This is a genomic window from Marinibaculum pumilum, assembly GCF_042646425.1.
GTDB classification, from domain to species: domain Bacteria; phylum Pseudomonadota; class Alphaproteobacteria; order Ferrovibrionales; family Ferrovibrionaceae; genus Marinibaculum; species Marinibaculum pumilum.
Window position 1 is genome coordinate 168,256 of the sequence record NZ_JBHRTR010000031.1, and the last position, 54,665, is coordinate 222,920.

50 protein-coding genes (1 of these 50 running past the window's edge) are annotated in these 54,665 nt (G+C 69.2%); 28 read left to right on the forward strand and 22 right to left on the reverse strand.

Going from position 1 to position 54,665, the window contains the following annotated elements; all coding sequences use genetic code 11:
- On the forward strand, positions 1–38 hold the 3' end of the coding sequence (locus ACFOGJ_RS18260) for a winged helix-turn-helix transcriptional regulator (protein WP_379903172.1). Its footprint begins 619 nt before the window's first position; 38 of the gene's 657 nt are visible here — the last part of the coding sequence; its start codon lies beyond the left edge, outside the window; it ends in the stop codon at positions 36–38.
- A gap of 55 nt (positions 39–93) precedes the next feature.
- Here the strand turns inward: ACFOGJ_RS18260 and ACFOGJ_RS18265 are convergent, their stop codons facing one another.
- The 8 genes from ACFOGJ_RS18265 to ACFOGJ_RS18300 all read right to left on the reverse strand — a co-directional run bounded on the left by ACFOGJ_RS18265 (position 94) and on the right by ACFOGJ_RS18300 (position 8,619).
- Positions 94–852, reverse strand: coding sequence for a formylglycine-generating enzyme family protein (locus ACFOGJ_RS18265; RefSeq protein ID WP_379903174.1), 759 nt, complete (start codon positions 850–852; stop codon positions 94–96).
- A gap of 123 nt (positions 853–975) precedes the next feature.
- Positions 976–1,782: an alpha/beta fold hydrolase gene (locus ACFOGJ_RS18270; RefSeq protein WP_379903176.1), complete on the reverse strand. Its 807-nt coding sequence runs from the start codon at positions 1,780–1,782 to the stop codon at positions 976–978.
- A gap of 377 nt (positions 1,783–2,159) precedes the next feature.
- Positions 2,160–3,272, reverse strand: a complete 1,113-nt coding sequence (locus ACFOGJ_RS18275) for a C4-dicarboxylate TRAP transporter substrate-binding protein (protein ID WP_379903178.1) — start codon at positions 3,270–3,272, stop codon at positions 2,160–2,162.
- Between the two features lie 102 nt (positions 3,273–3,374).
- Positions 3,375–4,496, reverse strand: a complete 1,122-nt coding sequence (locus tag ACFOGJ_RS18280; protein ID WP_379903180.1) for a C4-dicarboxylate TRAP transporter substrate-binding protein — start codon at positions 4,494–4,496, stop codon at positions 3,375–3,377.
- A 59-nt stretch (positions 4,497–4,555) separates the two neighbouring features.
- A complete protein-coding gene (locus ACFOGJ_RS18285) occupies positions 4,556–5,863 on the reverse strand; it encodes a TRAP transporter large permease (RefSeq protein ID WP_379903182.1) in 1,308 nt (435 codons plus the stop codon).
- On the reverse strand, positions 5,860–6,405 hold the full coding sequence (locus ACFOGJ_RS18290) for a TRAP transporter small permease (RefSeq protein WP_379903184.1): 546 nt from the start codon (positions 6,403–6,405) through the stop codon (positions 5,860–5,862). The genes ACFOGJ_RS18285 and ACFOGJ_RS18290 overlap by 4 nt, the downstream gene beginning before the upstream one ends.
- A gap of 228 nt (positions 6,406–6,633) precedes the next feature.
- Positions 6,634–7,899, reverse strand: a complete 1,266-nt coding sequence (locus ACFOGJ_RS18295) for a Rieske 2Fe-2S domain-containing protein (RefSeq protein WP_379903186.1) — start codon at positions 7,897–7,899, stop codon at positions 6,634–6,636.
- 147 nt (positions 7,900–8,046) lie between these two features.
- Complete coding sequence (locus ACFOGJ_RS18300; RefSeq protein ID WP_379903188.1) at positions 8,047–8,619, reverse strand: VOC family protein; 573 nt, start codon at positions 8,617–8,619, stop codon at positions 8,047–8,049.
- Positions 8,620–8,758: 139 nt separating this feature from the next.
- Here ACFOGJ_RS18300 and ACFOGJ_RS18305 point away from each other — a divergent pair, with 139 nt between their 5' ends.
- Positions 8,759–10,036, forward strand: coding sequence for a Rieske 2Fe-2S domain-containing protein (locus tag ACFOGJ_RS18305; protein ID WP_379903190.1), 1,278 nt, complete (start codon positions 8,759–8,761; stop codon positions 10,034–10,036).
- Positions 10,037–10,245: 209 nt separating this feature from the next.
- Here ACFOGJ_RS18305 and ACFOGJ_RS18310 read toward each other — a convergent pair whose 3' ends face one another.
- The 9 genes from ACFOGJ_RS18310 to ACFOGJ_RS18350 all read right to left on the reverse strand — a co-directional run bounded on the left by ACFOGJ_RS18310 (position 10,246) and on the right by ACFOGJ_RS18350 (position 19,476).
- Entirely contained in the window at positions 10,246–11,094 is an 849-nt protein-coding gene (locus tag ACFOGJ_RS18310) for an IclR family transcriptional regulator (RefSeq protein WP_379903192.1), read from the reverse strand.
- Positions 11,095–11,280: 186 nt separating this feature from the next.
- The gene (locus tag ACFOGJ_RS18315) at positions 11,281–12,099 is read right to left on the reverse strand and encodes an ABC transporter ATP-binding protein (RefSeq protein ID WP_379903194.1); all 819 of its coding nucleotides are present in this window, start codon (positions 12,097–12,099) and stop codon (positions 11,281–11,283) included.
- The gene (locus ACFOGJ_RS18320) at positions 12,099–12,944 is read right to left on the reverse strand and encodes an ABC transporter permease (RefSeq protein WP_379903196.1); all 846 of its coding nucleotides are present in this window, start codon (positions 12,942–12,944) and stop codon (positions 12,099–12,101) included. Before ACFOGJ_RS18320 ends, ACFOGJ_RS18315 begins: the two co-directional genes overlap by 1 nt.
- A complete protein-coding gene (locus tag ACFOGJ_RS18325; RefSeq protein ID WP_379903198.1) occupies positions 12,929–13,702 on the reverse strand; it encodes an ABC transporter permease in 774 nt (257 codons plus the stop codon). Before ACFOGJ_RS18325 ends, ACFOGJ_RS18320 begins: the two co-directional genes overlap by 16 nt.
- Positions 13,699–14,781 (reverse strand): ABC transporter substrate-binding protein, encoded by a 1,083-nt coding sequence (locus ACFOGJ_RS18330; RefSeq protein WP_379903200.1) that lies wholly within the window; start codon positions 14,779–14,781, stop codon positions 13,699–13,701. Before ACFOGJ_RS18330 ends, ACFOGJ_RS18325 begins: the two co-directional genes overlap by 4 nt.
- A gap of 69 nt (positions 14,782–14,850) precedes the next feature.
- Positions 14,851–16,185, reverse strand: coding sequence for a Rieske 2Fe-2S domain-containing protein (locus ACFOGJ_RS18335; RefSeq protein ID WP_379903201.1), 1,335 nt, complete (start codon positions 16,183–16,185; stop codon positions 14,851–14,853).
- A 137-nt stretch (positions 16,186–16,322) separates the two neighbouring features.
- A complete protein-coding gene (locus tag ACFOGJ_RS18340) occupies positions 16,323–17,180 on the reverse strand; it encodes a pyridoxamine 5'-phosphate oxidase family protein (RefSeq protein ID WP_379903682.1) in 858 nt (285 codons plus the stop codon).
- 366 nt (positions 17,181–17,546) lie between these two features.
- Positions 17,547–18,449, reverse strand: a complete 903-nt coding sequence (locus tag ACFOGJ_RS18345; RefSeq protein ID WP_379903203.1) for a DUF1932 domain-containing protein — start codon at positions 18,447–18,449, stop codon at positions 17,547–17,549.
- 40 nt (positions 18,450–18,489) lie between these two features.
- Positions 18,490–19,476 carry a DODA-type extradiol aromatic ring-opening family dioxygenase gene (locus ACFOGJ_RS18350; protein WP_379903205.1) on the reverse strand — a complete coding sequence of 329 codons (987 nt, stop codon included), beginning with the start codon at positions 19,474–19,476 and terminating at the stop codon, positions 18,490–18,492.
- A gap of 216 nt (positions 19,477–19,692) precedes the next feature.
- On the opposite strand from ACFOGJ_RS18350, the gene ACFOGJ_RS18355 reads away from it, so the two are divergent.
- The 7 genes from ACFOGJ_RS18355 to ACFOGJ_RS18385 all read left to right on the forward strand — a co-directional run bounded on the left by ACFOGJ_RS18355 (position 19,693) and on the right by ACFOGJ_RS18385 (position 26,724).
- Positions 19,693–21,168, forward strand: coding sequence for a carboxylesterase/lipase family protein (locus tag ACFOGJ_RS18355; RefSeq protein ID WP_379903206.1), 1,476 nt, complete (start codon positions 19,693–19,695; stop codon positions 21,166–21,168).
- Positions 21,169–21,297: 129 nt separating this feature from the next.
- Entirely contained in the window at positions 21,298–21,861 is a 564-nt protein-coding gene (locus ACFOGJ_RS18360) for a hypothetical protein (protein ID WP_379903208.1), read from the forward strand.
- Between the two features lie 6 nt (positions 21,862–21,867).
- Entirely contained in the window at positions 21,868–22,413 is a 546-nt protein-coding gene (locus ACFOGJ_RS18365; protein ID WP_379903210.1) for a hypothetical protein, read from the forward strand.
- 209 nt (positions 22,414–22,622) lie between these two features.
- Positions 22,623–24,002: a sensor histidine kinase gene (locus tag ACFOGJ_RS18370; RefSeq protein ID WP_379903212.1), complete on the forward strand. Its 1,380-nt coding sequence runs from the start codon at positions 22,623–22,625 to the stop codon at positions 24,000–24,002.
- A gap of 182 nt (positions 24,003–24,184) precedes the next feature.
- Positions 24,185–25,069, forward strand: coding sequence for a DUF2189 domain-containing protein (locus ACFOGJ_RS18375; RefSeq protein ID WP_379903214.1), 885 nt, complete (start codon positions 24,185–24,187; stop codon positions 25,067–25,069).
- 217 nt (positions 25,070–25,286) lie between these two features.
- Positions 25,287–26,084, forward strand: coding sequence for an LOG family protein (locus ACFOGJ_RS18380; RefSeq protein WP_379903216.1), 798 nt, complete (start codon positions 25,287–25,289; stop codon positions 26,082–26,084).
- 109 nt (positions 26,085–26,193) lie between these two features.
- Entirely contained in the window at positions 26,194–26,724 is a 531-nt protein-coding gene (locus tag ACFOGJ_RS18385; protein ID WP_379903218.1) for a YHS domain-containing (seleno)protein, read from the forward strand.
- A 21-nt stretch (positions 26,725–26,745) separates the two neighbouring features.
- Here ACFOGJ_RS18385 and ACFOGJ_RS18390 read toward each other — a convergent pair whose 3' ends face one another.
- From ACFOGJ_RS18390 to ACFOGJ_RS18400, 3 genes are all read right to left on the reverse strand, one after another.
- On the reverse strand, positions 26,746–28,152 hold the full coding sequence (locus ACFOGJ_RS18390; RefSeq protein ID WP_379903220.1) for a flavin monoamine oxidase family protein: 1,407 nt from the start codon (positions 28,150–28,152) through the stop codon (positions 26,746–26,748).
- Positions 28,094–29,530 carry an MFS transporter gene (locus ACFOGJ_RS18395; protein WP_379903222.1) on the reverse strand — a complete coding sequence of 479 codons (1,437 nt, stop codon included), beginning with the start codon at positions 29,528–29,530 and terminating at the stop codon, positions 28,094–28,096. Before ACFOGJ_RS18395 ends, ACFOGJ_RS18390 begins: the two co-directional genes overlap by 59 nt.
- Positions 29,531–29,769: 239 nt before the next feature.
- On the reverse strand, positions 29,770–32,121 hold the full coding sequence (locus tag ACFOGJ_RS18400) for a mechanosensitive ion channel domain-containing protein (protein WP_379903224.1): 2,352 nt from the start codon (positions 32,119–32,121) through the stop codon (positions 29,770–29,772).
- 282 nt (positions 32,122–32,403) lie between these two features.
- On the opposite strand from ACFOGJ_RS18400, the gene ACFOGJ_RS18405 reads away from it, so the two are divergent.
- The 9 genes from ACFOGJ_RS18405 (at position 32,404) to ACFOGJ_RS18445 (ending at position 42,651) form a co-directional block, all read left to right on the forward strand.
- Positions 32,404–32,925, forward strand: coding sequence for a PAS domain-containing protein (locus tag ACFOGJ_RS18405; RefSeq protein WP_379903226.1), 522 nt, complete (start codon positions 32,404–32,406; stop codon positions 32,923–32,925).
- Between the two features lie 263 nt (positions 32,926–33,188).
- Positions 33,189–34,553 (forward strand): ABC transporter substrate-binding protein, encoded by a 1,365-nt coding sequence (locus tag ACFOGJ_RS18410; protein ID WP_379903228.1) that lies wholly within the window; start codon positions 33,189–33,191, stop codon positions 34,551–34,553.
- Between the two features lie 87 nt (positions 34,554–34,640).
- Positions 34,641–35,504, forward strand: coding sequence for an ABC transporter permease (locus ACFOGJ_RS18415; protein ID WP_379903230.1), 864 nt, complete (start codon positions 34,641–34,643; stop codon positions 35,502–35,504).
- On the forward strand, positions 35,501–36,343 hold the full coding sequence (locus tag ACFOGJ_RS18420) for an ABC transporter permease (RefSeq protein ID WP_379903232.1): 843 nt from the start codon (positions 35,501–35,503) through the stop codon (positions 36,341–36,343). The genes ACFOGJ_RS18415 and ACFOGJ_RS18420 overlap by 4 nt, the downstream gene beginning before the upstream one ends.
- 19 nt (positions 36,344–36,362) lie before the next feature.
- On the forward strand, positions 36,363–37,460 hold the full coding sequence (locus tag ACFOGJ_RS18425; protein WP_379903234.1) for an ABC transporter ATP-binding protein: 1,098 nt from the start codon (positions 36,363–36,365) through the stop codon (positions 37,458–37,460).
- 26 nt (positions 37,461–37,486) lie between these two features.
- Complete coding sequence (locus tag ACFOGJ_RS18430) at positions 37,487–37,966, forward strand: (2Fe-2S)-binding protein (protein WP_379903236.1); 480 nt, start codon at positions 37,487–37,489, stop codon at positions 37,964–37,966.
- 4 nt (positions 37,967–37,970) lie between these two features.
- Positions 37,971–40,373: a xanthine dehydrogenase family protein molybdopterin-binding subunit gene (locus ACFOGJ_RS18435; protein ID WP_379903238.1), complete on the forward strand. Its 2,403-nt coding sequence runs from the start codon at positions 37,971–37,973 to the stop codon at positions 40,371–40,373.
- A gap of 11 nt (positions 40,374–40,384) precedes the next feature.
- A complete protein-coding gene (locus tag ACFOGJ_RS18440; protein ID WP_379903240.1) occupies positions 40,385–41,191 on the forward strand; it encodes an FAD binding domain-containing protein in 807 nt (268 codons plus the stop codon).
- Between the two features lie 11 nt (positions 41,192–41,202).
- On the forward strand, positions 41,203–42,651 hold the full coding sequence (locus ACFOGJ_RS18445; RefSeq protein WP_379903242.1) for an amidase: 1,449 nt from the start codon (positions 41,203–41,205) through the stop codon (positions 42,649–42,651).
- Here the strand turns inward: ACFOGJ_RS18445 and ACFOGJ_RS18450 are convergent.
- The gene (locus tag ACFOGJ_RS18450; RefSeq protein ID WP_379903244.1) at positions 42,638–43,582 is read right to left on the reverse strand and encodes a LysR substrate-binding domain-containing protein; all 945 of its coding nucleotides are present in this window, start codon (positions 43,580–43,582) and stop codon (positions 42,638–42,640) included. The genes ACFOGJ_RS18445 and ACFOGJ_RS18450 overlap by 14 nt on opposite strands.
- 163 nt (positions 43,583–43,745) lie before the next feature.
- Between ACFOGJ_RS18450 and ACFOGJ_RS18455 the strand changes: the two genes are divergently transcribed.
- Positions 43,746–44,468, forward strand: a complete 723-nt coding sequence (locus tag ACFOGJ_RS18455) for a DUF6134 family protein (protein WP_379903246.1) — start codon at positions 43,746–43,748, stop codon at positions 44,466–44,468.
- On the opposite strand, the gene ACFOGJ_RS18460 is transcribed toward ACFOGJ_RS18455, so the two are convergent.
- Positions 44,413–45,840 (reverse strand): MFS transporter, encoded by a 1,428-nt coding sequence (locus ACFOGJ_RS18460; RefSeq protein WP_379903248.1) that lies wholly within the window; start codon positions 45,838–45,840, stop codon positions 44,413–44,415. The two genes, ACFOGJ_RS18455 and ACFOGJ_RS18460, sit on opposite strands and share 56 nt — an antisense overlap.
- A gap of 136 nt (positions 45,841–45,976) precedes the next feature.
- Here ACFOGJ_RS18460 and ACFOGJ_RS18465 point away from each other — a divergent pair, with 136 nt between their 5' ends.
- From ACFOGJ_RS18465 to ACFOGJ_RS18505, 9 genes are all read left to right on the forward strand, one after another.
- Positions 45,977–46,546 carry a glutathione peroxidase gene (locus ACFOGJ_RS18465; RefSeq protein ID WP_379903250.1) on the forward strand — a complete coding sequence of 190 codons (570 nt, stop codon included), beginning with the start codon at positions 45,977–45,979 and terminating at the stop codon, positions 46,544–46,546.
- A gap of 114 nt (positions 46,547–46,660) precedes the next feature.
- On the forward strand, positions 46,661–47,638 hold the full coding sequence (locus tag ACFOGJ_RS18470; protein ID WP_379903251.1) for an amidoligase family protein: 978 nt from the start codon (positions 46,661–46,663) through the stop codon (positions 47,636–47,638).
- Positions 47,635–48,369, forward strand: a complete 735-nt coding sequence (locus tag ACFOGJ_RS18475) for a gamma-glutamyl-gamma-aminobutyrate hydrolase family protein (protein WP_379903253.1) — start codon at positions 47,635–47,637, stop codon at positions 48,367–48,369. Before ACFOGJ_RS18470 ends, ACFOGJ_RS18475 begins: the two co-directional genes overlap by 4 nt.
- Before the next feature lie 100 nt (positions 48,370–48,469).
- A complete protein-coding gene (locus ACFOGJ_RS18480) occupies positions 48,470–49,888 on the forward strand; it encodes an aromatic ring-hydroxylating dioxygenase subunit alpha (protein WP_379903255.1) in 1,419 nt (472 codons plus the stop codon).
- Entirely contained in the window at positions 49,885–50,391 is a 507-nt protein-coding gene (locus tag ACFOGJ_RS18485) for an aromatic-ring-hydroxylating dioxygenase subunit beta (RefSeq protein WP_379903257.1), read from the forward strand. The genes ACFOGJ_RS18480 and ACFOGJ_RS18485 overlap by 4 nt, the downstream gene beginning before the upstream one ends.
- A gap of 7 nt (positions 50,392–50,398) precedes the next feature.
- Positions 50,399–52,066 carry an AMP-binding protein gene (locus ACFOGJ_RS18490; protein WP_379903259.1) on the forward strand — a complete coding sequence of 556 codons (1,668 nt, stop codon included), beginning with the start codon at positions 50,399–50,401 and terminating at the stop codon, positions 52,064–52,066.
- A gap of 13 nt (positions 52,067–52,079) precedes the next feature.
- Entirely contained in the window at positions 52,080–53,252 is a 1,173-nt protein-coding gene (locus ACFOGJ_RS18495; protein ID WP_379903261.1) for a thiolase family protein, read from the forward strand.
- 9 nt (positions 53,253–53,261) lie between these two features.
- Complete coding sequence (locus ACFOGJ_RS18500) at positions 53,262–54,503, forward strand: SDR family NAD(P)-dependent oxidoreductase (RefSeq protein WP_379903263.1); 1,242 nt, start codon at positions 53,262–53,264, stop codon at positions 54,501–54,503.
- The coding region (locus tag ACFOGJ_RS18505; RefSeq protein WP_379903684.1) for an SDR family NAD(P)-dependent oxidoreductase at positions 54,500–54,665 on the forward strand (166 nt) is incomplete at its 3' end. The genes ACFOGJ_RS18500 and ACFOGJ_RS18505, both read left to right, overlap by 4 nt.

Here is a 54,665-nt window from a genome sequence, read left to right on the forward strand (position 1 = left end):
CCTTCCTGTCGCTGTTCAGCCTCGCACTGCAGCGGTGATCCCGGCCGGGCCGCGCGCATGCCCGAAGGCGGTCGGCAACCGGCCGAAGCCGCGTCAGGGCAGGTCCTTCACGCAGCGGAAGCCGATATAGACCACCGCCATGTCGCGCGGCTTCGTCGCCTCGTGACCGGCGTGCATCTGGGCAGCACCGTACCACCAGGAACCGCCGAGGGTGCCCTTGGGGTCCTCGCCGTCGATATCGACCCATTCCCAGGCATTGGCGCCCATGTCGTACAGGCCGTTGACCCCGGCGCGGGTCGTGCCCGCCGTCGCGTGGCCGCGTCCCCGCTTCAGGACCGCGGAACGGTCGGTCACCGGCACCCTCCCGCACCCGTCGAGGCAGTTGGCGCCCTCGGGGCTGTCGCCGGTGGGGTAGGGGTAGCTTCGGCCTGTGGCGAAAGGCGGCGGCGGTGCGGCACGGAACTCGGTATAGGCGGCCAGGCGCCATTCCGCCTCGGTCGGCAGGCGCTTGCCGGCCCAGCCGCAATAGGCCTGGGCCTCGTCGAAGGTGACATGGACGGCCGGTTCGCCGTCCGTCGCGGCTGTGCCGTAGGGCGCCTGCCAGGTCCAGCCATCCCGCTGCTGCCAGCCTGCGGCGAAGACCAGGCCGCCGCCTTCGCGCTCGGCCTTCGTGACAATGCCGGCCGCGCGGGCGAACTGGCGGAACTGACCGACGGTGACTTCGGTGCGGTCGATCGCGAAGCCGTCGACGACTTGCATCTGGCCTTGCGTCTCCGCTGGCGCGAGCGCCGGCGCGGCCGTCGACAGAAGGGCGGACAGCACGACGAGCGAGGCGACGATCTTCGGTTTCATTCCCGGAAGCCCTGTGTCCGTGGCGTGCGGAACGCCGGCCGGGACCTGTCGTCCCCCCGATCCGGCATGGATCAAGGTGCGGCCGCAGCATCCGAGGTCAAGTCGCGGCGGTGGCGCTCGTCCTCATCCCCGCCGCTGCAGGAAGGCCACCAGCTCCGTTGCGCCGATCTCCGCCCCAGTGAGGACCAGTCCGTGACGGTGGCCCGGATAGCGGTGCAGCTCGGCATCCGCCAGCCGGCTGGCGAGGGAAGCCGCCGTATCGGCCTGCACGAAGGGGCTGCCCTGCGGCGCCAGGATCAGGACCGGCGCCCGCACGGCCGCCAGCACGGGCTCGATGCTCTCCGCCGCCACATAGTCGGACATGTCGGCGATCACATGCGGGGTGCAGGCGCCCTGCACCCGGTCCACCCAGTCCAGTACCGCCGGGTCGATTTCGGCAGTGAAGCGGGCCTCCAGCATCATCCGCGACCAGGCTTCAATTCCCCGGTCGCGGACCAGGGGCGCGAAGCCGCGGATCGTCGGGATCGCGGTACCGTCATAGGTGGTGGACATCACCGCCAGGCAGGCGGTCCGGGCCGGCCGGGCCGCGGCGAAGGCGAGTGCGGCGGTCCCGCCCCAGGATTCCCCGACGATGTGGCAGCGCCCGACCCCGGCATCGTCCAGCACCGTGTCCAGGTCGTCGCAAAGCTGCCGGGTCGACCATAGGCTGCCCTCCGCCGGCCGGTCGGAGTGGCCATGGCCGCGCAGGTCGGCACGCAGCACGCGGAAGCCGGCGGCCAGCAGCGGCGCCATCCAGCCGTCCCAGGCATGCATCTCCAGGCCCAGGCCGTGCTGCAGAAGGATCGTCGCCGCCGGCGCCCGTCCGGGGGGCACGGCGCTGTCGCTGCGCCAGGCGATGCGGATGCCGTCGGAGGAAGTGGCGAAGGGCATGGGCATGGCTTTCGATTGAGGTGGTGCGGCCGGCACCCCGGTGCCGTCATCCTCGGGCTCGACCCTACGGCATTCACACATCTCGTCAGCGGAGCCAGAGCAGCCCTGCGGTTCTACCCTTTTGCCGTCATCCTCGGGCCTGACCCGAGGAACGTGGCAAGGCGGTGAAGCTGCGCGGCGTCCCTGTCCCGTCATGCCCCTCGGTCAAGCCCGAGGGCGACGGCAACAGGGAGGCACGTCGAAGAGAAAAGATATGTGAATCCCGTAGGCTCGAGACCGAGGAGGACGGAGAGGGTGGAGATGCGGCGGGGATCCGAAGAAAAAGGGCGCGCCCGGTCCTCCGGGCGCGCCCCTGCCTTGCCGGCCGCGCGGCCTGCTCAGAACTGCATCTTGTCGTAGATCTCCGCCTTCAGCGCGGCCTCGAACTTGTCGATGTCGTGGCCGTTCTGTTCGGCGATCTTCTGCCACTTGGCGAGGTTCTCGCGGAACGAGGCGGCGATCTCCTGGGCGTCATCGACGCCGAGCGACTTCGCCGTCGCGATGTTCTCCTTCGTCAGCGGGTCGGTGTCGGCCAGCTTCGCCAGGAAGGCGTCATCGGGCTTCGCGAAGGTGATGCCCTTCTTCTCACCGTTGGCGCGGGCGCGCTCGTCTTCGGAGATGTAGCCGCCGATGGCACGGGCGACCATGCCGGGCATGCCCTCGATCATCAGGGCCTTATGTTCCGGCGACATGTCGTTCCAGCTGTCCAGGTTCATGGTGAACAGGCCCAGCGCCCGGGTGGTGCCGAACGGCACGTCCAGGACATACTTGATCTGGTCCATCACGCTGTACTGCTCCAGCCAGGCGATCGGGCCCAGTACGCAGTCGATCTGGCCGCGCTCCAGCCCCTCGGCCATCTCGCTGGGCGGGATGTTCACCGGCACCGCCTCCATGTTGGTGAGGATGCCGCTGAAGGCGCCGGTGGCGCGGACCTTCTTGCCCTTGATGCCTTCCAGGCCGTCGAACGGCTCGGCGCACATCAGCACATAGCCGGTGGTGGTATGGCCGCCCAGATAGATCAGGTTGTTGGCCACCCAGTCCTTATCGCAGCTGGGGCAGTCCAGCATGATCGTCTCGTTGATCGCGCCACCGACCGCGACCGGGTCGCTGCCGTCGAAGACCATGTTGGCCAGCACGTTGTTGTGCTTCAGCTCCGAGGGGTGGAAGTTCACCGCGATGAAGCCGGCATCGGCCACCCCGTCGCGCACGCCGCCCAGGGTCTCGCGCGCCCCCATCAGCTGACCGCCCGGATAGAGGATCCAGTTGATCTCGCCGTTCGACTTCTCCTTCAACTCGTCGAAGAAGGGCTGCAGGGCGAGGGTGTGGTTGGTCGAGCGCAGGCCGGACCAGGACGAGAAGTCGTAATCCTCGGCCTGGACGGCGGCGGGGGCGGTGGCAGCGAGGACAAGCCCCGCAGCCAGCCCGGTCGCGAACAGTCGCATGCAGGTCATCGGCGTACCTCCGGTTTATGATTATCGGCTTGTACTTATCGTCGTGGGCCGGTCGCCCGGGCGGTGCCGTTGCCGCCCAGGCGCCGGTTCAGCTGTGGCGGATCAGTAGTCCACCTTGTCGTAGATTTCCCGCTGCAGCGCCTTGGCATAGGCGTCCTTGTCCATGCCCACCTCCTCGGCGATCTTCTGCCACTTCGGCAGGATCGCGTTGAAGCTGTCGGCGATCTTCTGCGGGTCCTTCACGCCAAGGCTGGCGGCCTTGTCCAGGTTTTCCTGCTTGAACTTCGGGCTCGGCTCCAGGGCCGCGGAGAAGGCCGCGCTGGGCTGCTCGAAGACCACGCCCTTCGCCAGGGCGTTCTTCTTCGCCTCGGCATCCTGCTCCAGATAGCCGTGCACGGCGCCAGAGATCATGCCGCCCATATTGTCCAGCAGTGCCTTGCGCTGGTCGGCGGGCAGGCCCTCCCAGACATCCTTGTTGACGGTCATCAGGCCCAGGCCGCGGGTGGAGCCGAACGGCGCCTCCAGCACGTAGTTGGTGACGTCCTTCAGGCTGTAGTTCTCCATCCAGGCGAGCGAGCCGAGCACGCAGTCGATCTGGCCGCGCTCCATCGCCTCCGCCATCTCGTCGGTGGGGATGTTCACCGGCACCGCGCCCAGCTCCTGCAGGATGCCGCTGAACGCGCCGGTGGCCTTGATCTTCAGGCCCTTGAAGCCTTCCAGCCCGTCGAACTTCTTGGCACACATCGGGTAATAGGACGTGGTGACATGGCCGCCCAGGTACAGGCTGTTCTGCGCCCGGAAATCGTCCTGGCATTCCTTGCAGCCCAGCATGATCGCCTCGTTCACGGCGCCGGCGACCGCGATCGCGTTGGAGCCGGAGTTGATCATGTTGGCCAGCACCAGCGTGTTCTTCAGTTCCGACGGATGGTAGGCCGCGACCACGAAGCCGGCATCGGCCACGCCGTCGCGCACGCCCGGCAGGGTGGAGCGGGCGGCGAGGATCTGGCCGGCCGGATAGAGCTTCCAGTCCATCTCGCCGTTGGTGGCCGCCTTCACCCGCTCGAACATCGGCTCGACGCCTTCGGTGTTGTTCGTCGATTTCGGGCTGATGAAGGTGGAGTAGGTGAACTCCTTCGCCAGGGCCGGCGTCAGGCCGGCCGCCGCGACCAGGCCGGCGGCCATGCCCGCGGCCAGGCCCAGTTGGGTCATTCGCTTCAGCTGCATCCCAAATCCTCTCCCTGCTGCCATGGTTACGCCCCGGGTACGGACCGAACGGGCCGCCCTCACTGCATCAAGCTCGGCAGATAAAGCACGATGTCGGGGAACAGAACGAGCAGCGCCACCACGATCAGTTCGCAGACGATGAACCAGCCCACCCCCTTGAAGATCGTCTCCAGGGGTATCTGATCGCCCACGACGGATTTGATGACATAGACGTTGAAGCCGACCGGTGGGGTCACCAGGCCGATCTCCAGGAACTTGATCACGATGATGCCGAACCAGATCATGTCGGCGCCGACGCCTTCGAACAGCGGCAGCATGATCGGCAGGCTGAGCAGCAGCACGCCCAGCGGGTCCAGAAACATGCCCAGGATGATGAAGACGATGGACGCGCCGATGATCAGGACGATGAACTGGTCGGAGAAGGGCTCCGCCAGGTCCGCCATGTAGAAGGGCACGCCGGCGAAGGCCATGAAGCGGGTCAGCAGGATCGCGCCGATCGCGGTGAAGAACACCAGGCCGGTGGAGACGCAGGCCTCCACCACCGAATCCCGCGCCACCTGCCAGTTCATGCGGCGCTGGAAGATGGCGATCAGGAAGGCTGCCGCCGCGCCGAACGCGCCGGCCTCGGTCGCGGTGGCGATGCCGGAATAGATGCCGCCGATCACGATCAGGATCAGCACCGGCAGCGGCCAGACCTCGCCCAGCGCCCGCCACTTCTCGCCCGGGTCGTGATGCTCCTCGATCTTCGGCGCCAGGCTGGGCGTGATCGAGCAGCGCATGATGATCATGATCACGTAGACTGCCGCCGTCAGGATGCCCGGCAGCACGCCGGCGATCAGCATCTGGCTGATCGAGACCTCGGCGAAAATCGCGTAGAGGACGATCAGGATCGACGGCGGGATCAGGGAGCCCAGGGTGCCGGCGCTGGCCACGACGCCGGCCGCCAGGCCCTTGTCGTACTTGAAGCGCAGCATTTCCGGGATCGCCAGCTTGCCCATCGCCGCCGCGGTCGCCATCGACGAGCCGGAGGCCGCCGCCATGCCGGCACTGGCGAAGGTGGTGGACACCGCCAGGCTGCCCGGCATGAAGTTCAGCCACAGCCGCGCCGCCCGGTACAGCGACTTGGCGATGCCGGACTGGCTTGCCACTGCGCTCATCAGCAGGAACATCGGGATCGCGGACAGCGACCAGTGGGCCACGAACTCGAACGGCAGGCTGCGCAGGGTGCCCAGCGCCGGATCAAAGCCCCGGATCGCCCAGATGCCGGCGAAGGAGCCGACGCCGAGGGCGACGCCGATCGGCACACGCATGCCGATCAGGATGAGGATCGCGACGACGCCAAGAAGGCCGATCTGAAGGGAACTCAATGTGCGTCCTCCGGGCCGACGAAGGCGACCCGTTCCGGGTCGCGGGCGGCACGCAGCGCCTGGACGCTGCGGACCGCGAACAGGCAGAGCAGGACCGCGAAGCCGGCCACCACCAGCCAGCGCGACGGCCAGATCGACAGATAGCCGTTGACCGTCTCCCAGACCTCGTTCTGCGCGGTGCGGCGCAGCGCTTCTTCGAGGGCGAGCCAGGCCAGCACCGCGACATAGACCGCGGAGAGCGCGTAGTTGAAGGTCCGCAGGGCGTTCAGCCGGCCGGGCCGCAGGCCGCGGGTGAACAGGTCGACGACGATATGGCCCTGCTTCACCTCGACATAGGCGATGGAACAGAACACCACCGCGACCATGTACCAGCCGGCGACGATCTCCAGGGTGCCGCGGATCGGCGCGATGAAAAGGTACTTCCAGATGATGTCGGCCGTGACGTGGAACATCATGGCCATCGTCGCCAGGGCGGCGACGACCATCAGCGCCCGCGCGGCGATGACGAACAGCTTGCCCGGAGAGAATCGTCCTGGGGTCATCGTCTTGGCTGCCTCCTCCCCGCGCGGCACCGCCTGCGCGATCCGTTCAACCGGCCTTTGTCGGCCTTGTCTCATTGCCCCGCCGCTTCGGCGCCGCTGCCGGATTCCCCGGTATGCAATCCGGAAGCGGTCCGGAAAACTGGCATGACCAATTTCTCATTGTAGGGCGGGGGGCCGCAACTGTCGCCGCGGTTGCCGGGCGGAAAAAGCGTGGCCCGTGCCCACGGGTCAGGCCGCCGCCACCTCCAGTTCCGCCCCGTGCGTGGCGACCAGGGTATCGAGGTCGGGGATCGCCGTGGTCACATCCAGCGAGCGCACCCGGTAGATGCTGCCGTCGGTCGGCAGCGGTTCCTCGCCCGCGGCCAGCGCCTTGGCATGTTCCAGCATGATCCGCCGCGCCAGGATGACCGCGGCGTCAGAGGTGCCCAGATGCTCCTTCGACCGGTCGACGATCGGGCCCATGGTCTCCACCAGCGCGCGGTCCTGGTTGTTCACACCGGGGATCCCCGTGGAACTGACCGTGCGCTGCACCTCCCGGTCGATCATGTAGTCGTTCGCCATGTTGGTCACCGGCAGGAAGGTGCCGGGGATCAGTTCCGGCGCCGCCGTCATGCCGGTCTCCAGCTTCTCGATATCCTCCGCCGGCATCGGTGCCTCGCGGTTGTAGCTGGTGTTGAAGACCATGGTGCGGTGGTCGTCGATCGGCACATAGCCGCGGCATGACACTGGATAGCCGGGCTGCGGGATCAGGCTGAAGGTCGGCAGCAGCCACTGGGTGATGCGCCAGTTGTACTGGCCGTCGCCCAGGTTCCGGCGGGAGCCGTAGTAGAGCCCGTAGGGGGCGCGGCGAACGGTGAGCTGCGGCGCCTTGTCGGCCTGCCAGGCGTCATGCGCCTTGGCCAGGTTGGCGACCAGGGAGGACTTGTCCTTGTAGGCATGCAGGAAGGAGGTGTGGCAGGTGTCGATCTCCCCCTCCATGCCCTGGAAATAGTTCGCCTCGTAGATCCACTTGCGCTGCCAGCGCTGCGCTGCGGGCAGCAGCGCCCATTCGTATTCCGGCGGCGACGGCTTGCGCTCCGGCGGGCCCATGTAGATCCAGATCAGGCCGCCCCATTCCAGAGACGGATAGGCGGTCATCCGCACCTTGTGCTTGAAGTCGGTCTCCGGCGGCTCCGACGGCATGTCGGTGCAGCGGCCCTCCACGTCGAACTTCCAGCCGTGATAGACGCAGCGCAGGCCGCATTCCTCGTTGCGGCCGAAGAACAGGCTGGCGCGGCGATGCGGGCAGAACTCCTGCAGGATGCCGATACGGCCCTCGGTGTCGCGGAACGCCACCAGATCCTCGCCCAGGATCCGCAGCCGCACCGGCGCGCAATCGGGTTCCGGCAGTTCCGAGGGCATCAGCGCCGGCAGCCAGAGCCGGCGGAACAGCTCGCCCATCGGCGTTCCCGGCCCGACGCGGGCCAGCAGTTCGTTGTCGTCGTGCTTGAGCATGCGACGTCTCCTCCAGCTCCGGCCTGCGGTCCGTGCCGCGGCCTTTCTCTTTGATAACAGGATAGGTTGGCAGCCACAGGCCGGCAAGGAAATTGAAATTCAGTTTCTTTTTTGGAATTAACCCGACTGGCCTGCCGCATGCCGGTCTCAGCGGCGCAACAGGCCCGGATTCATCAAGGTGGTGTCCTGGCCGCGGACCGGGTCGTCGACCGCCTCTTCCAGGCTGTGCGCCCATTTCCATTCCGCGGCGGGGCGCACCGTGCCGTCATTGCCGACCGTGTCCAGGCCCCAGTAGATCTCCAGCCGGTGGCCGTCGGGGTCGCGGAACTCGACCGCGATCTGGCAACCCGCCCGGCGGCGGCCATGGAAGTCGATGGTGATGCCGCTGGCCTCCAGGTGGGCACGCGCCTGCAGCACCTCGTCCAGGGTGCCGACCTCGAATGCCATGTGGTGCAGTTCGCGCGCATCCGCGGGGCCGTCCAGGCCGCCGACCAGCGCGACACCGTGATGGTCGGTGTTGCAGCGCATGAACACCATACCGCCCGGCACCATGTCTGTCGGATAGATGTCGGAGACCTGGAAGCCCAGGGTCTCGGTATAGAACCGCACCGACCGCTCCAGGTCGCTGACGTTCAGCACCACATGGCCGATCTTGGTGATGCGATAGGGCAGGCCGTGCGGCCGGGTCATCTTGCGCAGGCGCTGTTCATCGAAGGCCATGTCTCTCTCCTGTTGCAGGCAATCTGAAAAATGAAATTCTGTCCCATTATTGACTATGCAGGGCCTCGCCGCATAGCTTCACCGGTAACGGCCGGCACGCCGCAAAGGCACGGCCCAACGGATCCCGGGAGGAACGGCAATGCTGAAGGCGGAACAGAACGAGCGCCTGACACGGGTCGGACCCGGAACGGCGATGGGCGATTTCATGCGCCGCTTCTGGGTGCCGTTCCTGGCGGGCACGGAGCTGGAGCCCGACGGCGCGCCGCAGCGGGTCAGCCTGCTGGGCGAACGGCTGCTGGCGTTCCGCGACACCGACGGCCGGGTCGGCCTGATCGACGAATTCTGCCCGCACCGCCGTGCCAGCCTGTTCTTCGGCCGCAACGAGGAATGCGGTATCCGCTGCGTCTATCACGGCTGGAAGTTCGACGTGGAGGGCAGGTGTCTGGAGGTGCCGTCGGAACCCGCCGACAGCAATCTGGCGCGCAAGGTGCGGCTGACCGCCTATCCGGTGCATGAGGCCGGCGGCCTGCTCTGGGCCTGGATGGGGCCGGCGGCCGAGCGGCCGGCGCCGCCCGCCTTCGACTGGCTCGGCCTGCCGCCGGAGCAATGCTACTTCTCGCAGTTCGTGCTGAACGCGAACTGGCTGCAGGGCATGGAGGGCGAATTCGATTCCGCCCATGTCAGCTTCCTGCACCGCCGCCTCGACATGGAGGTCGCGAAGACCTCCATCGTCGGCGAATATTTCCGCAACGACACCGCACCGACCTGGAAGATCGACCCGGCGCCGCATGGCCTGGTCTGCGCCGCCAGCCGCCGCACTGCGGAAAACGAGCTGTACTGGCGGGTGACGCATTTCGCATTGCCGTTCTACAGCATGGTCGCGCCCGAAATCGGCGGCTGCAATTCCTGGCGCTGCTGGGTGCCGCTGGATGACGAGAACAGCTGGGTCGTCACCGTTACCTACGCGCCGCACCGCGACATCACGCAGGCGGAGCGCGACGCCTGGGCCGCCGGGCATTTCGCCCATCCGATCGTGGAACCGGGGTCCAAGCGGCTGGCAGCGCGGGCGGAGAACGACTACCTGATCGACCGCGCGGTGCAGAAGACGCATTCCTTCACCGGCATCCAGGGCACTCGTGCCCAGGATGCGGCGATGACGGAGAGCATGGGCCCGATCACCGACCGCAGCCGCGAGCATCTGGCGACCAGCGACCAGGCGATCATCGCGATCCGGCGCCTGCTGCTGGACAGCCTCGCCTGCCATGGGGCGGGGGAGGCGGTGCCGGCGATGCGCAGCGGCGATGTCTATGCCGTGCGCTCCGGTTCGGCGCTGCTGCCCGACGGGGTCGCCTACGACCAGGACAAGACGCTGATGCGGGAGATGGGCCTGGCCGGCGCGGCAGAGGCGGCGGAATAGGGACGGCGGTCGCGTACTCGACGCCCCCCATCTCGTCACCGCCGCACGTGTTGCGGCGGTCCATGGTGCGGCCAGGCTCAATGAAGGGCCGGGTCCCATCGAGGCACGGCACGATGGGTGCGCGCAACAACTGCGCGCATGACGCATGAGGTGAGGGTCGGCGGTTGGCCTTCGACGACCGGAGAACCGGATCGTACCGCAGCGCGCCCTCAGCCGCCGCGCAGGGACTGCGCCAGCGCCAGCAGGCGCGGGCCCCAGACCTCCTCCAGGTCCTGCTGCGACAGGGCGGAGGCGAGGCCGGAGCAGTAGAACGCCATCACCTTGCCGGTCGCCGGCTCCCGGTAGGGCACGCCGGTGGAGTTCGCCAGTGCGTGATACGCGCCGATGCCGATGCAGAAGCCCCTGCGGTCCAGTTCGCCGAATGCCTTCTGGATCCGCTTGCGGGTCTGCGGCCAGGCCGCCGGATCGGCTGCCTCCAGTTCGGCGAACACCTGCCGGCGCTCCGCCGGGTCGGCGGCATGCAGCAGCGACCAGCCGACGCAGGTGGAGACCAGCGGGATCCGGGAGCCGACGGAGGTGTTGCGGGTCCAGGTCGCCTGGCCGCGGGCGATGTCCAGGATCACAACCTCCGTCCCGTCGCGCATCGCCAGGCCGACGGTGCCGCCGAAATCCTGTGCCAGGGCCTCCATCGCCGGATGGGCGCGGACATTCGCCTCCGTCTGCGCCAGCACCGAGAAGCCGAGGTTCAGGACGCCGGCCGCCAGCGCATACTTCCCGTAGGCCGGCAGGTAGGTGAGGTAGCCCAGTTCCCCGAGGGTGAAGGTCAGGCGGGTGATCGTCGCCTTGGGAATCCCGGTCCGGTCCGCCAGGTCGGCATTGCCGAGGCAGGCATCTTCCGGACGGAAGGCGCGTAGGATTTCCAGCCCGCGGGCCAGTGCCATGTTGAAGCGTGGGTCTGCCTCCGCAGTCTTCCTGCCGCGCCTGTAGTGGCGGCTCGGTTCCCGCACCGCCGCTGCCGTGACGCCGTCGCCGCCGCGTTCCAGCCGCCGCCTAGCCATTCGTCATTCGCATCGAGTCCCTGCCTGCCGGCCCGGGCCGCCGGGGAACTGTCCACGGGGTGCCGGGTCACGGCCGCAGATCCTTCCCTCTGCGCAGCCCTCCGTCAAAGGGACTTGGTGCCGCTGTCGCCGCACATCCTGCGTCAGGCGGGACCGGGCCGAATCGACCGGGGCGGCGGCGGCGGCCTATTCCGCGGCGGCGGACAGGTCGTCGCCGTCGCTCCGCGGCCGGCTGATCAGTTCCCAGATCTCGTCGACATAGGCGTTGAATTCCGGCCGTCGTTTCACCCGCAGGTCGCGCGGGCGCTCGATGTCGATGTCGATGATCCGCGCCAGCCGGCCGGGATGCGGGCTCATCACCACCACCCGGTCCGACAGGAACACCGCCTCGTCGATCTGGTGGGTGATGAAGACCACGGTCTTGTGCTCGCGCTCCCAGATCCGCAGCAGTTCCGCCTGCATCAGCTCGCGGGTCTGCGCGTCCAGCGCGGCGAAGGGCTCGTCCATCAGCAGCACCTCGGGCGAGACCGCCAGCGCCCGCGCCAGGTTGACCCGCTGCTGCATGCCGCCGGACAGTTCGTGCGGGTACTGCCGGTCGAAGCCCTCCAGTCCGACAAGGCGCACCAGGGCATCGATCCGCTCCGGCGTGCCGGCATCCACCCGTCCCTGCAGCTTCAGGCCATAGGCGATGTTGTCGCGCACGCTGCGCCAGGGCAGCAGGGTGGGGCTCTGGAACACCAGGGCGCGGTCGCGCCCGGGTCCTGTCACCGTACCGGTCGGGGTCTGCACACTGCCGCCGGTCGGTTGCTGCAGTCCTGCGATCACATGCAGCAGGGTGGTCTTGCCGCAGCCGCTGGGGCCGACGATCGAGATGAACTCCTGCGGCCGGATGTCGAAGGAGACATCCTGCAGGGCCGGCACCTCGCGCTGCGTGCGCTTGTTGACGTAGGTGACCGAGAGGTTCTGAAGGCCGAGCTGTGCGGCCTGTGCGGTCGTCGGCGCCATCAGGGCCTCCATTTCTGCGTCCACCGCTCGAAGGCGCCGACGGAGAGGCTGAGCAGCAGGCTCAGTCCGACGATGCTGAAGGCGGCCATGTAGACGGTCTTGGTTTCGAAGATCGCGGCGGAGGTGAAGATCAGCGAGCCCAGCCCGGTGGAGGAAGCCAGCCATTCGCCGACCACTGCCCCGGCCATGGCGCGGCCGATGCTGACCATCAGCCCGCCGGCCAGGTAGGGCACCGCGGCCGGCAGCAGCACGGTGCGGATGATCTGGCCGTCGCTGGCGCCGAAATGGCGGGCCATGCGGATCAGGTCGTGCGGCGCAGTGCGCACGCCGGCCTCCACCGCGAACAGGATCGGGAACACCGCCAGCAGCAGGATCAGCGCTACCGGCATGATCATGCCGATGCCCAGGACCAGGGCGAGCACCGGTCCGACCGCGATCACCGGCACGGAATAGAGGAAGACCAGGACCGGCGAGGCCATGTCATTCGCCGTCCGGCTCCAGCCCACCCAGATGCCGAGGACCAGGCCGATCACCGTTGCCAGGGTCAGGCCGATCGCCAACTCCAGCACCGTTGCCAGCAGGTGCGGCAGGATGCGGCCGCTGGAATACCACTGCCAGAGCGATTCCAGGATCGCCAGCGGCGAGGAATAGAAGACCGGGCTGATCGCGCCGCTGTCCGACGCCCATTGCCAGGCGACGAAGATCACCAGGAAGGGCAGCAGCTTGGCCAGGCGGAGCAGCCAGTCGCGCCGCTCGCCGAACAGCGGGCGCGACCTCGTCTGCGCTGCGCCCCGCCCCGCGAGCCGCGGCGGCGCCTCTGCAGCCGCGTTCACCTCGGACGCCATATCTCGACCCTCTTTTCCAGGTGGCGCAGCAGGCCGGTCAGCGCCAGGTTGGCGATGCCGAACACCAGGATCGCGACAAAGGCCTGATCGACCGCGCCGGTCCCCAGCGCGTCCAGCATGAAGCCGCCGACTCCGCCGGAACCCAGGTAGAGTTCCGTCACCACCAGGCCCGCCAGGCCGCGGCCGACGCCGAGGCGGATGCCGCTGATCACGGCGGGCACGAGGGACGGCAGCACGATGTCGACGATCAGCTGCCGGTCGCCGCCGCCGAAGCTGCGGCACATCCGGATCAGCGCCGGGTCGACGGCGACCATGGCGCTGTAGATCACGAAGAAGACCGGGAAGAAGGTGAACAGGGCCACGACGGTGATCGCCGTCGCGCTGCCGATGCCCAGGATCAGCACCAGCACCGGGATCAGCGCGATCAGCGGCAGTGTGTAGCCAGCCACCATCAGGGGCCGGAAGATCTGCCCGACCGGCCGGTAGAAGCCCAGCAGCAGGGCCAGCAGGATGCCCGCGCCGGAGCCGATCAGGATGCCGGCGACGAACTGGTAGCTGCTCTTCCACACCGCGGCGCCGAACGCCTGCAGGTGTACCACCTCGTCGACGGCGCCGACGATCCGCAGCGGAAAGCTGAAATGCTTTGCGGTGTCGGGGCCCGCGAACTGCAGGAGCTCCCAGACCACCAGGAAGAGGAGGAAGCCGGCCACCCCCAGAAGGGGTGACCGGTAATCCTCCAGCAGCGACCGGTTGCTCACTGGGTCTTGTTCCGCCCGGTCTCTGCGTGCACCTCGTCGACCAGCGAGTAGTCGACCATGCCGGCCTCGATCGCGCCGGTCTTCTCCAGGTCGACGACGAACTCCGACGGGTCGTAGTAGCCGAAGGAGATGCCCGCCCGCATGAGGTTCAGCAGATCGTCGGGATCGGCGACCTTGCCGCCCTCGGTATAGAGGGTCACCTCGTCCCGCAGCGCGCGCAGGTAATCCTCGTCGGTCAGTTCCTCGGGATTGTTCATGGAGGTCTTCAGGATCTCCGCGATCTCGGCATGGTTCGCCGGGTCGCGGATATAGTCCTGAGCCCGCAGCATCTGCTGGATCACGTCCTTGACCAGTTCGCGATGCTCGTCATCGTCGGCGATCCGGTTGCGGTTGACCGTCAGGCCCATCCCCTGGATCGGCATCACGTCGCGCATGCCGGCGACGAAGGTCCAGCCCTCGCGCTCCAGGATGTAGCGCATCGGCGGGGTATAGGACGGGTGGCAGTCGATCACCCCGTTGCGCATCGCCGTCAGGTATTCCGTCGAACTGCCCGGTACCACGACATAGATCATCGAGGTCGGGTCGGCGCCCATATGCTTGATCACCGTGCGGGCGGTGATGTCGGGCGCCGTCTTCGGGCCGGCCGCGGAACCGCAGCGGGCGCCGTTCAGCCCCTCGGGCACGTCGATCTTGTTGGTGTTGACCAAGAGGCCCCAGGGCGCGCTCTCCTCCGGGTGGTAGACCGCCACCATCGGTGCGCCGCGGGCGCCGGCGAGCGGCGCGCTGCCGGCATAGATGCCGCCTTCGATCTGCCCGGCCGACAGCGCCGGGTAGGCGGTCGATGGCGGCATGCGGACCGGCTCGAAGTCGATGCCGGCTTCCTCGTACCAGCCCTTTGCCAGCGGCAGGTACCAGTACAGCTGCTGCGGGTCGCCGCCCTTGGGATCGGTGCTGGCGAAGCGGAAGGTGCGCAGCTCCTCGGCCTGGACCGTCGCGGCCTGTCCTGCGACCAGCGCGCCGGCGGCAAGGCAGGCGGTCAGTGCGGCGCCGGCGAGCCGCTTCAGTGCGAATCTTCTCATTGTCGTTTCCTCCCGTTTCGGTATGGCCGCAGCGGCGGCCGTGCCGCTGCGGATCGGATGAAGGGGGCGCTACTCGGCCGCCTTCATGTCGGAGGCCGGGCGCTCGGCCTTCTCGACCTGCTCGGCATAGGCCTCTTCCCAGTCGGTCGCGGGATCGGCGACGAAGAAGCCGGCGCGCGCCTGCAGCAGGATCTCCGGATCGTCGACGCCGGGCGGCGTCTGGCCGGTGTCGCGGAAGGCCCGCGCCTGGCGCAGCAGGTGGCGGCGGGTGCGGGTGATCATCTGGTCGCTGGGGGCGAGATGCTCGAAGGTATGGTCGACGATATCGCCCATGCTCTCGGTCACCGCCTGGTCCTGCAGGTGGATGTCGGTGATGCCGGAGAAGATTTCGTTCCGGGCCTGCGCGTCGCGGTCGATCTGGTAGTCGTTGTCCGCATTGGCGGCGAGCCGCCAGCGGTCGAACCAGCCGGTGCCGTTGGGCAGGAAGTCGTGGTCGGGGCGCGAGCCGGGCAGGGTGCCACCGTTCTTCAGCGGCGCCACCGCGGTCAGGCGCTTGCGCAGATGCTCCGGTTCCCATTGCAGATGGACGAACATCGTGTGCGTGTCGTCCATCGGCACCCAGGCGCGGGCGCCGACATGGGTCGGGAACGAACCCTGCGGCTGCTGCGTCCAGAACGGGAAGAGGAAGTTGGCGAAGCGCCAGTAGGTGCGCCCGTCATCGGCGGGGCGGAAGGCGCCGTACTGGGTGCCGAACGGCATCTCCCGGAAATTGTAGTCGGGCGACCGGTGCAGCACGGCGCCGCGTATCGGGTGGTCCAGCGGCACGTCTTCGGGATCGACGCTGCCGACATGCAGGAAGCCGAAATGGGAGGTGTCGATATCCCCTTCCAGGGACTGCAGCCAGCTGCATTCGCGCTGGATGAACTTCATCTGCACCTGGTCGCGCGGCAGCAGGTTCACCTCCAGCGGCGGCAGCGGCGGGGCCGGCCGGCGCTTGCCCATATAGACCCAGATCAGGCCGTTGCGCTCCGCCGCCGGATAGGCCTTGGCCTTCACCTTGTGCTTGAAGTCCTGGTCGCCGCGCAGGTTCGGCATGTCGACGCAGTTGCCCTCGGTGTCGAACTTCCAGCCGTGATAGATGCAGCGCAGGCCGCTCTCCTCGTTGCGGCCGAAGAACAGGGAGGCGCAGCGATGCGGGCAGCGATGGTCCATCACGCCCACCCGGCCGTCGCTGTCGCGGAAGGCGACCAGCTTCTCGCCCAGCAGCATCAGCCGCATAGGCACGCCGTCCGCCGCCAGTTCCTCCGACATCGCGGCGGGGATCCAGTACTGCCGCATGAACTCGCCCATCAGGGTGCCGGGGCCGACCCGGGTCAGTTCCTCGCTTTCCTGTGCCGTGGTCATCTGGCGCTCCTCCTCCTTTCCGTCCGGCATCCGCCGCGCGGATACTGGAATCGTGTTTCATTTTCAGATCTGGCGCGACATGCGCCCGGGGGCTGTGCCCTGCACCGGCCGCCCGGCCGGCAGCGGGTCCTCTCGGTTCAGTCCGTGGTCTGGCTGCTGCGGTCCGCCCGCACGAGGTGGATCGGGTCGACCTGTCCGCCGGGGCCGAGGCCGGCATAGCCCTGAACCCGGTCCAGTTCGATCACGACCACCGCGCCGCTGCGGGCGAAGTCGTGGTGGCGCTCCGGTCGCGGTGCGGCGTCGTAGACCCGGGCGCGCAGGGCCGGGTCGTCGTCGATCCGCGCACGGCCGTGGAACTGGTAGGTCGCCTTGCTGTCCTCGTCCCGGTACATCAGCGCCACCCGGGGATTGCGGGCGATCGCCCGGGCGAGGCCGCCGTCGCGGTTGCGGAGCCAGATGGCGAGCCGGTCATCGGCGATCGCCTGCGTGGAGCCGCGGAAACTGAGGACCGGCTGCCCGCTCTCGTCGACGTGGGACAGCAGCATCGGATGGCCGCCGGCCAGCGCGCTGCCGATCATCGCCTTCAGGCTGTCGGGCAGGGCGAGGCCCGGGGTGGCGGGCCGCGCTGCGGCCGCCCCCTGCTGGCCGATGGCGGCGATGCGGCCGTCGGCGATCTGCAGGGTGAGGATCAGGGCCGACCAGCGCCAGCCCTCGGACAGGGTACCGCGGACGGTCAGGGCGGTGGCCGGCGCGGCCGCCGTGGCGATACCGGCATCGGCGGGTCGCGGCGCTTCCCAGCCGGCGGCGCGGTAGGGAGCGCCGGCCTGCGGATCGTTCAGCCGGTCGAGAACATCGGCGCGGCCGGCGACCTCGGCATTCAGGGCGGTGAAGATGACGGAATCCGCAAGCATCTCGCCGGTGACCGCACCGGCGGACAGGGCTTCGATGAACGCCCCGGCAAGAGCAGCCGGGTCCGGCGTGCCGTCAGGGAGCATGCCGCTCACCCGTTCCTCCCAAAATCCCGTTCCTTTGGCGATCCCGTTGCTGCCGGGACCATTGGCGCAAGCATGCCAGTTGATGTGTCGATTGCAAAGGGCGTTTGCTTTTTACAAATCACCTGGTGCGGCACCGGACGCTGCGATCCGCCGCATCCGGGACCGGCTGGCCGGCGGCCCGGTGCGCGGCAGTCCGGCAGCAGGCAAGGCCTCCGGCGGCAGCCGACGGCCGCATGCGGTGCCGGTGCAGGGCAGCCGCGGGACGGTTCCCGATTGCCGAATGGCAGGCATGCGAAAGGTGGGACGACCCGGAGCAGGTGGCCGGATACCGCTGTCTGGGGCGGCAGCCGGGATCGGATTGCCGGGTCAGTCGTCCATGCGATCCCGGATTGCCGCCGCCAGGCGGCGGAAGTCGTGCGGCGCGTCTTTGCCGACGGCATCGCGCAGGCCGCGTCGTGCCACCCATTCCTGCCGGTCGGCGGTTGCGGTCGCCATCAGCGGCTGCAGCCCCGTGGCCGCGATGGTGGCGGCGACCTCGCGCATCTCGTCGGCCCGGCGCTGGCCATGCAGCATCACCCGGCTGACCAGGTAGCCCAGCAACTGCTCCCACTCCAGCCCGGGGAAGGTCTGGTCCAGGGAGGCGAGCACCTCTGCCGAAGTGCCGTAATGCTCCGCGGTCAGCGCGCATTCCACCGCCAGCGCCTCGATCCCCTTGATCATGATGCTGCGGGTCATCTTGATCGCGGAGGCATGGCCGATCTCCGCAGCGGCGATCTGCAGTTGCATGCCCAGCGGGTCCAGCAGAGCCTTCGCGTCGGAGGCATGCGCACCGCCCAGCAGCATCGGCACCGCCAGCCCCTTGGGCGGCACGGCGCCCATCACCGCCGCCTCGACATAGCGCCCGCCGGCCGCACCCACGATGTCCGCGGCGCGGCGCTTGGTCTCCGGCGAGACGGAGTTCACGTCAAAATAGATCTGCCCTTCCGAAAGATGCGCGGACGCCGCCTGTGCCGCATCGAGTGCGGCGGAGGCGGTGACGGCGCAGATCACCAGGTGGGCGCCGTCGATCGCGTCGGCCAGGTCGTCGTCGCAGTCGACGGACATGGCGCCTGCGCGCGCGCGCATCGCCGGCGCATCCGGTCCGTGCAGAAGGATGTCGTAGGCGGTGACCGACGCCACCTCCGGCCGCGCGGCCAGGTCGCGCGCCAGACAGCCGCCGGCCTCGCCGAAGCCGATCAGCGCCAGGCGCAGCGCATTGCCGGCGCTCATCCCGCCGACACTTCTGCTGCCCTTCGGCGGGCGGCGGGGCTCAGCCCCACCAGGCGAAGCAGATGCCGGTTCCGGTGCCGGCCTTGGTGCGATAACCGGGGATGTAATCGACCCATTGCATGTCCAGACCTTCCAGGGCGCCCGCGGCGCAGATCCAATTGCGGATCTCGGAGCTGCCTGCCTCCAGCTTGTTCAGCGGCAGGCCGGTCAGCGCCTTCGCATCCTTCTCGCGCATCGCCCGGATGATCTCCTTGTCCAGGTCCTCGTCAACAGTGAAGTGGCTGAGGCCGCCGGAGGCGAGGATGCCGACCTTGCGGTCCTCGGGGAAGGACTCGATCGCCTGGCGGATCGCGCGACCCAGATTGTAGCAGCGCCGCGGGCTGGGCTGGTTCGGTGGATAGTAGGTGTTGATGAAGACCGGCACGACGGGAAGGGCCTGGCCGTTGACCAGCCGCTTGTGCACGAAGCCGAAGGCATGGCCCTCGCCCTGGCCCTCCGCCACGGTGCGGGCGGAAGAGACGTCGAACTCGGCCGCGTTGAGGGCCCGTATCAGATGCTCCGCCAGGGCGGCATCGACCGGATAGTCGCGCGGCGGGTTGTCGTAATAGCGCGCCTGCGCCGCCTTGAACCAGGCATCTCCGGGCGCGAAGGTGTGGCGGGGCACGTTCGGGATGCTCTCCCCCCAGTAGATCAGGAAGGAGGGCAGGTTGTCGGCGTGGTACATCTCCTCCTGGTCGTCTCCGACGATCACCAGGCTGTCCAGACCGGCCTTTTCGATCACCTCGGCAAGCCGGGCGATGCCGTCCTGGGCACGCTGGTGCCGGGCCGCGACGCTTTCGGCGGTCAGGGAAGCGGCGGCGCGCGGATCGGCGACCTTCTCCAGTTCCGCGAAGCTGATCAGGGCGCCGTCCTTGGTGCGCTGCGGTCGCTCGCTGTCGCGGCCGGGAAAGTTCAGCCGCCAGTCCTCCGGCGTGGACATGAGCATGGGCGTGTGGGATGTGCCGATGCCGAGCGTGATCTTCGCCATATTGCCTTCGCTCCCCCGATCGCTGACGGCGGCCCCTGGTGGCGGTTGCCGCGATCGCGTCGCCCCGGCCGGCCGGCGGCCGCTGAAATCCGGGGCGGACAGCTATCGTCCAGCGGGGCCTGTTGTTGCAATTTGTTTGGCAATTGCAAACCGTGTTTGTCAACGTCAAAATTCGTGACGATCGACACAGGCCCAGCCAGGCAAGGGAGGAATGCCATGACCGACGCCCCGGTGACCGACAGGGTAGTGGTGGAGACCACCTCCGGCCAGGTGGCCGGAGCCGGCGGCGCGGTGCTGTCGTTCAAGGGCCTGCCCTTTGCGGCGCCGCCGGTCGGGCCCCTGCGCTGGCGCCGCCCGACGCCGCCGGCCGCCTGGACGGGGGTGCGCGAGGCGCTGCGGTTCGGCGACGACCCGGTGCAGTCGCGGGGGCCGAACCTGCGCGGGCCGCGCAGTTCGGAGGACTGCCTGACCCTGAATGTCTGGGCGCCGCGCGATCCGGGGGCGGCTCCGCTGCCGGTGCTGGTCTGGTTTCCCGGCGGCGGCTATGTCGCGGGCGCCGGTTCCGACCGCCGCTTCGACGGCGAGGCGCTGGCGGCGCTCGGCGCCGTCGTCGTCACCTGCAACTATCGGGTCGGCCTGTTCGGCTTCCTGGCGCATCCGCGGCTCAGCGCCGCCGATGACGGCGCCTCGGGCAATTACGGCCTGTACGACAAGATCGCGGCGCTGGAATGGATCCGCGACAATATCGCCGCGTTCGGCGGCGATCCGGGGCGGGTCACCGCGTTCGGCGTCTCCGCCGGCAGCGCCTCGGTCGCGCTGCTGCTGACCGCGCCTGGCGTGCGCGGCCTGTTCCACCGCGCAATCCTGCAGAGCGCCGGCGCCTACCGGCCGCTGGCGCCGCTCGCCGATGCGGAGCAGGCGGGCCTGGCCCTGGGTGCGGATATCGACGCCTTGCGGGCGCTGCCGACGGAGGAGGCTTTCGGCCTGACCGGCCGGCTGGTGCCCAAGCAGCGGGGGCTGACCTCCGCCCGGGTGCTGCGGCCGATCCGCGACGGGCGGCTGCTGTTCCAGGACGACCGCGACGCCTGGACCGGCGGCGATTTCGAGCGGATGCCGCTGCTGGTCGGCAATACGGCGGACGAGGGCCGGATGTTCACCGGCAACTGGACGATCCGGACGCCGGACGCCTATCGCAGCTTCCTGGCAGAGACCTTCGGCGAGATGGCGCAGGAGGCGGAGCGCGTCTATCCGGCGGCGACCGAGGCGGAGGTGACAGAGCAGCTCGCCTTCCTGTTCGGGGACAGCCAGTTCACCTATGGCGGCTGGGGCATTGCCGGTGCCGCCGCCCGGCATGGCGCGCCGGTCTGGCGCTACATCTTCCGGCGCCATCCCGGCGGCCGCGCGGCGGAGCCCGAGCATGGCGACGACGTGCCCTATGTCTTCGGCACCTTGCCGGCGCTCGATGCGCAGCCGCCGCATGACGAGGCGGACGCCGATCTGTCGCGCCGCATGATGGCGGCCTGGCTGGCCTTCGCCGCCAGCGGCGACCCGGGGCGGGGGCTGGGAGCCTGGCCAGTGGGCGATGATAGCGGGGACCGGCATCTGGCCATCGACGCCGACTGCCGGCCGATGGCGGCCTGGCGTGGCACGCAGATGCGCTTCCTCGATCGCTACTACGACAGCCGCAGCTAGATTGGATCCTTGCCACGGCCGCGGCACTTGATGCCGGCAGGGCGATACTGTCCGTGTCGGGAGCCATTCATATGCGGCGGCTGGGGATCCGGTCCCGGCGGCTGCTCTGTCTACGAAATGTGAACCCGAATGCCTGCTGTTGATGCATCCACGGCCCCGGCACGCCGAGGCTACGGACAACTCCTGTTCTTCGCGGCGCTGGCGCTGGGGTCCGGCATCGCGCTCTGGCAGCGTGACGGCTGGGAGGCGATCCTGGTCGCCGTCGACCAGGGCAGCGGGCTGATCCTGGCGGTCGCGCCCATCATTCTCGGCGCGATGCTGGTCGCCGGCTATGCGCGGGCGCTGCTGCCGCAGGCGCTGGTGGCGCGCTGGCTGGGAGCGGAATCCGGCTTCCGCGGCCTGCTGCTGGCGATGGCGGTCGGCATGGTGACGCCGGGCGGGCCATTCGCCTCCTTCGCCCTGGTCGTGGGCCTGGCCGGCACCGGCGCCGATATCGGCGCATGCATCACCTATCTCACCGCCTGGTCGGTGCTCGGCCTGCACCGGCTCATCATGTGGGAGATCCCGCTTCTGGGGCCGGACCTGGCCTTCCTGCGCTACGCCTCCTGCATCGCCCTGCCGCTGCTGGCCGGTGTCATGGCGCGCCTGCTGGTACGGCATTTCGGCTTCCGGCCGCTGCCCGACCGTCTGTAGGCACCGATGCTGCTGTCCATCGCCACCGTCTGGACCATCGCCGCCCTGCTGGCGGGATTTGCCGCCTGGCGTCGGCCCAATGCGCATCGGCCCGCGCTGGCGACCGGCTGGTCCATGCTCAAGCCGCTGATGCTGCGGCTGCCGCTGGCGATCCTGGCGGCCAGCTTCCTGTCGCAGCTGCTGCCGAAGGCGGTGGTGGCGCACTGGCTGGGCGACAGCTCGGGCTTCGGTGGGATCCTGCTGGCCGCGGTGATCGGCGGGCTGTTCCCCGGCGGGCCGATGGTCAGCTTTCCGATCGTGGTGGCGGTGTACCAGGCCGGCGCCGGCAGCGCCCAGACGGTCGCCCTGCTGACCGCCTGGTCGATCTACGCCATCCACCGGGTCATGGCGTTCGAACTGCCCATGCTGGGTACGCGGTTCGTCCTGTTCCGGCTCGGCGTATCGCTGATCCTTCCGGTCCTCGCCGGGCTCTGCGCCGGCCTGATCCAGTCCGCCTTGGGGTGGCAGATGGACCTGGCGGCCGGCGGAGTCCAGCTTCCGGGAAGTCCGTAGGGCCTGTGGCGATGAACAGATCGTCGCCAGCGAACCGAATCGCAGCTTGCCGCAGCGGCTGTCTTTGCCGAGGCAGGACATCGCCAAGTCACGACAGTCTTGAATGATGGTCCCGGTTGGTTAGATTGGTCTGCGCCTCGGCCGGGTTTCCGTCCTGCGGAAGACGAACAGGTGTGCCGCGGCATTGATTTTCGCGGTGAGGACGGCGCATGTCCGGCGACAAGACAACCTCTCTGCTGCACCCGGGGCTGGCCCCGGACTGGCAGATCGGCACCTACGAGTGGGAGCCTGAGGCTGACCGGTTGACCTGGTCGCCCGAACTGATCCGGATCTACGGCCTGGATCGGGCGCCGACGGCGGAGCCGGGCTTTTCGGACCTCCTTCACCCGGACGACCGCGTGCGCGTCGAAGGCGAGACCTCCACCTATCTCGGCTCCGCCTCGGCGAGCTACAGCCACACCTTCCGCATCGTCCGGCCCGACGGCGCGGTGCGGGTCATCCTGGATCGCGGCGTCATCGAGCGCGACGCGACTGGGAGCGTCCGGCTGATCCGCGGGGTCAATATCGACGTCACCGACGAAGCCCGTTTGAACGGTGCGGCGGAGGAGCGCCTGCGTGACACCGAGGACCGGTACCGGGCCCTTTTCGAAGCCATCGATGAGGGCTTCTGCGTCATCGAGGTCCGTCTGGACGGCCCGGACGGGCGCACGGACTACCGGGTCGTAGAGGCGAACCCGGCGTTCTATGCGAAGACCGGCTTTCCGGCGTCGATTCTGGGCCGTTGGCTGCGGGAGGCCGCCCCCGCGCTGGAGGAGCATTGGTACGCGCTCTACGGCGGTGTCGCTCGGACCGGACAGCCGGTGCGGTCGGAGTTGGACTCCGACATGCTCGGGCGCTGCTTCGACCTCTATGCCTTCCGGATCGGCGCGGCGGAGGAACGCCGCGTCGCCGTGCTGTTCAACGACATCTCCGATCGCAAGCGCCAGGAAAAGCATGACGACATGCTGATGCGGGAGATCAACCACCGTTCCAAAAATATGCTGGCCCTGGTCCAGGCCATCGCACGGCAGACCGCATCCTCGGGTTCCGCGGATTTCCCGGAGCGCTTCGGCGCCCGGGTGCAGGCGCTTGCGGCGGCGCAGGACCTGCTGTTCCGGAACGCCTGGAAGACGGTCCCTCTCGCCGACCTGATCCGGTCGCAGCTGGGGCATTTCATCGACCTTGCCGGGGAACGCATCGCGACCGCCGGACCGCCGCTCGCGGTGACGCCCGATGCGGCACAGGCGCTGGGGATGGCGCTGCATGAACTGGCGACCAATGCCGCCAAGTATGGCGCCCTCTCCACGCAGGACGGGCGGGTGGCAATCCGCTGGTCGGTCGAGACGGAGGGCGAGGCGGCGCGCTTCTCGCTGTCATGGCTGGAGCGGGACGGGCCGCCGGTCGCCCGGCCGGAGCGAACCGGCTTCGGATCCGTGGTGACAACCAGACTGCTGAAGGCCGGCACCGGCGGGGATGTCTCTGTGGACTACGCCGTGACCGGTCTGGCCTGGCGGCTGACCTGCCCGGCGGCACGGGTCGTCGTGGACTGACCCCTGCCGGGAAAGGCGAACGCCGCCGCCCTGGCGGGCGGCGGCAGGGGGCAGACGGATTCGCCGTTCGGGATTATCCTGACAGGCGCAAAAGGGCCGCGCTGACCGATCCGGCGATGGCCGGAGCAGTGCCGTGCCGGCGGCGGATGAGCGGTCCAGCACCCGAACGGGAGGGACCGGCCATGGCCGATACGATACGCAATCCCATCGAATGGAGCTGGGACCAGCTCCGCGCCGTCGGACAGGGTTTCCGCAGCGTCGGCGAGGCGGCGCGTCATATCGAGGACCGACTGCATCAGCCCGTACCCGCGGTGCGCCGCATCGGCATTGCCGAGCTGGGCCGGGTGCTGGCCCGCGGCGCTGCCGATTTCGGCGCCTGTCGCACCGATGTCCTGTTCCTCTGCGCGGTCTATCCCATCGCGGGCCTGGTGCTGGGACGGGCGGTCTATGGCCAGGACCTGCTGCCGCTGCTGTTCCCGATCGCCGCCGGCTTCGCGATCCTGGGACCGGCCGCCTCCATCGGCATGTACCAGCTGAGCCGCCTGCGCGAACGGCAGGCCGAGGGGATCGGCTGGTCCGCCGCGTTCGGCGTGCTGCGGTCGCCGGCGATCGGGGCGATCGGCCTTCTCGCGCTCTACCTGGTGGGGCTGTTCCTGCTCTGGCTGGGTGCTGCCTGGCTGGTCTATGCCGCGACCCTCGGTCCGGAGCCGCCCGCCGATGCAGGCGCCTTCCTCGGCGACGTGTTCGGCACCGCCGCGGGTTGGACGATGATCGTCGTCGGCTGCGGCGTGGGCTTCCTGTTCGCCCTGGCCGCGATGGCGATCAGCCTGGTCTCCTTCCCGCTGTTGCTGGACCGCGATGTCGGGCTGGACACGGCGGTGCGCACCTCATTGCGGGTGATGCGGGTGAACCCGCTGCCGATGGCGGCCTGGGGGCTGATCGTGGCGGGCCTCCTGGTGCTGGGCTCGATCCCGCTGCTGTTGGGCCTGATCGTGGTCCTGCCGCTGCTGGGCCATGCGACCTGGCACCTGTACCGGGCGGTTGTGCTGCCATCATCCGGCGGGTGAGCCGCGGCGCCGCTGCAGGCACACTCCTTGGCGGCATCTCTGCCGCACGGCGAATGGTGTCCGGCCGCCGCCGGCCCTAGATAAGCGAGCTGCAGCGCCGGCCGGCTGGCCGGTCGTGCCTCCCGTCGACGGACGGGCGCGGCACGGCCGGTGCGTGTCGTCCATTATTCCCGGGCGGTCCATGGCGCGCCGCCCCACCTGTGACGGAACAGTTTGAATGAAGAAGAAAGACGAGCGCGTCCACGCCTATCACGACCGCAATTTCCTCGACAGCCGCGAAGGGCGGGGCCTGCGCATCCTGTCGGAATATCTTGAACCGCAGGCCCGCTTCCAGAAGCACCGGATCCACGACACCATCGTCTTCATGGGATCCGCCCGCACGCCCTCGCGCGAGCAGGCCGAGGCGATGCAGGGCGAGGCGGAACCCGAAGCGGCCGCCCGGGCGCTGGAGATGTCGGCATACTACGAAGCCGCGCGGGAGCTGGCGCGGCGGATGACCGAATGGTCGAAGGGCCTGGCGGATCCGGAACGCCGCTTCGTGGTCTGCACCGGCGGCGGGCCCGGCATCATGGAGGCGGCCAATCGCGGCGCGGCGGAGGCCGATGGCGCCAATGTCGGCCTGACCATCTCGATCCCGATGGAGGAGTTCGACAATCCCTACATCACCCAGGAACTGCACTGTTATTTCCACTACTTCTTCATGCGGAAGTTCTGGTTCACCTACCTGGCCAAGGGGGTGGTGCTGTTCCCGGGCGGCTTCGGCACCCTGGACGAGCTGTTCGAGATCCTGACCCTGGTGCAGACCCGCAAGATGACCAAGAAGCTGCCGATCGTCCTGTTCGGTACCAGCTTCTGGAACGAGGTGGTCAATTTCGACGCGCTGGTCCGTTACGGCACGATCAGCCCGGGCGACCTGGCGCTCTTCCACAGCACGGATTCCGTCGACGATGCCTATGACTTCCTGACACGGGAACTGGTCGCCCATGCGATGCAGCGCTCCGGCGCGGTGCTGTAGCCGGGCCTGCTGACATTCGCGTCATCTCACCGCGCCGTGACACCGGGCGGGTCCCGGCCGGGTGCATCATCCAGGCTGTGCCGAAGCGCAATGCGGGGAGATGCAGAACATGGGCAGGATCGGGCTGGCACTTGCCACGGCGCTCCTGGCCGCCGGCCTGGCGGCAAGGGGCGAGGCGGGCGAGCAGTATGTCGACGGCAGCGGCTTCGCCGTCAGCGGCTACGACACCGTGGCCTATTTCGACTTGGCCCAGGCACCGCCGGGCGGCGCGCAGCCGGCGGCGGTGCCCGGGCGGTCCGAGATCACGGCGACCTATAACGGCGCCCGCTTCGCCTTCTCCAGCACGGCGAACCGCGACCGCTTCCTGGCTGACCCGGCGCGCTATGCGCCGCAGTTCGACGGCCATTGCGCCCTCGGCGTCGCAATGGAAGGCAAGGTGCCGGGCAATCCGCAGCTCTGGCGCATCGTCGACGGCCGGCTCTACCTCAATATCGTGCCGCGGGCGGTGGAGCTGTGGGAGGCCGACATCCCGGCAAACATCTCCCGCGCGGAGGGCAACTGGCCGGCGCTGGAGCCGGCGCCCGCGGCGGCCGACGCGGTGCCGGGGCTGCCTGCCGGAACCGCGCCGCAGCCGAAATAGCAGGGCGCAGGGCCGCCATCTTCAGTCCGGTGCCGCCAGGGCCGCGGCCGCGGCTCTCCGGCCGGACAGCAGGGCGCCGTGCGCGGTGCCCTGATGCGCGAACAGGGTATGCTCGCCCGCCAGGAACAGGCGGTCGCCGACCGGGCCGGCCAGCAGGTCGAAATCCGCCGCGACCGCATCGGGCCTGGGATAGGAATAGGCGCCGCGCGCGAACGGATCGGCCGTCCATCCGCTGCGTAGCAGGCGCGCGGGGGCGGACGCCTGCGGGCCGAAGACCTGGCGCAGCGCGACGACGATTTCCCGTTCCGCCTCGGCATCGTCCAGCGCCTCTGCCGGCGCGGCCGCCGCACCGAAGGAAAACAGGGTCAGGATCGGGCCGCCACCGAAAGCCATGTGGTTCAGGATGTAGCACCAGCGGCCCGGCGGCTCCGTCAGGCGGCCGAAGAACTGGATCCCGGACGGCCAGAAGGGCCGCTCGAACAGGGCGACCGCCTTCGCCACGGCGCCCGCGCCCAGGCGCTGCAGGGCCACCTGCATCGGCCCGGGCAAAGCGGGGGTAAAGGCGAGGCTGCGGGCCTGCAGCACGCCGAGCGGCAGGCAGCAGATCGCCTTGCGGGCGGCATGGACCTGCCGGTCGGTGCGGACAGTCACCCCCTGCCGGTTCCAGGCCACTTCCCGCACCACTTGGCCCAGCCGGATGTCCAGGCCGGCCGCCAGCGGCGCCAGCAGCCGGTCATAGCCCCGCGGCAGCAGCAGGTCCGGTCCACCAAAGGCTTCTTCGGCGTCGAACAGGGCCGACGAAAGTATCCCCAGGGGGGCGCCGGTGTCGAATTCGGCATTGGCGGCCAGCGCCCACTGCATCAGCGGGTCGGCGACGTCCTGCGGGGCGAGGGTGGCGATCCCTTCCGCCACCGACAGGCCGCGACGGCCATCGCGCGCGAGGGCCACCATCAGCGCCTCGTATCTGTCGTCCAGGTCATCCAGGGTGTCGTCGTCGACGGCCCGGCCGGCGCGATCCGCCAGGGTAAGGGAATTGAAGTCGGTCCGGAACGTCGGCAGTTCGAGGTGGCGGGCGATCTCCGCCAGCGGATTGCCGGCCGTGCCGTGGATCCAGGCTGCCCCCAGTTCCACCGGAGGGCCGAGGCGGCGGTCGGTCGCGATCCGGCCGCCGATCCGGTCGCGCGCCTCCAGCACCACCACCCGTGCGCCGGCGCGCGACAGCTCCGCTGCGGCGGCGAGGCCTGCGATGCCGGCCCCGAGAACGAGGATGTCGGCATCGCCGGCTGATTGTCCGGCAGAGGCCGGGCGCGCACCGGCAAGGGCGATTGCAGCCGCCGCCCCGCCCAGCAGGCGGCGGCGGGATGGCAGGTCAGCTCGGCGCGCGGTGCTCGCCGTAGGTCTGGTCCAGCTCCTCGTCCAGTTCCTCAAGATTCCGGCCTGCGGTCTCGATGCGGAAGATCCAGGTGACCGCTGCCCCCAGGAGCGAGGTCCCGACCAGGATGTACAGCAGCATGTCGGTGCCCAGGTCCGCCAGCAGAATCGGGAACAGCATAGCCGTCAACACCGCGCCGAACTTGCCGCAGGAGGCGGCGAAGCCGGCGCCCAGGCCGCGCACCTTGGTGGGGAAGACCTCGCCCGCGATCAGGTAGGTCTGGGCGTTCGGACCGATATTGGTCATGAAGTTGAATAGCATGAAGCCGGCGAAGATGAGGACGATCTCCAGGCCGCCGCTGGTATAGGTGGAGAGTGCGGCGATCAGCAGGCCCAGGCCGCAGCCGATGAAGCCGAAGACCTGCAGCCGGATCCGGCCGACCCGGTCGGCCAGCAGCACGGCGAAGATGATGCCGACGATCAGCAGCACGTCGATGATGGCGGCGCCCCGGGCGGCCAGAACGTCGTTGTGGATGATGTCGGCGACCTTGGTCGCATGTTCCCGCTTCTCGCCCACCAGGGAGACCAGGATGGTGGGGGTGAAGATGCCGATGCCATAGGTCCCCAGGTCCTGCAGGAACCAGGGGATAGAGGCCAGGATCGTCGCCCGCCGGCGCTTCTTGCGGGTGAACAGGGAGATGAAGCCGCGGTTCTTCCTGCCCTTGCCGGTCCTCTCCGCCTGCAGCCCCCCGGCCCCGGTGCCGTTCCCGCGCAGCCGCACCTGTTTCGGATAGGGCGGGCTGCGGTTCAGCAGCCGCTGCGCCGCGCCTTCTGCCTCCGGTACCCGGTCGCGGGCGACCAGCCAGTGCGGGCTCTCGGTGATGTAGAAGCGGCCGATCAGCACCAGCGCCGCCGGCAGGATCGCCGCGCCGTACATCCAGCGCCAGGATTCGATTTCGGGCGCGGCGGAGAGGATCAGGTAGCCGATCGCCACGCCGGCCAGCGCGCCCACCGCCTGGAAGCCGAAGGCGGAGAGCACCAGCCGCCCGCGGCTGCGCGACGGGATCGCTTCGGAAATGATGACATGGGCCGTCGGATAGTCGCAGCCCAGCGCCAGGCCCATGCCCAGCAGGCAGATCACGAACCAGCCGAAATTCGGGCTGATGCAGATGCCGATCAGGAACAGCAGGAACAGCGCCTGCTCGAAGATGAACATCCGCTTGCGGCCGAAACGGTCCGACAGGCCGCCCAGCGCCGTCGCGCCCACCAGGATCCCCAGCAGGCCCGCGCCGGCGACGAGGCCGTGCTCGAAGGCGCCGAGAGAGAATTCCTTGGAGACAAGCGGCAGCGCGACGCCGCCCATGAAGACGACCATGCCCTCGAAGAACTTGCCGAAGGCGGCCAGGATCCAGATCAGCCACTGCATCCGCGTCATGGGCGTCATGCCCACCGCGGTGCCGTCCGCCCATACCGGGGATTCATCCAGGTATTGCTGTATCGTCCGCCCGCGCTCCGCCGCCGCATCCGGAACTGCAACGGCGCTTGCATCGTCTGTCCTGGCCACGGATGCGTCCCCCGACTTCGGTTGCCTGCGCCTGTCTAGCCTGCGCGGAAGCCTGTCGGGATTACGGCGTCATGAACTTTTCATGACGGCGAGGGGAGGTTGGCGCAGGCCTAGTCCTGCCGCGATCCCTCCGCTTCCTCCGCGCCGGGCAGTCCGGGGTCGGACTGGCGGCCGGCCGAGCCTGCCTCCGGCGTGCTGCCGCCGTCCGGGGCGGGCAGGGCGGGATCTGACGCCGCGCCGCCGGCCGGCGTCTCGTTGACCACCCGCAGGGGCGGGGCGCGCCCCGACTTGTCCTCGCCCCAGTAGATCGTCTGGTGCGGGAACGGGATCTCGATGCCGCGGCGGTCGAACACGGTCTTGATGCATTCGTTGTAGGCGCGGCCGACCGCCCACTGGTTGCCCGGCAGGGTCTTGATCCGGGCCCGCACCGTGATGGCCGAATCGCCGAACTCGGTAATGCCGTGCATCTCCAGCGGCTCCAGGATGTTGGCGCCGTGGTCGGTCTCCTTCAGCATGTCGTAGGCCTCGTGCATGGCCTCCTTCACCTCCGCGATATCCTCGCGATAGGCCACGCCGATATTCGCCACGTGATAGGCGAAGCGGCGCATGTAGTTCGACACCCGGTCGACCGCGCTGAACGGCACGATGTGATAGACGCCGTTCAGATCGCGGATGCCGACGGAGCGCACGCTGAGCCGCTCGACAGTGCCGGTGGTGCTGCCGACGGTGATCACATCGCCTTCGTTGATCGCATTCTCGAACTGGATGAAGACGCCGGTGATGACGTCCTGCACCAGCTTCTGCGCACCGAAGCCGATCGCCAGGCCGACCACGCCGGCACCGGCCAGCAGCGGGCCGATATCGACCCCCAGTTCCGATAGCGCCAGCATCACGCCGATCACGGCGATCGCGATGGTGCCTGCATTGCGCAGCAGCTTCAGCAGGGTGATCTCGCGCGCGCTGGGCGCCTTGCCGACATTCGGGTTCAGGCGGAACTCCACCCAGGAGGAAAGGCCGACCCAGAGCAGCCAGGCGATCAGCAGGACCACGGCGGAGGAGATCACCGCGCCGGCGATCTCCTGCCCCAGTTCGCTGGCCAGCCAGCCGCTGATATCCGCCGCCTCCCAGGCCTCCACCAGCGCCAGGATCACCACCACGAAGACGATCAGCCGGACGATGCGCAGCAGGTTGGGGATGAAGGCGTTGAGCCGCGGCTCCAGCAGCGGCAGGCGCTCCCGCAGGCTTTCCGGCAGGCGCACCCCGCCCGCGATGGCGCGCGAGATGGCGCTGACCACCAGGATGCCGATCAGGATCGCCGCGGCGGTGCGGCCGGTTGCCGACATGATGAAGGACATGGCGCCGTCCGGCCGCGACAGCCAGATCACGAACAGGGCCACCACATAGGCGATCGCCGCCAGGTGCCAGAACCGGCCGACGAACAGCATCAGGTGGCCGAAGAAGTCGCCGCCGCCATGGCGGCGCTGCAGATGCTCGTGCAATGCCTTGCGCTTGCTCAGGATCACGGCCAGCGCGGTGACCAGGGCGATGATCGCGATCAGCACCTGCAGGCTGCGGCCGGTCACGCCGCCCAGATGGGTGGTGGCGATCGGCACCAGGAACAGGAAGCCATAGCCCAGCAGCGAGGCCAGGCCTCCCAGCCAGGCCGACCAGTAGGCGGCATAGCGGTCGGACATCGGCGGGATCCGCATGGCGGCACGCCGCGGCGAGAAGATCGCGTGGATCACCGTGCGCACAAGCCCGACGATCAGGAAGGCATTCAGGAACAGCGACTGTTCGATCTCCATGCCCTCGCCGCTGGCGATCATCGCCACGGCGGCCAGATAGCCGCCGGCCCAGGCCGCGGCCACGACCATGCCTTCGGTGAGCGCGGCGCCGGCCAGCATGATCAGGGAGACCAGCACGCCGCCCTGCTCGGCCCGCCGGTTCAGTCCCCGCATCAACTGCCGCGCGGGCAGGCGCAGCATCAGGAGGACCGCGTAAGCTGCGACGATGACGGCCAGCAGTTCCAGGACGGCGCCGGTCAACAGGTCCCAGTCGATGTTCTGGCGCAGCCGCCATTCGGTCAGCCCGCCCAGCTCGCCGACGATCCGGTCGGCGAGGGCGGCGGCGGATTCCGCCGCCTGCTGCGTCACCTCGGCGATCTGCTTCGCCAGCCCGGGTTGCGCTTTCGGTTGCGGCGGCGCGGCGGCTGCACTGGCGGCGCCCGCTGCCTGGTCCGCGGCGCCGGCCAGGGCCTCCAACTTGCCCCGCAGCTGGTCCAGCGTGGCCTGATCGGCCAGCAGCTGGGACAGGGCCTTCGCCTCCTGCGGGGTCAGCGGCAGTGCCGATGCCCCCGTCCGGTCTGCGGCCGCCGGCGCCGCCGTTTCGGGCTGTGCATGGCCCGTCAGAGGCTGGAGCAGCAGCAGGAACAGGGCGAGGCAGGGCAGCAGCAGGCGGAACATGCGGAATCCTCGAAAGCGGGCGCGGCAGGTCGGTCGTTGTTCGAGGGCAACTAGAAAGACCAGGGCCGTCACGTCAAGGCTGGGCGCATCGGCGCGGGGCCGCGGACGCGGCCCGATACGGACAGGCAGGGTGACTAATCCTATTGATATAGACAATCTATGGTCGCATCTTGAGCCGGAGTATAGCGGGCGGCTACCGAAATCTCAGCGGTGCATTGTCGTTCCTGCGCGCACAGATACCGGATCTGCTGACAGTGTGATGCCCTCGACAGTGGTTCTTGCATGAACATCATCGCCAGAGAACAGCCGGCCGGTTTTGCGCCGGAGATCCGCCGCGATCCCGATCTCGACATCCAAAGCGGCGAATTATCGGAAGTCCTGCAGGTCTGGCATGCTCTTCGCGGCGATCGGCTGATGCCGGCGCGTGCGGACATCCGCCCAGCCGACTTTCGCAGGCATCTGGCCCTCATTGCCCTGGTGGACGTGCAGCGCAGTCCGCTGCGGGTCCGCTACCGCCTGATGGGCACCGCGATCGTGAACGCCCTGCGGCGCGACCTGACCGGCCGCTGGTACGACGAGGTCTATCCGCCGGCCATCATGGCCGAGGTGGAGCAGGTCTATGGCTGGATCGTCGCCAATCGCCGGCCATTGCGGACCAGCGGCGTCGCCCTGTTCTTCGACCGCAGCATGTACGACTACGAGGTCGTGAACCTGCCACTGTCGGAAGACGGCAAAGAGGTCGACATGGTGCTGGGCGCCATGCGCTTCACGATGGCTGAGGGCCCGCCGGTCCCGCCGACCTGATCCGGGCCCGCCGCACCAACCGGGAGCCGATCCGTCGTCCGTCGGACCGGGGCGAATGGCGTCCAGCGGCCTAAGTTGTTGCGCCGCAACATCAAAATAACCCTTCCGCGCACGTCATAAATTATCCTTATGTTCCGGATAATAACAAAAAATTTGTAGCGCCACGCCGGTACAGATAGCGTCTACGTAACAACACAGGCCGAAAAGAAGGTCCAGACGCACCGATATGGCCAAATATTAGCGGCATACGGCGGAGGCAGAACATGTCCAATACTGAAGACGGAAAGATTTCACGCGCCCGCGGCAAAGTCACGGCGGATCGGAAGCGGTCCCCGTCGCGCGCCGGCGTTTCGCGGCGCAGCTTCCTGCAGGGCACCGCCGCGGTTGCCGGCGGCGTGGCCGGCTCCGCCGCCATCGGCGGTTTCCCGACCATCTGGGCGCAGGAAATCAAGGACATCGAGCTCAGCCATGTTGGCGTGTCCTATTCGGTGGTGAAGGCGATCGGCGACCAGGCCTCCAAGGACCTGGGCTTCAAGGTCACCATGCAGAACCTGGACACCTCTGCCGCGATCAACCGCTTCATCACCCAGCCGGACACCGTCGACATCGCCGATGTCGAGGGCTGGCAGGCCAAGCTGGCCACCAGGCGCGGCGTGCTGCAGGGCATCGAGCGCAAGCGGATCAAAGAAGTCGACAATATGCTGACGATCTTCACCAAGGGTGAACTCGACGGCAAGACGGTCTCCCGCCAGGGCATCTCCCCCTACGAGGCGATGTATATCGAGGAGAAGGATGCCACCGACCTGCATGAAGGCGTCACCGACTGGATGACCTTCCTGCCGCAGGTCTACAACGCGGATTCCATCGGCTACCGCCCCGACCTGATCGGCCACGAGGTGACCGAGTGGAAGGAGCTGATCGACCCCAAGTACAACGGCAAGGCGGCGATCCTGGACGTGCCCGCGATCGGCATCATGGATGCCGCGCTCTGCTTCGAGAGCGCGGGCATGATCACCTACAAGAACAAGGGCAACATGACGCGCGAGGAGATCGACAAGACGATCGACGCGCTGATCAAGCTCAAGAAGGAAGGCCAGTTCCGCGCCACCTGGACCACCTTCGACCAGTCGGTGCAGCTGATGGCCGCCGGCGAGGTGATCATCCAGTCGATGTGGTCGCCGGCCGTCGCCGCGGTCCGGGTGAAGGGCATTCCCTGCACCTACGCACCGGTGAATATCAAGGACGGCAATGAAGGCTATCGCGGCTGGTGCAACGGCATGGCCCTGATGCGCCACCTGGAAGGCAAGAAGCTGGAAGCCGCCTACGAATATCTGAACTGGTACCTGTCCGGCTGGCAGGGCGCCTTCGTCGCCCGCTACGGCTACTACAGCCCGGTACCGTCGACCGCCAAGAAGTTCCTGAGTCCGGCGGAGTGGGACTACTGGTACGAGGGCAAGCCCGCGCCGACGGAGATCATGGACCCCTACGGCGTGCCGATGGAGCCGCCGGGTGCGGTGCGTGACGGCGGCTCCTTCGTGGAGCGGGTCACAAACATCTCCTGCTGGAACACCCTGATGGACCAGGCAGCGTACATGAACAAGCGCTGGAACGAGTTCAAGGCCGCCTGACCGGGCCCTTGCGAGACCTGGGGGCGGGGCCGCCGAGCCCCGCCCGTCCATCCCTGTTCCGCACATGGTGACGAGGATCCGCCTGCCATGACCGTCAACAGGAAACTGACCGGCTGGCTCTATGTCCTGCCGCTGGTCGTGATCCTCGTCCCCTTCTTCATCGTGCCGATCCTGACCGTCCTGGTCGCAAGTTTCCTGGAGAGCGACGGCTTCGGCGGCTTCCTGCCCGGCGTCACCCTCGACAACTACCTTTACCTGTTCTCGTCGAACCTGACCCTGCAGCTCTACCTGTCGACAGCGAAGTTCGCCGCCCTGACCTGGATCTTCACCGCGCTGCTGGGCTTCTGGATCAGCTATTTCCTGGTGTTCCACATTCGCAACCAGCTGGTGGCGATCGGCCTGTTCCTGATCTGCACCGTGCCGTTCTGGACCTCGACGATCATCCGCATGATCTCGTGGATCCCGCTTCTGGGTAAGGAAGGCCTGGTCAACAGCGCGCTGATGGGCATCGGCGCGATCGACCAGCCGCTGGAATTCCTTCTGTTCTCCGACTTCGCGGTGGTGGTGGCCTATGTCCACCAGCTGACGATCTTCATGATCGTGCCGCTGTTCAATTCCATGGCCCGCATCGACAAGCGCCTGATCGAGGCCGCCCGCGACAACGGCGCCAGCCGCTGGGACGTGGTGCGCCTGGTGGTGCTGCCGCTCAGCCGCTCCGGCCTGGCGCTGGGCAGCATCTTCGTCCTGTCGATCGTGATGGGCGATTTCCTGGTGGTGCGGGTGATGAGCGGCGGCGGCTCCGCCTCCATCGTCGGTGCGCTGTTCGAGGATATCGCGGTGCTGCAATACCCGCCCGCCGCAGCCAGCGCGATCGTGCTGCTGGTGGTGGTGGTGATGATGCTGGCGCTGATCCTGCGCACCGTCGACATCCGCAAGGAGCTGGCCCGATGAGCACGAGCAGCGGCTCCGGCCGCCGGCCCTGGACCTTCTATGTCCTGGCCACCCTGTTCGGCGCCTATGTCCTGGCGCTCTACGGCCCGATGTTCTGCATCTACCTGCTGTCCTTCCAGGACCTGCGCGGCGGCCTGGTCTTCCCGATGAAGGGCTTTTCCCTGCACTGGTTCGAGGACCTCTTCACCCAGGTCCGCACCGGCGACGTGAAGGGCAGCTTCTGGCGCTCCATGCAGCTGGCGGTGCTGGTCACCCTGCTGACGGTGGTGCTGTCCTTCTTCGCCGGGCTGGGCTTCCGGCGGCGCTTTCCCGGCGACGGGGTCGTGTTCTACGTGATGATCGCCTCCCTGGTGGCGCCGGGCCTGGTGCTGGGCATCGGCATCGGGCTGCTGTTCCAGTTCCTGGGCCTGCCGGCCGGCTGGAGCACCTCGGCGCTCGGCGCGCAGCTCACCCTGACCCTGCCGTTCGGCATCCTGGTGATGTTCGCCGTCATGTCGCGCTTCGACCGCGCGTGGGAGGAAGCCGCGCGCGACCTGGGTGCCACGCCGATCCAGACCACCTGGCTGGTGGTGGTGCCGATCCTGCTGCCGGGCCTGGTGGCGGTGGCCCTGTTCGGCTTCACCCTGTCCTACGACGAATTCCCCCGCACCCTGCAGACCGCCGGCTCGCTCAACACCCTGCCGCTGGAGATCTGGAGCATGACCCTGAACGTCACCTCGCCCTCCCTCTATGCCCTCGGCACCGTCACCACCCTGGTCTCCTTCCTCGCCATCGGCCTCAGCCTCGGCTCCATCGCGCTGATCCAGCGGCGGCGGGCGAAGCGGGCGATGGAAGCCTGACGGCAAGGAGGAACAGATCATGGGCAAGGGCAATATCGAACTGGCCGGCGTGGCCAAGCGCTATGGCGACACCGTTGCGGTGGCCGGCGTGAACCTGAAGATCCCCGACGGCGCCTATTGCTGCTTCCTGGGCCCGTCCGGCTGCGGCAAGACGACGATCCTGCGGATGATCGCGGGCCATGAGGATCCCAGCGACGGCGAGATCCTGATCGGCGGCGAGGATACCGCCGGGCTGCCGCCGGTGAAGCGGCGCACCGCGATGATGTTCCAGTCCTATGCGCTGTTCCCGCACCTGTCGGTCCGCGACAATGTCGCCTTCGGCCTGCGGGTGCGCGGACAGAGCAGCCAGGACCGCCGCAACGCCGCCGACGCGATGCTGGAGAAGGTGCGCCTGTCGGAGCTGGCCGACCGGCTGCCGGGCCAGCTGTCCGGCGGCCAGCAGCAGCGGGTCGCGCTGGCCCGCGCGGCGATCATGGAGCCGCGGGTGCTGCTGCTCGACGAACCCCTGTCGGCGCTGGACGAACAGCTGCGCCTGCAGATGCGCACCGAACTGCGGCGGATGCAGCAGGACCTGGGCATCACCTTTGTCCATGTCACCCATACCCAGATGGAGGCGATCGCGCTGGCCGACCTGGTGGTGGTGATGGAGAAGGGCCGGATCCGCCAGGCCGGCGGCGCGCGCGACGTCTACGGCGCACCGCAGGACCGTTACGTGGCCGAGTTCCTGGGCGGCCAGAACGTGCTGTCCGGCAAGGTGGAGCAGGTCAACGGCGCCAGCATCCTGGTCTCCGCGCCGTCGATGAAGGGCATCCACGTGCCGCTGCCCGAGAAGCGGCATGTGGCGAACGGCGACAGAGTCGACCTGGCCGTGCGGCGCGATCACATCCATCTGGCCCGGCCCGGTGCCGCGCCGGCGGCCGGGATGACGAACGCCCTGGGCGCCCGCGTCCTGGCGGTCGAGTACCAGGGCAATTTCGTGAAGGTGGTGCTTGAGGCCGGCCAGGACAGCGAGTTCGTGGCCTATGTGGCAGAGCGCGAGTTCTACGCCGATCCCTTCGATGTGGGCGACATGGCGCTGGCCACCTGGTCGACGGAGGAATCGCGGCTGCTTGCCTGAGCGGCCGCGCTGTAAGGAGAACGGGCATGGAGATTTCGCTGGAGCTCAACGGCCGGCCGCTGGTGGTGGAGGTGGCACCCGACCTCCTGCTCGCGGACCTGATGCGCGAGACCCTGGGGCTGACCGGCACCCATATCGGCTGCGATACCAGCCAATGCGGCGCCTGCGTGGTGCATGTCGACGGCGCCTCGGTAAAGAGCTGCACGATGCTCGCCGTATCCGCCGACGGCGCGAAGGTGACCAGCATCGAGGGCCTGGCCGAAGGCGCCGATCTGCATCCGATGCAGGCCGCCTTCCATGAGAATCACGGCCTGCAATGCGGCTTCTGCACCCCGGGCATGGTGATGAGCGCGATCGACTTCGCGGCCCGCAACCCTGCCCCCGACGAGGCCGCGGCCCGGCGCTGGCTGGAAGGGAATATCTGCCGCTGCACCGGCTACCAGAACATCGTCGCGTCGGTGCTGGACGGTGCCGCGCGGATGCGTGCCGCGGGCGGGGAGGGCTGAGGCCATGAACGACATGACCGGGACAAATCCCACCGGCATCGGGCAGCCGCTGCGGCGGAAGGAGGACATGCGCTTCCTGACCGGCCGCGGGCAGTATGTCTCCGACCAGAAGCTGCCGCGCATGACGATGGCGATCTTCGTGCGCTCGCCGCATGCCCATGCGGAGCTGGGTGCAATCGACACCGAGGCCGCGAAGGCGGTGCCCGGCGTGGTCGCGGTGCTGACCGGCGCGGAGCTGGCGGCCGATGGGGTCGGCGGCATGCCCTGCGGCTGGGGCATCACCAGCAAGGACGGCACGCCGATGAAGGAGCCGGCGCATCCGGCCCTGGCAACCGGCAAGGTCCGCTGCGTCGGCGATGCGGTGGCGATGGTGATCGCGGAGAGCCTGGAGGCTGCGCGTGCCGCCGCCGACCTGGTGGAGGTCGACTACAAGCCGCTGCCGGCGGTGGTCGGGTTGCTGGAGGCCTTGCAGCCCGGCGCGCCGCAGCTTTTCGATGAGGCGCCCGGCAATCTCTGCTTCGACTGGGAGGTCGGCGACGCGGCCGCGGTCGATACCGCGTTCGAGAAGGCGGCCCATGTCGCGCAGCTCAGCCTGGTGAACAACCGCCTGGTCGGCAATCCGATGGAGCCGCGGGCCGCGATCGGCGACTACAATCCCGCGACCGGCCAGCACACCCTGTGGAGCACCAGCCAGTTCCCGCACATCGTCAAGCTGCTGATGGGCAACTTCGTGCTGAACATCCCGCAGCACAAGCTGCGGGTGATCGCGCCGGATGTCGGCGGTGGCTTCGGCGTGAAGCAGTTCCACTATGCCGAGGAGGCGCTGGTCACCTGGGCCGCGCGGCGGCTGGGCCGGCCGGTGAAGTGGGTCTGCGAGCGCAGCGAGGGCTTCATCTCCGACGCCCATGGCCGCGACCATGTCAGCGAGGCGGAGCTGGCGCTGGACGAGACGGGGAAGTTCCTGGGCCTGCGGGTGAAGACCCTGGCCAATATGGGCGCCTATCTGTCGACCTTCGGGCCGAACATCCCGACCAACCTGTACGGGCCGCTGCTGGCCGGCGTCTACACCACCCCGGCGATCTACTGCGAGGTGAAGGGCGTCTTCACCAACACCCTGCCGGTCGACGCCTATCGCGGGGCGGGGCGGCCGGAGGCGACCTTCCTGCTGGAGCGGCTGGTCGACGTGGCGGCGACGGAGATGGGCATCGACAAGGTCACGATCCGGCGCCGCAACCTGATCGCACCGGATGCCTATCCCTACCAGACCCCGGTGATGCTGGAATATGACAGCGGCGATCCCGGCGCCTGCCTGGACCAGGCGTTGAAGTCCGCCGACTGGGACGGCTTCGCCGACCGCAAGGCGGCCTCCGCCGCGAAGGGCAAGCTGCGCGGCATCGGGTTGTGCACCTATATCGAGGCCTGCGGCCTGGCGCCGTCGCGCATCGCCGCGCGCCTGGGCGCCCGCGGCGGCCTGTTCGAAAGCTCCACGGTGCGGGTGCATCCCACCGGCGACATCACCGTCCTGATGGGCACCCACAGCCATGGCCAGGGTCATGAGACGACCTTCGCGCAGATCGTCTCGCAGCGGCTGAACGTGCCGATCGACAGGATCGAGATCGTCTTCGGCGATACCGACAAGGTGCAGTTCGGGCTGGGCACCTACGGTTCGCGTTCGCTGGCCGTCGGCGGTCCCGCCCTGGCCAAAGCCACCGACAAGGTGATCGAGAAGGGGCGCAGGATCGCCGCCCACCTGCTGGAGACCAGCGACGCGGACATCGCCTTCGAGGCCGGCGACTTCGTCGTCTCCGGCACCGACCGCAAGGCGAGCTTCGGCGATGTCGCGCTGGCCGCGCACATGGCCTCCGCCTTCGATCCGACGGAACTGGAGCCGGGGCTGGAGGAGCAGGCCTTCTACGACCCGGTGAACTTCACCTATCCCGGCGGCGCGCATATCGCCGAGGTGGAGATCGACCCCGATACCGGCGTGGTCGAACTGCAGAGCTATGTCGCGGTCGACGATATCGGCACCGTGATCAACCCGATGGTCGTCCACGGCCAGCTGCATGGCGGCATCGTGCAGGGGGTCGGCCAGGCGCTGTTCGAGAACTGCGTCTATGACGAGGAGAGCGGCCAGCTGCTGAGCGGGTCCTTCATGGACTACAGCATGCCGCGCGCCGATGCGATGCCGCAGATGGTGGTCGAGACCCACTCCACCCTCTGCACCCATAACGGCCTCGGCGTGAAGGGCTGCGGCGAGATGGGAACCATCGCCTCTCCCGCCACCGTGATCAACGCGGTGGTCGATGCGCTCAGCCATCTCGGCGTCAGCCATGTCGACATGCCCGCCTCGCCGAACCGGATCTGGCGGATCATCAACGGCGCCGGCGCGCGCCACGCAGCGGAGTAGGGGGCGCAGCCATGCAGGGCTTCAGCTATCACAAGCCCGCCAGCACGGCCGATGCGGCCGGTCTGCTGGCGGCAAACCCGGAGGCGAAGCTGCTCGCCGGCGGCATGAGCCTGCTGCCGGTGATGAAGCAGCGCCTGGCGCAGCCCTCGGACCTGGTCGACCTCGCCGCCCTGGCGGACTTGAAGGTGATCGATACGTCCGGCGGCGGCGTAACCGTCGGCGCGATGGTCACCCATGACCGGGTCGCCCGGTCGCCGGAGGTGAAGGGTGCGATCCCGGCGCTGGCGGCGCTGGCTGGCGGGATCGGCGATCCCCAGGTCCGCAACCGCGGCACCCTGGGCGGCTCCATCGCCAATGCCGATCCGGCGGCCGACTATCCCGCCGCGCTGCTGGGCTTGGCCGCACAGGTCCGTACCGACCGCCGCAGCATTGCCGCCGACGATTTCTTCACCGGCCTGTACGAGACGGCGCTGGAGCCGGGCGAGATCGTCCTGGCGGTCGATTTCGCCGTGCCGGATGGGGCGGCCTACATGAAGATGCCGCACCCGGCCTCCCGCTTTGCCGTGGTGGGGGTCTTCGTCGCGCGCTCCGGCGCGACCGTCCGGGTCGGGGTCACCGGCGCCGCGGCCTGTGCGTTCCGGGCCTCGTCGATCGAGCAGGCGCTGGGGGAGCGTTTCGAGCCCGGCGCCCTGGACGGGATCAGGATCCCGGCCTCGGAGATGTCCAGCGACATCCATGCCGATGCCGACTATCGCGCCCACCTGGTGCGGGTGATGGCGCAGCGCGCCGTGGCCGCCATCCTGGCCGGCGCTGACTAGGCCCCCACCCGATGCAGGATCAGAACACGCTTGCCGGGAGCGGCCTTGCCCGTCTCTCCGCGAAGGAAATGCTGGACGGCTATCGCAACGGGCTGTTCACGCCGGTCGATGTCGTCGACGCGGTGATCGACGCCCTGGAGGATGTCGACGGCCGCTGCAACATCGTCGTCACCCCGATGTACGACCAGGCGCGCAAGGCGGCCGAGGCCGCCACCGCCGCCTGGCGCGACGGCGCGCCGACCGGGCCACTCTGCGGCGTGCCGGTGTCCGTGAAGGACCTGATCTTCGTCGCCGGCGTGCCGGCCTGTGCCGGCTCGCCGGCGATGAAGGATCATGTGCCCGGCGCCGACGCGGCTGTGGTCAGTGCGCTGCAGCGTGCCGGCGCGGTGATGACCTGCAAGACCACGACCTGCGAGGCGGGCTACAAGCTGACCGCCGACAGCCCGCTGTCCGGCATCACCCGCAATCCCTGGCATCTCGGCCGCACCAGCGGGGGCTCCTCCGGCGGTGCCGCTGCCGGCGTGGCGGCCGGCGCCGGCCCGCTGGCGCTGGGCACCGACGCGGTCGGTTCGATCCGGGTGCCGGCCTCGTTCTGCGGCGTGTTCGGGATCAAGCCGACCTTCGGCCTGGTGCCGCGCGCACCGGGCTTCTTCCCGCCCTCCTGGGGGTCGCTGGCCCATACCGGTCCGATCGGCCGCACGGTCGCGGACACGGCGGCGCTGCTGGAAGTGCTTGCCGGCTATGACCGCCGCGATGCGGTCAGCCTGCCGCAGCCACAGCGCGCCTTCCCGGCGGAGGCGGGGCCGCTGGAAGGGCTGACCATCGGCTATACCGAGGACTTCGGCTATGCCGCGGTCGCGCCGGCCGTGCGCGCGGCGTTCCGCCGTACCCTGGGCGTCCTTGAGGGGCTGGGCACGCGGCTGGTGCCGGACCATCCCGGCCTCGACCCGGATATCCTGGACAGCATCCTGAAGCCGATCGGCTATACCGAGCAGGCCAGTGCGGTCAGCGACCGGTCGGAGGCATTGCTCGCCTGTTCGGAGGACGACTTCAACGCGGTGGTGCGCCAGGGCCGCACCTACAGCGGCACCGACTATATGAACGCCACCCACCGGCGGGCCATCCTGCGGGGCCGCTTCCTGTCGCTGTTCGAGCGGGTGGATGCGCTGCTGACGCCGACGGTGGCGGTCCCCGCCTTCGCGGCCGGCACCCTGGGTGTCGACCAGATCGACGGCAAGCCGGTGGACCCGCATCTGGGCTGGTCGCCCTTTTCCTGGCCGATCAACCTGGCGGGGCTGCCGGCGGCCAGCGCGCCGGTCGGCTTCGATCCCGACGGGCTGCCGATCGGCCTGCAGGTCGTCGCGCCCTGGCTGGACGAACCGGTGATCCTGCGGATCGCCGCCGCGCTGGAAGCGGCGCAGCCCTGGGCGGGGAGCTGGCCGGGCTTCAGGGCGCCGTGACGCCCTCGGCCTGCTGTGCCGCCGCGCTGCCGGTATCCGGGGCGGTGCGGCGCTCCAGGCCGGGCATGGTATGGGGCTGGCCCAGATAGGTTTCCAGGTAGTTGTGCAGCGCCGCGGCGGCCGGCGAGGAGGCGCCGGGGGCCTGGTAGAGCAGCAGCTCGACCTTCGGCAGGGGCGGGAAATAGTCCTGCATGCCGATCTGCTTCATGCCTGGAACTTGGGCAGATTGCCCAAGGACGGTGATCGCCATGCCTGAAAAGACGGCAGCCTGCAATCCGCCCAGGCTTTCGCTGATGCAGGCGATGCGCCATTTCCGGCCCGTTCGCTCCAGTGCCTCGATGGCATGGTCGCGATAGACATTGCCCGGCGGCAGCAGGGCCAGCGGCACGGGATTCTCAAGGTGGGTGTCCTGGCCTTCGCCCATCAGCCAGATCAGCTGTTCCTGGCGGACCACCCGTCCGCCGGTGAAGCCGCGCATGCGGGTGACCAGCGCGATGTCGACCTCGCCGCGCTGCACCATGCCGACGAGGGGGGTGGAGAGGCTGCAGCGCAGTTCCACCTGGATCCGCGGAAAGGTCTTGCGGAACCGCGCCAGGATCGCCGGCAGCAGGTAGGCGGAATAGAGGTCCGGCGTGCCCAGCACGACATGGCCCTCGATATCCGGGGTGGAGAGGCGCGACAGCAGTTCGTCGTGCAGGCGCAGCATGGAGACGGCGTAGCCGCGCACCAGTTCGCCGGCATCGGTCAGCTGCGGGCGGCGGCTTTCGGGGGCGAACAGGGCCATCCCGGTCATCTCTTCCAGCCGCTTGATCTGCAGGGTGATGGCGGGCTGCGTGCGGCCCTGGCGGCGGGCCGTCTCCGTGATGCTGCCCGTCTCCGCGACGGTCACGAAGGACCGCAGGCTGCGGATGTCGAGGGAGTAGGAGGGCATGCGGGTTCCCGGGTTGTATTGCCGGGCCGCCGCGCCCGGCATTCCATCGCATGCAAAATCCGTGCTTCCGCCGGAGCGGCGTCCGCCGGCCTGTCGACGGTGAACCGCGCCGGCCGGCGCGCCGTAGAACGGCCAGGGAGATGCACGGCATGAGGAAGGGGCCATGACGACGCAAGACGACGATGCCGGCGTCCGGGCGGGACTGTCCCGCCGCAGCCTGCTGCAGGGCGGCGCCGCGACCTTGGGCCTGGGCGCGATCCTGCCGGACGGTGTTTCGCGGCGCGCGCATGCCGCGGTGGATGCCGCATCGGCGCGCGACCTGCTGTTCGACGTCAGTCGCGACGATGCGCCGATCGGGCGGCATGAGATCCGCTTCGACCGCGCCGGCGGCCGGCTGGAGGTCGATATCCGCATCGAGCTGGAGATCGGCCTGCTGTTCGTGACGGCGTTCCGCTACAGCCACCGCAACCGCGAGACCTGGCAGGACGGCCGCCTCGCGGCCATCACCACCCGCACCGACGACGACGGCACCGACCACCGCCTGCAGGGCCGGCAGACGGCGGACGGCCTGGTGATCGAGACGGGCGGGGGGCGCGAGGTCGTGCCGGCCGCGCTGCTGCCGACCAGCTGGTGGCACCCCGACACGATGGGCCGGTCGCAGCTTTTGAACACGCAGGACGGCCGGATCATGTCGGTGCGCATGACCGCCGGCGTGGAAGAACGGATTCGCGGAGATGGCGGTACGATCGCGGCCCGTCGCCATGTCTGCCGCGGCGATGTCGACCTGGAGCTGTGGCGCGACCGCGCGGACCGCCTGGCGCGGATCCGCTTCACGGCGCCGCGGGACGGCTCGGTGATCGACTATCGCCGCCGGCCGGGCGGCTGAACGCCGCGCCGCGCCGGCGGTCGATCAGCGACCGGATCCGCATCTGCCGTGCGCGGTCGATCGGATAGCGGCGGACCAGGACGATCGCCAGCAGCTTGATCGGGATCGGCAGGGCGCCGTACAGCAAAGCCAGCACCAGGGTACCGGACGGCACGGCCGCCGCTGCGGCCGGATCGAAACCGGCCAGGTCCAGGACCGGGAAGGCGATGCCCACCGCCAGCGCCAGTGCGAGCTTCGTCGCCATGTTCCAGGCTGCGAAGTAGGTGCCGGTCCGGCCGCCGCCGCCGCGCAGGGTGTCCAGGTCCACCACATCGGCCTGCATCGCCGGCGGCAGCGCCAGGTCGGCACCCAGGCAGAGGCCGGTGAACAGGCAAATTGCAAGGAATGCCCCGACATCGCCGGCGCCCAGGAACGGCACCGCCAGGAAGCCGGCGCAGGCCAGCGCCATGCCCAGCATCCAGGCGCGGTGCTTGCCCAGCGCCCGGCTGGCCCTGAGCCACAGGGGGACCGAGACCAGGCCGGCAAGGAAATAGGCCAACAGCAGCGCACCCCCCTGTTCCGGCGCGGCAAGGCGATGCTCCACGAACAGCAGGAACAGGGTAGCGGCGAGGCCGTTGGCGGTCCCATTGGCGAGGTAGGCGGCCAGCAGCAGAAGGAACGGCCGGTTGCGCGCCATCAGGCGCAGCCCCGTGCGCAGCGACGGGGCCGGCGCCTTGGCCAGCTGCGGCTCCCGCACGAAAAGGAGGCAGGCCAGCACGGTGGCAGGCAGCAGCCCGGCGACCATCCAGGCGAACCAGGACAGGGCGGCGGCGGAGGCTGAGGCGGTGTCCTGCAGCGCGCCGCTGTCGTTCCCTGCGGTCAGCCATTGCGCCATCGCCGGCAGGGTGGCCGCGATGCAGGTGCCGGCCACGACCATCGCCTCCCGCGCCCCGGCGATGCGGCTGCGGCCGTCATAATCCTCGCTGAGTTCCGCCCCCCAGGCCTGGTAGGGCAGCATCAGGGCCGTCCAGCCGCCATACAGCAACAGCGACCAGATCAGCAGATGGGTGCCGCCGGCGCCCTCCGGCGGCATGAACAGCTGCCATGTGGCCAGCATCACCGCCGGCGTGGCAGCGACCATCCAGACCCGCCGCCGCCCCCAGCGGCGGCCGAACCGGTCGCACCAGATGCCGACGATCGGGTCGCTGACCGCGTCGAACAGCCGGGCCGCCAGAAGCAGCAGCCCGGCATTGGCCAGGCCGATGCCCAGGGTGGCGCCGTAGAAGGCGGGCAGGTGGATGTAGACGGGCAGGGTCAGCATCGCCAGCGGCAGCGCCGGCAGGGCATAGGCGAAGAGAAGGGGCCCTGCCCAACCCGGTCTGAGACGCCGCATCCCTGCCTGTTCCCGAACGGTTGATCGACCCCATCTCAACTGGATTGCCGGTCGGGCCCGGCAAGGCGCCGGCGATTCGACCGATCCGCTCCCGCCGGCGCGACGTAGGATACGGCGTGGAGCATGAGGTGACGGGATGAGTTTCGACCTGAAGCGGCTGGCGCGGCTGCCGGCCGTCGTCATGATGGCGACCGCCTTTGCGGCCGGCTCGCCGGCGCTTGCCGGCAGCGCCTACGAGCACGAGTTCACCGCCATCGAGGGCGGGGAGCTGCCGCTGGAGGCCTGGCGGGGCAAGGCACTGCTGGTGGTGAACACCGCCTCGCTCTGCGGCTTCACGCCGCAATATGACGGCCTGCAGCGTCTGTGGGAAAGCTACCGCGACCGGGGCCTGGTGGTGCTCGGGGTGCCGTCCAACGATTTTGGCGGCCAGGAGCCCGGCCAGGAGGCGGAGATCAAGCAGTTCTGCGAGGTCAATTTCGGGATCGACTTCCCGATGACCGAGAAGCTGGCGGTCACCGGCCCCGGCGCGCATCCCTTCTATCAGTGGGCAGCGGCGCAGCTCGGGCCGGAAGGGGTACCGCGCTGGAACTTCCACAAGATCCTGGTCGCCCCCGACGGCAAGGCGGTGGCGGGCTTTCCCGCCAGCGTGACGCCGACGGATTCCCGCCTGACCGCGGCGGTCGAGCGGCTGCTTCCCGTACCCTGAACCGCCGCCCGGTTCCGCCCAAAGCGGCCCAGCGCGGAAGGGAAGGGGCGAAGCGCGGGAACATTCGGCGGGACCGCTGCGTTCCTGTATCTGCGCAAGCGGGGGAGGGCGCGGATGACCTGCATCGAGGGACTGCCCGAGGCGCTCGCCTTCCGTGACGGACGACTGCGGCGCATCGGTGTTGAACTGGAATTCGGCAACCTGACCGTCGGCGAGGCGGCTGCCATCGTGCAGCGGCAGTTTGGCGGACAGGTCGCCGTGACCAGTCCCCATCTGGCGTGGGTGACCGGGGCGGAGGCCGGCGATTTCGATATCCGCCTGGATTCCCGCCTGGCCCATGCGGAGGCGGCGACCGGCGACGACCTGCTGGACCTCCTGCAGCGAGAGGCGGCGGAGGTGGCCGGCGACGTGCTGCAGGTCTGGACCCCCTGCGAGATCTCCGCGCCGCCGATGCCGCTCTCGGCGCTGCCGATGCTGGACCGCCTGGCCGACGCCCTGCGCGCCGCCGGTGCGCATGGCAGCGGCGCCCGGCCGCATTACGCCTATGCCCTGCAGCTGAACGTCGAGGTGCGGAGCCTCGAGGCGGCGGCCGTGCTGCGCCTGCTGCAGGCCTTCCTGCTGATGGAGGACTGGCTGCGGCGGCAATGCCTGCGCGACCTGTCCCGGCAACTGACCCTGTTCGTGCGCCCCTTCCCGGAGGCGTATCGCCGCCAGGTGCTGGACCCGGGCTACGCCCCCGACTGGCAGCAGCTGATCCGTGACCATCTGGCCGCCAACCCGACCCGCAACCGCGACCTGGACCTGCTGCCGCTGTTCGCGCATGTCCGCCCCGACTTGGTGGACGCGCTTGTGGACGACATGAAGGTCAGCGCACGGCCGGCCTGGCATTACCGCCTGCCGGATTGCCGGCTGGACGAGCCCGGCTGGTCGATCGCCACGGAATGGCGGCGCTGGGTGGCGGTGGAGCGGCTGGCCGCGGACGATCGTCGCTTCGCCCGGGTGCGCCGCGCCTTCCTGGACTGGGGCGGGCGTGTCGATCCGGTCGAATGGCAGTCATGGCTGGCGGCCCAGCGCAGCCTGGAGGAATCGTGAGCGGGCGGCGTCCGCGGATCGGCGTCACCGGCGGCCGCAACCGCGGCTGGCTGCTCTGGCTGTTCACCTGGCTGTCGCTGCTGCTGGCCGGCGGGCGCGCCGTCCGCCTGACGCCGGGACGGCCGATCCCGGCCCGGCCGGTCGACGGGCTGGTGATCGGCGGCGGCGACGATATCGGAGTGGAGATGTATGGCGGCCTGCCGCGGCCGGCGGTGGCGGCCGCCGATCCGGCGCGCGACATCCTGGAGCGGGACCTGATCCGCACGGCGGTGGCGCAGGGCATACCGGTGCTCGGCGTCTGCCGGGGCGCACAGATGCTGAACGTCGCCAGCGGCGGCAGCCTGCATACCGACATCTACGAGGTCTATGGCAAGGTGCCGCGGCTGAAGACAGTGCTGCCGCTGAAATGGGTGGAGATCGTGCCCGGCAGCCGGCTCGCTGGCATCCTGCGCCGGCGCCGCAGCCGGGTGAACGCGTTGCATCACCAGTCGATCGCCGGCCTGGGCAAGGGGCTGCGGGTGGTCGCGCGCGACCGCTGGGGCATCGTGCAGGCGGTCGAGGGCAGCGACGGCTTCGCAGTCGGTGTGCAATGGCATCCCGAATTCCTGATCTTCGACCGCAGCCAGCGTGCGCTGTTCCGTGCCCTGGTGCGGGCGGCGCGGCAGCCGGACCACGGCGCCGGGACCGCACAACCGCGCCGATGCGCGAACGGCGATTTATTTTACACTTAAAATAATCTGCGCTATACGGTCGCGACGCGCCGGCTGCGGGACGACGGGTCGCGCAGCGCCGGCTATCATCTCCGTCACCCGCCGATGGGGAGGAAGAGCCATGTCGCAGGCAACGAGAGCGCCCGCAACGGACAGTCCGAAGGGCAGCCCGGCAATCCGGCCGCCGGGGGGACACCGCTATCGCGGCAATCCCGACGCCGTCCGCGCCCTGGTGCAGGGCGACCGCATCCACCGCGACCTCTATGTCGACCGCGAGGTCTTCGACCTGGAGATGGCGCATCTGTTCGCCAATACCTGGGTCTATGTCGGCCATGACAGCCAGGTGCCGGAGACCGGCGACTACTACACCACCACCATTGGCAACCAGCCGGTGATCATGGTGCGCGGCGACGATGGCGCGGTGCACGTGGTCATGAACCGCTGCGCCCACAAGGGCGCCAGGCTGGTCTCCGAAGTGCATGGCTCCGCGGGCAAGATGTTTCGCTGCCCCTATCATGCCTGGGCCTACAAGCTGAACGGCGAGTTGATGGGGATCCCGCTGAAGCAGGGCTATCAGGGCACCGGCCTGGATGCCTGTGAGGCGGCGAAGGGCCTCAGCCGGCCGGCGGGGGTGGAGAACTATCGCGGCTTCGTCTTCGCGAAGCTGAACCCGGGCGGGCTGTCGTTCCGCGACTATTTCGGCGACAGCCTGTCGTCGATCGACAATATGGTCGACCGGTCGCCCGAGGGGCGGCTGACGGTCGCCGGCGGCGTGCTGCGCTACATGCACGACTGCAACTGGAAGATGTTCGTCGAGAACCTGAACGACGCCATGCACCCGATGGTGGCGCATGAATCCTCCGCCAAGGTGGCGAAGGACCTGTGGGCGCGGGTCGGCGACAAGGACGCGAAGCCGCCGATGGCGATCGAGCAGCTCTCGCCCTTCGCCTCCAGCTATCGCTTCTTCGACGATATGGGGGTGCGGGTCTGGCCGAACGGCCACAGTCATACCGGCGTGAAGCATTCCATCCACTCCGGCTATTCCGACATTCCGGGATACGAGGAGCAGATGATCGCCGCCTATGGCGAGGAACGCGCCCGCGCGATCCTGGGCGAGGCGCGGCACAACACGGTCTACTACCCGACCTTGACCATCAAGGGCGCGATCCAGGCGATCCGGGTGGCGCGGCCGATCGGCCCCGACAGGACCCTGCTGGAAAGCTGGACCTTCCGGCTGGAGGGCGCGCCCGACGAACTGCTGCGGCGCACCGTGATGTACACCCGCCTGATCAACGCGCCGACCTCCGTCGTCGGCCATGACGACCTGCACTGCTATCGCGCGATCCAGGAGGGGCTGCAGGCCGGCGGCAACGAGTGGATCAGCCTGCACCGCAACCACCGCCCCGACGAGCCGGTCGACCGGGAGGGGGTGGAGAACGGCACCTCCGAGATCTCGATGCGCAACCAGTACCGTGCCTGGGCGAAGTTCATGATCCAGGACATGGCGGCGCAGGGCGAGGACCGCGAGGCGGCGGAATGAGCGCCGCGGCGGCGCAGGCTGCGGCGCCGGTCGCCGCGGAGGCGCTGGTCGACTTCGTCTATGACGAGACGGAGCTGATCGACAGCGGCCGGCTGGAGGACTGGCTGGCCCTGTTCGCCGAGGACGGCATCTTCTGGGCACCTCTGACCCCGGGCCAGCCCGATCCCGACCTGCACACTTCGCTGTACCACGAGGACCGGCTGCTGCTGCAACTGCGGATCGAACGGCTGCGCAGCGCGCGCGCCTACGCCCAGCAGCCGCCCAGCCGCTGCCAGCATGTGGTGGAGCGGCCGCGGGTGCTGGAAAGCGATGCGGCTGCCAACCGCCATGTGGTGACGGCGAAGATGGTCTATGTGGAGACCCAGCTCGACCGCCAGACGGTGCTGGCCGGCCGGCTGACCTATACCCTGCGGCAGGAGGCGGGCGCCTTGCGCATCGTCCTGCGCCGGCTGGACATCCTGAACTGCGACGCGGCCTGGCCGTCGATCCAGTGCTTCCCGTGAGCCCGCGGTGAACGTCCGGACTTCCGCAATCGCGCTGGCGCACGGCACCGTCGCCCGCGCCTTCGCCGCGACCGTCGGCCGCCACGCGGCCCGGCCATTCGTCTGCGTCACCCCGGCGACCGCCGCCGCCTACGGCATCGATGCCGGCGACCTGAGCTATGACGCCGCTGCGGCGGCGGTGGAAGGGCTGACCGATCGCTACCGCGCCGCGGGCTACGGCCATGGCCATCGCGCCGGCATCCTGCTGGAGAACCGGCCCGATTTCCTGCTGCACTGGCTGGCGCTGAATGCGCTCGGCGTCAGCGTGGTGCCGATCAATGCGGAGTTCCGCTCCGCCGAGCTCGACTATCTGGTCGACCATAGCGAGATCGCCCTGGCGATCGTGCCGCAGGACCGCGCGGCCGACCTGGCCGATGCCGCAGCGCGGACCGGCCGGCCGCTGGCGGTGTCGGTCGCGGACGCCGCGGAACCCGGTGCGGCCGTGCCGGAGCCCGCCTTCGCGGCGCCGCTTGCCGGCCGGGCGCCGGACCTGGCGACGGAATGCGCGCTGCTCTACACCTCCGGCACCACCGGCCGGCCGAAGGGCTGCATCCTGCCCAACGAGTATTTCCTGTGGGGCGGCGAATGGTACCGCTCCACCGGCGGGCTGATCGCGCTGCGCGAAGGGCAGGAGCGGCTGATCACGCCGTTGCCGCTGGTGCACATGAACGCGCTGGCCTGCTCCACCATGGCGATGCTGGTGACCGGCGGCTGCGTGGTGCAGCTCGACCGCTTCCACCCGACCAGCTGGTGGGACAGCGTCCGCCAGGGCGGCGCCACCATCTGCCACTATCTGGGCGTGATGCCGGCGATGCTGATGGGCGCGCCGGCGGGGCCCGCCGACCGCGACCATGCCCTGCGCTTCGGCTTCGGCGCCGGGGTCGATCCGCGCCACCATGCCGCCTTCGAGGAGCGCTTCGGCTTTCCGCTGATCGAGGCCTGGGCGATGACCGAGACCGGGGTGGGCGGCTGTGTCATCGCATCGGAGGAGCCCCGCTTCGTGGGCGAGAAATGCTTCGGTCGCGCGGCACCGGAGGTCGAGGCCCGGGTGGTGGGCGAGGACGGCGCCGAGGTGGCGCCGGGCGCCGAGGGCGAACTGCTGGTGCGGCGCGCCGGTCCGGATCCGAGCTTCGGCTTCTTCAAGGGCTATCTGAAGAACGAGGCGGCGACCGCCGAAGCCTGGGCCGGCGGCTGGTTCCATACCGGCGACGTGGTGACCCGCGATGCGGATGGCTATTTCCGCTTCGTCGACCGCAAGAAGAACGTCATCCGCCGCTCCGGCGAGAACATCGCCGCGGTGGAGGTGGAGAGCGTGCTGCTGCAGCACCCGGAGGTCGCCGCAGCGGGTGTCGCGGCGGTGCCGGATGCGGTGCGCGGCGACGAGGTGATGGCGCTGGTGGTGCCGAAGCGGCCGGTGGGCGAGGGCGAGCAGGCGGCCTTCGCGGAGGGCCTGGTCCGCTTCTGCCTGGAACGGCTGGCTTATTACAAGGCACCCGGGCATGTGGCGCTGTGCGAGACGCTTCCGCTGACAGCGACCCAGAAGGTGCAGCGCGGCGAACTGAAGGCGCTTGCGGCGGCGCTGCTTGACGGCCCGTCCTGCACCGACACCCGCGCCTTGAAAAAGCGCCAGAGCTGATGGACCGCCACAGATGAGTCGGCGCCAGGGCTATGACGGCATCGCCGTCTGCGTGCCGGTCACCGTTCCCTACAGCCGCTATTCGGAGCGCAGCGCGCACTGGTTCTGCGGCCGCGCCCTGGCCGAGCTGGTCGCCGGGGCGGGGATCGCCAAGAGCGATGTCGACGGGCTCTCCGTCTCCTCCTTCACCCTGGCGCCCGATACCGCGGTCGGGCTGATGCAGTATCTGGGCATGAGCCCGCGCTGGCTGGACCATGTGCCGATGGGCGGCGCGTCCGGCGTGGTGGCGCTGCGGCGGGCCGCGCGCGCGGTGCAGGCCGGCGATGCGGAGATCGTCGCCTGCCTGGCCGGCGACACCAACCATGTCGACACCTTCCGGCACACCATCGCCAGCTTCAGCCAGTTCGCCCGGGACGCGGTCTATCCCTACGGCTCCGGCGGGCCGAATTCCAGCTTCGCCTTCCTGACCGACCATTACATGCGGGCCTATGGCGCGACGGCGGAGGATTTCGGCCGGCTGTGCATTGCGCAGCGCGAGAACGGCCTGCGCCATCCGCACACGATGATGAAGCGGCCGCTGACGATGGAGCAGTACCTGACGGCGCGACCGATCGCCGACCCGCTGCGTCTGTTCGACTGTGTCATGCCCTGCGCCGGCGCCGACGCGGTGCTGGTGATGACCGCCGACCGCGCCCGCGCGCTGGGCCTGCCGCACGCGAAGATCCTGGCGACGATCGAACGGCACAACGCCTTCCCCGACGACCCGATCCAGTATCGCGGCGGCTGGGCGATGGACCTGGACGAGTTCTACGGCATGGCCGGGCTGGGGCCGGGGGACATGGACTTCGTCCAGGCCTATGACGACTATCCGGTGATCAATTTCATGCAGCTGGAGGATCTGGGCTTCTGCGCCAAGGGAGAGGCGCCTTCCTTCGTGCGGGACCATGACTTCACCATCGACGGCGACCTGCCGTTCAACACCTCCGGCGGCCAGCTGTCGCTGGGCCAGGCAGGCGCCGCCGGCGGCTATCTTGGCCTGGTGGAAGGGCTGCGCCAGGTGACCGGGCAGTGCCTGGGCGGTGCGGTGCCGGACGCCAGGGTCGGGCTGGTCTCCGGTTTCGGGATGATCAACTACGATCGCGGCCTCTGTTCCGGCGCTGCGATCCTGGCGCGCAGCGACAGCTAGGGGGACCGGATGACCACGCCGATGCCGCCGCCGAAGCGCAAGGACCCGACGAAGCGCACACGCCTGCCGACACGGCCGCCAGACGGCCGCAGCCGCGAGGCGCTGGGCCTGACCGCGATGGCGGCGCAGGGCCGCTTCGCGCTGCAGGTCTGCGCCACCTGCGGCGCGGTGCAGTATCCGCCGCGCCAGCTCTGCGGTGCCTGCCTGGCCGATGCCCTGCAATGGCGCGACGTGGCGGCGACCGGCACGGTGGTGGCGGAGACGGTGCTGCGGCATTCCAACGACCTGTTCTTCCGCGAGCGGCTGCCCTGGCGGCTGGGCATGGTGCAGCTGGACTGCGGGCCCTCCGCCGTCGCGCATCTGGCGGAGGATTGCGTGCAGGGACAGAAGGTGCGCCTGGCGCTGCAGCTGGACCGGTCGGGCCAGGCGGTGATGGTGGCGCGGCCGGAGCGGCCGGACGCCTATGCGGGGGAGGACCGGCAGTTGCGTGAAGCGGGCTGCGATCCGAAGGGGCGGCGGGTGCTGATCGTCGACGGGCGCACGATGCTGGCGCCGGAACTGGCGCAGGCTTTCGTCCGGGCGGGTAGCCGCACCGTGTTCGTCGGCCATGCCGAGCCGTGGAAGCACAGCGCCTATGTCGATGCCTTGCGCGGCATGGACGGGGTCGAACTGGTGCCGCTGAACGTCACCGACAGCGATTCCGTGCGCGAGCTGGCGGCGCTGCTGGGCGGCAAGGTCGAGATCCTGGTCAACAACAGCTACCACCTGCGCGACGGCGGCGCGGTCGACCGGTCGGACGTGAACACCCCGCGCGATGAGATCGAGACCCATTATCTGGGCCTGTTGCGGCTGGCGCGGGAATTCGGGCCGGCAATGCGGGCGCGCGGCGCGGACGGCGAATACGGCGCCGTCGCCTGGGTGAACCTGCTGTCGGTCTATGCCCTGGTGAACAACCCGGCCTTCGGCACCTATTCCGCCTCCCAGGCGGCGGCCCTGTCGCTGTCGCACTGCCTGCGGGCGGAGCTGCGGCCGGGCGGGGTGCGGGTGCTCAACGCCTTCCTCGGGCCGCTGGAGGACGAGTGGCACCAGCTGGTGCCGCCGCCGAAGCTGGAGCCGCCGGCCGTTGCACGGGCGGTCCTGCGCGGCCTGCAGGACGGCCTGGAGGAGCTGCCGGTCGGCCCGGTGGCGGAGGAGATCCTGCGCCGGCTGGCGGAGAACCCGAAGGAGATCGAGCGGGAGATCGGCGCATGAATGCGGACATCCTGGGCAGCGAAGCACGGCCGCCCGATCCGCAGCCGCGCCGGGTGCTGGTCACCGGCGGCGCCACCGGCATCGGCGCTGCCATCGTCGATGGCTTCCTGCAGGAGGGCTGCGAGGTGGTGGTGCTTGACCGGCAGCCGCCGGCGGGCGCCC

Excerpts from the sequence above, each read along its gene's own strand:
- ACFOGJ_RS18265 (WP_379903174.1), bottom strand. The coding sequence starts at position 852 with ATGAAACCGAAGATCGTCGCCTCGCTCGTCGTGCTGTCCGCCCTTCTG.
- ACFOGJ_RS18270 (WP_379903176.1), bottom strand. The coding sequence starts at position 1,782 with ATGCCCTTCGCCACTTCCTCCGACGGCATCCGCATCGCCTGGCGCAGC.
- ACFOGJ_RS18275 (WP_379903178.1), bottom strand. The coding sequence starts at position 3,272 with ATGACCTGCATGCGACTGTTCGCGACCGGGCTGGCTGCGGGGCTTGTC.
- ACFOGJ_RS18280 (WP_379903180.1), bottom strand. The coding sequence starts at position 4,496 with ATGCAGCTGAAGCGAATGACCCAACTGGGCCTGGCCGCGGGCATGGCC.
- ACFOGJ_RS18290 (WP_379903184.1), bottom strand. The coding sequence starts at position 6,405 with ATGACCCCAGGACGATTCTCTCCGGGCAAGCTGTTCGTCATCGCCGCG.
- ACFOGJ_RS18295 (WP_379903186.1), bottom strand. The coding sequence starts at position 7,899 with ATGCTCAAGCACGACGACAACGAACTGCTGGCCCGCGTCGGGCCGGGA.
- ACFOGJ_RS18300 (WP_379903188.1), bottom strand. The coding sequence starts at position 8,619 with ATGGCCTTCGATGAACAGCGCCTGCGCAAGATGACCCGGCCGCACGGC.
- ACFOGJ_RS18305 (WP_379903190.1), top strand. The coding sequence starts at position 8,759 with ATGCTGAAGGCGGAACAGAACGAGCGCCTGACACGGGTCGGACCCGGA.
- ACFOGJ_RS18310 (WP_379903192.1), bottom strand. The coding sequence starts at position 11,094 with ATGGCTAGGCGGCGGCTGGAACGCGGCGGCGACGGCGTCACGGCAGCG.
- ACFOGJ_RS18315 (WP_379903194.1), bottom strand. The coding sequence starts at position 12,099 with ATGGCGCCGACGACCGCACAGGCCGCACAGCTCGGCCTTCAGAACCTC.
- ACFOGJ_RS18320 (WP_379903196.1), bottom strand. The coding sequence starts at position 12,944 with ATGGCGTCCGAGGTGAACGCGGCTGCAGAGGCGCCGCCGCGGCTCGCG.
- ACFOGJ_RS18330 (WP_379903200.1), bottom strand. The coding sequence starts at position 14,781 with ATGAGAAGATTCGCACTGAAGCGGCTCGCCGGCGCCGCACTGACCGCC.
- ACFOGJ_RS18335 (WP_379903201.1), bottom strand. The coding sequence starts at position 16,185 with ATGACCACGGCACAGGAAAGCGAGGAACTGACCCGGGTCGGCCCCGGC.
- ACFOGJ_RS18340 (WP_379903682.1), bottom strand. The coding sequence starts at position 17,180 with ATGCTCCCTGACGGCACGCCGGACCCGGCTGCTCTTGCCGGGGCGTTC.
- ACFOGJ_RS18345 (WP_379903203.1), bottom strand. The coding sequence starts at position 18,449 with ATGAGCGCCGGCAATGCGCTGCGCCTGGCGCTGATCGGCTTCGGCGAG.
- ACFOGJ_RS18350 (WP_379903205.1), bottom strand. The coding sequence starts at position 19,476 with ATGGCGAAGATCACGCTCGGCATCGGCACATCCCACACGCCCATGCTC.
- ACFOGJ_RS18355 (WP_379903206.1), top strand. The coding sequence starts at position 19,693 with ATGACCGACGCCCCGGTGACCGACAGGGTAGTGGTGGAGACCACCTCC.
- ACFOGJ_RS18360 (WP_379903208.1), top strand. The coding sequence starts at position 21,298 with ATGCCTGCTGTTGATGCATCCACGGCCCCGGCACGCCGAGGCTACGGA.
- ACFOGJ_RS18365 (WP_379903210.1), top strand. The coding sequence starts at position 21,868 with ATGCTGCTGTCCATCGCCACCGTCTGGACCATCGCCGCCCTGCTGGCG.
- ACFOGJ_RS18370 (WP_379903212.1), top strand. The coding sequence starts at position 22,623 with ATGTCCGGCGACAAGACAACCTCTCTGCTGCACCCGGGGCTGGCCCCG.
- ACFOGJ_RS18375 (WP_379903214.1), top strand. The coding sequence starts at position 24,185 with ATGGCCGATACGATACGCAATCCCATCGAATGGAGCTGGGACCAGCTC.
- ACFOGJ_RS18380 (WP_379903216.1), top strand. The coding sequence starts at position 25,287 with ATGAAGAAGAAAGACGAGCGCGTCCACGCCTATCACGACCGCAATTTC.
- ACFOGJ_RS18385 (WP_379903218.1), top strand. The coding sequence starts at position 26,194 with ATGGGCAGGATCGGGCTGGCACTTGCCACGGCGCTCCTGGCCGCCGGC.
- ACFOGJ_RS18395 (WP_379903222.1), bottom strand. The coding sequence starts at position 29,530 with ATGACGCGGATGCAGTGGCTGATCTGGATCCTGGCCGCCTTCGGCAAG.
- ACFOGJ_RS18400 (WP_379903224.1), bottom strand. The coding sequence starts at position 32,121 with ATGTTCCGCCTGCTGCTGCCCTGCCTCGCCCTGTTCCTGCTGCTGCTC.
- ACFOGJ_RS18405 (WP_379903226.1), top strand. The coding sequence starts at position 32,404 with ATGAACATCATCGCCAGAGAACAGCCGGCCGGTTTTGCGCCGGAGATC.
- ACFOGJ_RS18410 (WP_379903228.1), top strand. The coding sequence starts at position 33,189 with ATGTCCAATACTGAAGACGGAAAGATTTCACGCGCCCGCGGCAAAGTC.
- ACFOGJ_RS18415 (WP_379903230.1), top strand. The coding sequence starts at position 34,641 with ATGACCGTCAACAGGAAACTGACCGGCTGGCTCTATGTCCTGCCGCTG.
- ACFOGJ_RS18420 (WP_379903232.1), top strand. The coding sequence starts at position 35,501 with ATGAGCACGAGCAGCGGCTCCGGCCGCCGGCCCTGGACCTTCTATGTC.
- ACFOGJ_RS18425 (WP_379903234.1), top strand. The coding sequence starts at position 36,363 with ATGGGCAAGGGCAATATCGAACTGGCCGGCGTGGCCAAGCGCTATGGC.
- ACFOGJ_RS18430 (WP_379903236.1), top strand. The coding sequence starts at position 37,487 with ATGGAGATTTCGCTGGAGCTCAACGGCCGGCCGCTGGTGGTGGAGGTG.
- ACFOGJ_RS18435 (WP_379903238.1), top strand. The coding sequence starts at position 37,971 with ATGAACGACATGACCGGGACAAATCCCACCGGCATCGGGCAGCCGCTG.
- ACFOGJ_RS18440 (WP_379903240.1), top strand. The coding sequence starts at position 40,385 with ATGCAGGGCTTCAGCTATCACAAGCCCGCCAGCACGGCCGATGCGGCC.
- ACFOGJ_RS18445 (WP_379903242.1), top strand. The coding sequence starts at position 41,203 with ATGCAGGATCAGAACACGCTTGCCGGGAGCGGCCTTGCCCGTCTCTCC.
- ACFOGJ_RS18450 (WP_379903244.1), bottom strand. The coding sequence starts at position 43,582 with ATGCCCTCCTACTCCCTCGACATCCGCAGCCTGCGGTCCTTCGTGACC.
- ACFOGJ_RS18455 (WP_379903246.1), top strand. The coding sequence starts at position 43,746 with ATGACGACGCAAGACGACGATGCCGGCGTCCGGGCGGGACTGTCCCGC.
- ACFOGJ_RS18460 (WP_379903248.1), bottom strand. The coding sequence starts at position 45,840 with ATGCGGCGTCTCAGACCGGGTTGGGCAGGGCCCCTTCTCTTCGCCTAT.
- ACFOGJ_RS18465 (WP_379903250.1), top strand. The coding sequence starts at position 45,977 with ATGAGTTTCGACCTGAAGCGGCTGGCGCGGCTGCCGGCCGTCGTCATG.
- ACFOGJ_RS18470 (WP_379903251.1), top strand. The coding sequence starts at position 46,661 with ATGACCTGCATCGAGGGACTGCCCGAGGCGCTCGCCTTCCGTGACGGA.
- ACFOGJ_RS18480 (WP_379903255.1), top strand. The coding sequence starts at position 48,470 with ATGTCGCAGGCAACGAGAGCGCCCGCAACGGACAGTCCGAAGGGCAGC.
- ACFOGJ_RS18485 (WP_379903257.1), top strand. The coding sequence starts at position 49,885 with ATGAGCGCCGCGGCGGCGCAGGCTGCGGCGCCGGTCGCCGCGGAGGCG.
- ACFOGJ_RS18495 (WP_379903261.1), top strand. The coding sequence starts at position 52,080 with ATGAGTCGGCGCCAGGGCTATGACGGCATCGCCGTCTGCGTGCCGGTC.
- ACFOGJ_RS18500 (WP_379903263.1), top strand. The coding sequence starts at position 53,262 with ATGACCACGCCGATGCCGCCGCCGAAGCGCAAGGACCCGACGAAGCGC.